48 protein-coding genes, 1 pseudogene and 1 riboswitch (2 of these 50 cut by a window edge) are annotated in these 57,018 nt (G+C 65.0%); of the genes and pseudogenes, 32 read left to right on the forward strand and 17 right to left on the reverse strand.

Going from position 1 to position 57,018, the window contains the following annotated elements; genetic code table 11:
- Both AC2YJX_RS18960 and AC2YJX_RS18965 read right to left on the reverse strand, forming a co-directional pair.
- A pseudogene (locus tag AC2YJX_RS18960) lies at window positions 1–852 on the reverse strand (methyl-accepting chemotaxis protein); it reaches 933 nt to the left of the window's first position.
- A 49-nt stretch (window positions 853–901) separates the two neighbouring features.
- A complete protein-coding gene (locus AC2YJX_RS18965; protein ID WP_228897342.1) occupies window positions 902–1,354 on the reverse strand; it encodes a chemotaxis protein CheW in 453 nt (150 codons plus the stop codon).
- Window positions 1,355–1,631: 277 nt separating this feature from the next.
- Here AC2YJX_RS18965 and AC2YJX_RS18970 point away from each other — a divergent pair, with 277 nt between their 5' ends.
- From AC2YJX_RS18970 to ftsZ, 21 genes are all read left to right on the forward strand, one after another.
- On the forward strand, window positions 1,632–2,867 hold the full coding sequence (locus tag AC2YJX_RS18970) for a class I SAM-dependent rRNA methyltransferase (RefSeq protein WP_487256954.1): 1,236 nt from the start codon (window positions 1,632–1,634) through the stop codon (window positions 2,865–2,867).
- A gap of 126 nt (window positions 2,868–2,993) precedes the next feature.
- Entirely contained in the window at window positions 2,994–4,049 is a 1,056-nt protein-coding gene (locus AC2YJX_RS18975; protein WP_487256955.1) for a CobW family GTP-binding protein, read from the forward strand.
- 181 nt (window positions 4,050–4,230) lie between these two features.
- A complete protein-coding gene (gene dksA / locus AC2YJX_RS18980; RefSeq protein ID WP_487256956.1) occupies window positions 4,231–5,028 on the forward strand; it encodes an RNA polymerase-binding protein DksA in 798 nt (265 codons plus the stop codon).
- A gap of 42 nt (window positions 5,029–5,070) precedes the next feature.
- Window positions 5,071–6,834, forward strand: a complete 1,764-nt coding sequence (locus AC2YJX_RS18985) for an STAS domain-containing protein (protein ID WP_487256957.1) — start codon at window positions 5,071–5,073, stop codon at window positions 6,832–6,834.
- A gap of 181 nt (window positions 6,835–7,015) precedes the next feature.
- Window positions 7,016–7,582, forward strand: coding sequence for an ATP-dependent protease subunit HslV (gene hslV, locus AC2YJX_RS18990; RefSeq protein WP_055399580.1), 567 nt, complete (start codon window positions 7,016–7,018; stop codon window positions 7,580–7,582).
- A gap of 107 nt (window positions 7,583–7,689) precedes the next feature.
- Entirely contained in the window at window positions 7,690–9,015 is a 1,326-nt protein-coding gene (gene hslU / locus AC2YJX_RS18995; protein WP_487256958.1) for an ATP-dependent protease ATPase subunit HslU, read from the forward strand.
- 253 nt (window positions 9,016–9,268) lie between these two features.
- Window positions 9,269–9,697: a division/cell wall cluster transcriptional repressor MraZ gene (gene mraZ / locus AC2YJX_RS19000; RefSeq protein WP_008903734.1), complete on the forward strand. Its 429-nt coding sequence runs from the start codon at window positions 9,269–9,271 to the stop codon at window positions 9,695–9,697.
- A gap of 8 nt (window positions 9,698–9,705) precedes the next feature.
- Window positions 9,706–10,632 (forward strand): 16S rRNA (cytosine(1402)-N(4))-methyltransferase RsmH, encoded by a 927-nt coding sequence (gene rsmH, locus AC2YJX_RS19005; protein WP_426306447.1) that lies wholly within the window; start codon window positions 9,706–9,708, stop codon window positions 10,630–10,632.
- Window position 10,633: 1 nt separating this feature from the next.
- On the forward strand, window positions 10,634–10,954 hold the full coding sequence (ftsL, locus tag AC2YJX_RS19010) for a cell division protein FtsL (protein ID WP_055399574.1): 321 nt from the start codon (window positions 10,634–10,636) through the stop codon (window positions 10,952–10,954).
- Window positions 10,951–12,696 carry a peptidoglycan D,D-transpeptidase FtsI family protein gene (locus tag AC2YJX_RS19015; RefSeq protein WP_121422309.1) on the forward strand — a complete coding sequence of 582 codons (1,746 nt, stop codon included), beginning with the start codon at window positions 10,951–10,953 and terminating at the stop codon, window positions 12,694–12,696. Before ftsL ends, AC2YJX_RS19015 begins: the two co-directional genes overlap by 4 nt.
- Window positions 12,693–14,198, forward strand: a complete 1,506-nt coding sequence (locus tag AC2YJX_RS19020; RefSeq protein WP_487256959.1) for a UDP-N-acetylmuramoyl-L-alanyl-D-glutamate--2,6-diaminopimelate ligase — start codon at window positions 12,693–12,695, stop codon at window positions 14,196–14,198. Before AC2YJX_RS19015 ends, AC2YJX_RS19020 begins: the two co-directional genes overlap by 4 nt.
- Window positions 14,195–15,658, forward strand: a complete 1,464-nt coding sequence (locus AC2YJX_RS19025) for a UDP-N-acetylmuramoyl-tripeptide--D-alanyl-D-alanine ligase (RefSeq protein WP_487256960.1) — start codon at window positions 14,195–14,197, stop codon at window positions 15,656–15,658. The genes AC2YJX_RS19020 and AC2YJX_RS19025 overlap by 4 nt, the downstream gene beginning before the upstream one ends.
- Window positions 15,659–15,709: 51 nt before the next feature.
- Complete coding sequence (mraY, locus tag AC2YJX_RS19030; RefSeq protein ID WP_121507542.1) at window positions 15,710–16,888, forward strand: phospho-N-acetylmuramoyl-pentapeptide-transferase; 1,179 nt, start codon at window positions 15,710–15,712, stop codon at window positions 16,886–16,888.
- The gene (murD, locus tag AC2YJX_RS19035; protein WP_487256961.1) at window positions 16,885–18,921 is read left to right on the forward strand and encodes a UDP-N-acetylmuramoyl-L-alanine--D-glutamate ligase; all 2,037 of its coding nucleotides are present in this window, start codon (window positions 16,885–16,887) and stop codon (window positions 18,919–18,921) included. The genes mraY and murD overlap by 4 nt, the downstream gene beginning before the upstream one ends.
- On the forward strand, window positions 18,918–20,192 hold the full coding sequence (gene ftsW, locus AC2YJX_RS19040; RefSeq protein WP_055399564.1) for a putative lipid II flippase FtsW: 1,275 nt from the start codon (window positions 18,918–18,920) through the stop codon (window positions 20,190–20,192). Before murD ends, ftsW begins: the two co-directional genes overlap by 4 nt.
- The gene (murG, locus tag AC2YJX_RS19045; RefSeq protein WP_487256962.1) at window positions 20,189–21,253 is read left to right on the forward strand and encodes an undecaprenyldiphospho-muramoylpentapeptide beta-N-acetylglucosaminyltransferase; all 1,065 of its coding nucleotides are present in this window, start codon (window positions 20,189–20,191) and stop codon (window positions 21,251–21,253) included. Before ftsW ends, murG begins: the two co-directional genes overlap by 4 nt.
- Complete coding sequence (gene murC / locus AC2YJX_RS19050; protein WP_487256963.1) at window positions 21,250–22,683, forward strand: UDP-N-acetylmuramate--L-alanine ligase; 1,434 nt, start codon at window positions 21,250–21,252, stop codon at window positions 22,681–22,683. Before murG ends, murC begins: the two co-directional genes overlap by 4 nt.
- A complete protein-coding gene (locus AC2YJX_RS19055; protein WP_055399558.1) occupies window positions 22,680–23,669 on the forward strand; it encodes a D-alanine--D-alanine ligase in 990 nt (329 codons plus the stop codon). Before murC ends, AC2YJX_RS19055 begins: the two co-directional genes overlap by 4 nt.
- Complete coding sequence (locus AC2YJX_RS19060; protein WP_121422313.1) at window positions 23,669–24,484, forward strand: cell division protein FtsQ/DivIB; 816 nt, start codon at window positions 23,669–23,671, stop codon at window positions 24,482–24,484. The genes AC2YJX_RS19055 and AC2YJX_RS19060 overlap by 1 nt, the downstream gene beginning before the upstream one ends.
- A 107-nt stretch (window positions 24,485–24,591) precedes the next feature.
- Window positions 24,592–25,821: a cell division protein FtsA gene (gene ftsA, locus AC2YJX_RS19065; RefSeq protein WP_008903721.1), complete on the forward strand. Its 1,230-nt coding sequence runs from the start codon at window positions 24,592–24,594 to the stop codon at window positions 25,819–25,821.
- Window positions 25,822–26,056: 235 nt separating this feature from the next.
- On the forward strand, window positions 26,057–27,298 hold the full coding sequence (gene ftsZ, locus AC2YJX_RS19070) for a cell division protein FtsZ (protein WP_055399554.1): 1,242 nt from the start codon (window positions 26,057–26,059) through the stop codon (window positions 27,296–27,298).
- Window positions 27,299–27,420: 122 nt separating this feature from the next.
- Here ftsZ and AC2YJX_RS19075 read toward each other — a convergent pair whose 3' ends face one another.
- Window positions 27,421–29,208 carry a methyl-accepting chemotaxis protein gene (locus AC2YJX_RS19075; protein WP_121422315.1) on the reverse strand — a complete coding sequence of 596 codons (1,788 nt, stop codon included), beginning with the start codon at window positions 29,206–29,208 and terminating at the stop codon, window positions 27,421–27,423.
- Window positions 29,209–29,423: 215 nt separating this feature from the next.
- Between AC2YJX_RS19075 and lpxC the strand changes: the two genes are divergently transcribed.
- From lpxC to AC2YJX_RS19095, 4 genes are all read left to right on the forward strand, one after another.
- Window positions 29,424–30,347: a UDP-3-O-acyl-N-acetylglucosamine deacetylase gene (lpxC, locus tag AC2YJX_RS19080; RefSeq protein ID WP_121422316.1), complete on the forward strand. Its 924-nt coding sequence runs from the start codon at window positions 29,424–29,426 to the stop codon at window positions 30,345–30,347.
- Window positions 30,348–30,354: 7 nt separating this feature from the next.
- A complete protein-coding gene (locus tag AC2YJX_RS19085) occupies window positions 30,355–30,531 on the forward strand; it encodes a hypothetical protein (RefSeq protein WP_176888338.1) in 177 nt (58 codons plus the stop codon).
- 42 nt (window positions 30,532–30,573) lie between these two features.
- Window positions 30,574–30,697: riboswitch (TPP riboswitch) on the forward strand.
- A 114-nt stretch (window positions 30,698–30,811) separates the two neighbouring features.
- On the forward strand, window positions 30,812–32,704 hold the full coding sequence (gene thiC / locus AC2YJX_RS19090; RefSeq protein WP_487256964.1) for a phosphomethylpyrimidine synthase ThiC: 1,893 nt from the start codon (window positions 30,812–30,814) through the stop codon (window positions 32,702–32,704).
- A 197-nt stretch (window positions 32,705–32,901) separates the two neighbouring features.
- Window positions 32,902–34,557 carry a methyl-accepting chemotaxis protein gene (locus AC2YJX_RS19095; protein ID WP_055398550.1) on the forward strand — a complete coding sequence of 552 codons (1,656 nt, stop codon included), beginning with the start codon at window positions 32,902–32,904 and terminating at the stop codon, window positions 34,555–34,557.
- A 248-nt stretch (window positions 34,558–34,805) separates the two neighbouring features.
- Here the strand turns inward: AC2YJX_RS19095 and AC2YJX_RS19100 are convergent, their stop codons facing one another.
- The 10 genes from AC2YJX_RS19100 to gspG all read right to left on the reverse strand — a co-directional run bounded on the left by AC2YJX_RS19100 (window position 34,806) and on the right by gspG (window position 44,813).
- Window positions 34,806–36,194 (reverse strand): GspE/PulE family protein, encoded by a 1,389-nt coding sequence (locus tag AC2YJX_RS19100; protein WP_121422318.1) that lies wholly within the window; start codon window positions 36,192–36,194, stop codon window positions 34,806–34,808.
- 13 nt (window positions 36,195–36,207) lie between these two features.
- Window positions 36,208–38,820: a type II secretion system secretin GspD gene (gene gspD, locus AC2YJX_RS19105; RefSeq protein ID WP_228897329.1), complete on the reverse strand. Its 2,613-nt coding sequence runs from the start codon at window positions 38,818–38,820 to the stop codon at window positions 36,208–36,210.
- A gap of 4 nt (window positions 38,821–38,824) precedes the next feature.
- The gene (gspN, locus tag AC2YJX_RS19110) at window positions 38,825–39,634 is read right to left on the reverse strand and encodes a type II secretion system protein N (protein WP_121507533.1); all 810 of its coding nucleotides are present in this window, start codon (window positions 39,632–39,634) and stop codon (window positions 38,825–38,827) included.
- 28 nt (window positions 39,635–39,662) lie between these two features.
- Window positions 39,663–40,220: a type II secretion system protein M gene (locus tag AC2YJX_RS19115; RefSeq protein ID WP_055398546.1), complete on the reverse strand. Its 558-nt coding sequence runs from the start codon at window positions 40,218–40,220 to the stop codon at window positions 39,663–39,665.
- Window positions 40,217–41,485, reverse strand: coding sequence for a type II secretion system protein GspL (gene gspL / locus AC2YJX_RS19120; protein WP_487256965.1), 1,269 nt, complete (start codon window positions 41,483–41,485; stop codon window positions 40,217–40,219). Before gspL ends, AC2YJX_RS19115 begins: the two co-directional genes overlap by 4 nt.
- Before the next feature lie 82 nt (window positions 41,486–41,567).
- Complete coding sequence (gene gspK, locus AC2YJX_RS19125) at window positions 41,568–42,554, reverse strand: type II secretion system minor pseudopilin GspK (RefSeq protein WP_487256966.1); 987 nt, start codon at window positions 42,552–42,554, stop codon at window positions 41,568–41,570.
- 128 nt (window positions 42,555–42,682) lie between these two features.
- The gene (locus tag AC2YJX_RS19130) at window positions 42,683–43,360 is read right to left on the reverse strand and encodes a PulJ/GspJ family protein (RefSeq protein WP_487256967.1); all 678 of its coding nucleotides are present in this window, start codon (window positions 43,358–43,360) and stop codon (window positions 42,683–42,685) included.
- 82 nt (window positions 43,361–43,442) lie between these two features.
- Window positions 43,443–43,829 (reverse strand): type II secretion system minor pseudopilin GspI, encoded by a 387-nt coding sequence (gene gspI, locus AC2YJX_RS19135; protein ID WP_055398542.1) that lies wholly within the window; start codon window positions 43,827–43,829, stop codon window positions 43,443–43,445.
- Window positions 43,826–44,341, reverse strand: a complete 516-nt coding sequence (locus AC2YJX_RS19140; protein WP_255484830.1) for a prepilin-type N-terminal cleavage/methylation domain-containing protein — start codon at window positions 44,339–44,341, stop codon at window positions 43,826–43,828. The genes gspI and AC2YJX_RS19140 overlap by 4 nt, the downstream gene beginning before the upstream one ends.
- Before the next feature lie 31 nt (window positions 44,342–44,372).
- The gene (gene gspG, locus AC2YJX_RS19145; protein ID WP_121422325.1) at window positions 44,373–44,813 is read right to left on the reverse strand and encodes a type II secretion system major pseudopilin GspG; all 441 of its coding nucleotides are present in this window, start codon (window positions 44,811–44,813) and stop codon (window positions 44,373–44,375) included.
- A gap of 72 nt (window positions 44,814–44,885) precedes the next feature.
- On the opposite strand from gspG, the gene AC2YJX_RS19150 reads away from it, so the two are divergent.
- On the forward strand, window positions 44,886–45,341 hold the full coding sequence (locus tag AC2YJX_RS19150) for a type II secretion system protein N (protein ID WP_055398539.1): 456 nt from the start codon (window positions 44,886–44,888) through the stop codon (window positions 45,339–45,341).
- Here the strand turns inward: AC2YJX_RS19150 and AC2YJX_RS19155 are convergent.
- From AC2YJX_RS19155 to ilvA, 3 genes are all read right to left on the reverse strand, one after another.
- Window positions 45,331–45,948 (reverse strand): histidine phosphatase family protein, encoded by a 618-nt coding sequence (locus AC2YJX_RS19155; protein ID WP_487256968.1) that lies wholly within the window; start codon window positions 45,946–45,948, stop codon window positions 45,331–45,333. The genes AC2YJX_RS19150 and AC2YJX_RS19155 overlap by 11 nt on opposite strands.
- Entirely contained in the window at window positions 45,945–46,751 is an 807-nt protein-coding gene (gene cobS, locus AC2YJX_RS19160) for an adenosylcobinamide-GDP ribazoletransferase (protein ID WP_055398538.1), read from the reverse strand. Before cobS ends, AC2YJX_RS19155 begins: the two co-directional genes overlap by 4 nt.
- Before the next feature lie 83 nt (window positions 46,752–46,834).
- Window positions 46,835–48,397 carry a threonine ammonia-lyase, biosynthetic gene (ilvA, locus tag AC2YJX_RS19165; RefSeq protein WP_121507527.1) on the reverse strand — a complete coding sequence of 521 codons (1,563 nt, stop codon included), beginning with the start codon at window positions 48,395–48,397 and terminating at the stop codon, window positions 46,835–46,837.
- 356 nt (window positions 48,398–48,753) lie between these two features.
- Here ilvA and AC2YJX_RS19170 point away from each other — a divergent pair, with 356 nt between their 5' ends.
- Window positions 48,754–49,203, forward strand: coding sequence for an OsmC family protein (locus AC2YJX_RS19170; protein ID WP_487256969.1), 450 nt, complete (start codon window positions 48,754–48,756; stop codon window positions 49,201–49,203).
- A gap of 163 nt (window positions 49,204–49,366) precedes the next feature.
- On the opposite strand, the gene coq7 is transcribed toward AC2YJX_RS19170, so the two are convergent.
- The gene (gene coq7, locus AC2YJX_RS19175) at window positions 49,367–49,984 is read right to left on the reverse strand and encodes a 2-polyprenyl-3-methyl-6-methoxy-1,4-benzoquinone monooxygenase (RefSeq protein ID WP_487256970.1); all 618 of its coding nucleotides are present in this window, start codon (window positions 49,982–49,984) and stop codon (window positions 49,367–49,369) included.
- 315 nt (window positions 49,985–50,299) lie between these two features.
- Between coq7 and AC2YJX_RS19180 the strand changes: the two genes are divergently transcribed.
- From AC2YJX_RS19180 to AC2YJX_RS19200, 5 genes are all read left to right on the forward strand, one after another.
- Entirely contained in the window at window positions 50,300–51,352 is a 1,053-nt protein-coding gene (locus AC2YJX_RS19180) for a porin (RefSeq protein ID WP_121422331.1), read from the forward strand.
- 361 nt (window positions 51,353–51,713) lie between these two features.
- Window positions 51,714–53,294, forward strand: coding sequence for an ABC transporter substrate-binding protein (locus AC2YJX_RS19185; RefSeq protein ID WP_121507525.1), 1,581 nt, complete (start codon window positions 51,714–51,716; stop codon window positions 53,292–53,294).
- Between the two features lie 152 nt (window positions 53,295–53,446).
- Window positions 53,447–54,427, forward strand: coding sequence for an ABC transporter permease (locus AC2YJX_RS19190; protein ID WP_055398533.1), 981 nt, complete (start codon window positions 53,447–53,449; stop codon window positions 54,425–54,427).
- A complete protein-coding gene (locus AC2YJX_RS19195; protein WP_176888352.1) occupies window positions 54,427–55,644 on the forward strand; it encodes a M20 aminoacylase family protein in 1,218 nt (405 codons plus the stop codon). Before AC2YJX_RS19190 ends, AC2YJX_RS19195 begins: the two co-directional genes overlap by 1 nt.
- An 85-nt stretch (window positions 55,645–55,729) precedes the next feature.
- Window positions 55,730–57,018 carry the 5' portion of an ABC transporter substrate-binding protein gene (locus tag AC2YJX_RS19200; protein WP_029413932.1) on the forward strand. The gene runs 292 nt beyond the window's last position, so 1,289 of the gene's 1,581 nt are visible here — the first part of the coding sequence; the start codon lies at window positions 55,730–55,732; the stop codon falls past the right edge of the window.

Genomic DNA, 57,018 nt, shown 5'->3' on the forward strand with positions numbered 1-57,018 from the left:
GCCCGCCGATATCTCCGCGCTGGCAGTGGCCACGCTGTCGGAGCCTTGGCGTACCTGCGAGACAACCTGTGTCAGCGATGTCTGCATGTCGGAGAGCGCTTGCAGCAGCGGGCTGAATTCATCGTTGGCGTTGTCAATGACCTCTCCGGTCAGGTCGCCATCGCGCACGCGGGCTGCGATCACTTGCGCTTCTGACACCCGGCGCTGAAGGACGCTGCCGACATACCAGGAAAACACCATCAAACCGGCTGCAATCGCCGCGACGGCTGCCACAAGGCTGTAAAGGGTCTGTTAGGCGTCGACTTCGATTTCTTGAAGGCTTTCGCTCAGCAAACTGTTTTGGTGTTGCTTTTGCTTGCTCAGCATCTCCAGCACCACGTTGCGGGCAGGAATCGTCTTGGCGACCAGAAAGTCGAAGCCTTCTTCCTTGTTACCTTGCTCAATCAACTGGATGTTTTGCCCTGCGATCTGCCAGAACGTGCCCAGCGCCTGAACGAGTGCAGCGTATTCAGTCTTTTCGGTGGTGGTGACAGCAGTTTTTTCCAGTGCCAACTGGTCGGTGTCGATCAGTTTCTTTTTCTCCGCAACGTCCGCCAAGGTGGCCTTCAGGTCGCTGGGTGTCCTGACCAGCAGCGCATGGCGCAACTGGAGAGATGATCGTGTGACGTTGAGCTCCATGGCTGCCAGTCGCAACTGGTGGGGAACGGACTCTGTGGCGACCTTTCGGGTTTGGGCGGTGACCTCGGAGAGGTTGAACCATGCGAGAAGCGCGACCAGGGTCAGGCCACTGATGAGTGCGAAGGACAGCAGGTGCAGGCGTTTCGCAATGCCGAATGCTCTGAAGAAGTTCATAGGGATTCCGTGTAGGTGTGTTTGTGTTTCGTGGCAATGCGACAGCGTGTCATTGCACGGTGAGGGGCGATGGCAACGAGGGTGCCAAGAGCTTTTCGATGTCGAGCAGGATGAGCATCCGGTCATCGACCGATCCGATGGCCAGCAGGTGGTCCCGATCCACGTCCATGTCGAGTGCAGGGACAGGGCGCAATTGCTCTCTCTCCAGCGTGAGCACATCAGACACGCCATCCACCACAACGCCCACGACGCGCTGACCAATGTTGAGCACGATCACAACGGTCAGATGGTCATAGCGAGCCTCTGGCAAGCCCAGCTTCAGGCGCAGGTCGATGATGGGCACGATCACGCCGCGCAGGTTGACCACGCCCTTCAGGTCGGCGGCGGCATTGGCGATGGTGGTGGGCTTTTCGTACGAACGGATCTCCTGCACCCGCAGGATGTCTACGCCGTACTCCTCGTTGCCGATCTTGAATGCAAGGAACTCGCGAAGATCGGTCAAGACCGTTGGGGCTGCATCAGGGATAGAACCCAGGCTGGATAGGGTGTGAAGATTCGCTGGCATGTCTTTTTGATAAAAATGATAGTTGTGCGAATTCTAAGAAGATTGAATCACATTTGTCAAATAAATGATTTTCAAAATGATAAATATGCTTCCATCACCAGCGCTGTCGTGCGTTCTTCTGTGCAAATGGGCGGGCTTGCTGCGGGGGGCCGCGCATGCTGTTTTTCAAGGGATGATGGTTGGACGGCAGCGGTGAGCCCGCACAATCCGGGGCATGAAAACCCTTCGCCTTCGCCCTGGCAAAGAGCGCTCGCTCCTGCGTCGCCACCCCTGGATCTTCGAATCGGCCATCGCCAAGGGCGGCGGCGACAGCGGCGAGACCGTGCGTGTGGAGTCGCACGAAGGCCAGTTCCTGGCTTGGGCCGCCTTCAGTCCGACCTCGCGCATCCGCGCACGGGTGTGGAGCTTTGACGAAGCACAGCGCATTGATGCTCCTTTTTTTATAGCTTCTTGCGCCCGATCCATAATCGCCAGAGCCCGATTTGATGTGCAAAGTGATGGCGTGCGTCTGGTGCACGGCGAATCCGACGGTCTGCCGGGGCTCATCGTGGACCGCTATGGCGATACGCTGGTGGCGCAGTTCACCAGCGCAGGCACCGAGCGCTGGAAGGGCGTGATTGCCGATGCGCTGCTGCGCGAAACGGGGCTGACCAAGCTCTACGAGCGCTCGGATGCCAGCGTGCGTTCGCTGGAGGGCCTGGAGCCCGCCACCGGCTGGCTGCGCGGCGGGCCCTCGGGTGCGGCAGGTGATGGCGAGGGGCCGCCGCTCGAACTCACGATCCGTGAACACCAGTGGCGTCTGACGCTCAACATCGCTGAGGGCCACAAGACCGGCTTCTACCTGGACCAGCGCGACAGCCGCCAGCGGTTTGCTGACTACACCCAGCGCCTGGGTTTCAAGCATGTGCTCAACTGCTTTTGCTACACCGGCGGCTTCAGCGTGGCGGCACTGGCGGGCATGCGTGCAGCAGGCACCGTGGCCGATGGGCATGTGACGTCCATCGACTCGTCCGGTCCCGCCTTGGAGCGGGTCCGTGCGCACGTGGCGCTCAACGGCTTCGACCCGAACCGCGCGAGCTTTATGGATGCCGACGTGAACGCTTCACTGCGCCAGTTCCTCAAGGAGGGCCAGCGTTTTGACGCCATCATCCTCGACCCGCCCAAGTTCGCACCCACTGCTGCGCACGCCGAGCGGGCCGCGCGGGCCTACAAGGACATCAACCGGCTGGCGCTGCAACTGCTGACCCCGGGCGGGGTACTGTTCACCTTCTCGTGTTCGGGCGGCATCAGCGCCGACCTGTTCCACAAGATCGTGGCGTCGGCGGGCGCGGATGCGGGCGTGGACGGCTACATCCTGGAGCGCCTGGGCGGCGCGCCCGACCACCCCATGACGCTGGAGTTTCCGGAAGGGGAATACCTCAAGGGCTTGGTCGTGATGCGCAAAGGGTGAGCCCGGCGGCGTCCGGCAGGGGCTTGACAGCCTCGGTACACTGAAAAAACGCCCCCTGTGCGGGGCCCTGCAGCCCGCAGCATCGGGCTGCAGTGCATGTATTTGATTCCCTTGAAAGACAGATTTATGGCACTGATCCCCGTCACTATCCTCACCGGCTTCCTGGGCTCGGGCAAAACCACGCTGCTCAAGCGCCTGCTCTCCGAAGCCCATGGCCAGAAGATCGCCGTGATCGAGAACGAATTCGGCGAAGAAAACATCGACAACGACATCCTCGTGACCGAGTCCAAGGAGCAGATCGTGCAGATGAGCAACGGCTGCATCTGCTGCACCATCCGCGAAGACCTGCGCGAGACGCTGCAGCTACTGGCCGCCAAGAAGCGCAAGAACCTGCTCGAGTTCGACCGCATCGTGATCGAGACCACCGGCGTGGCCGACCCCGGCCCGGTGGCGCAGACCTTCTTCATGGACGAAGAAATCGCCGAGACCTACCTCATCGACTCCATCATCACCCTGGTGGACGCCAAGCACGCACCCCAGCAGCTCAATGACCGCCAGGAAGCGCGCCGCCAGGTGGGTTTTGCGGACCAGATCTTCTTGTCCAAGACCGACCTGGTGTCCAAGGACGAGACCGAGGCGCTGATCCATCGCCTCAAGCACATGAACCCGCGCGCGCCCATCAAGGCCGTGCATTTTGGCGAAGTGCCGCTCAAGGAGGTGTTGGACCTGCGCGGCTTCAACCTCAATGCCAAGCTGGACATCGACCCAGACTTCCTCAAGGAAGAAGGGGATGGGCATGACCACCACGACCATGACCACGAACATGGCGAGCACTGCAGCCACCCCTCGCACCAGCATGGCCATGGTCACCACCATCACCACGACGATGATGTGAAGAGCTTCGTTTACCGCTCCGACCGGCCATTCGACCCGGCCAAGCTGGAGGACTTCCTGGGGGCCATCGTGAATATTTACGGCCCGCGCATGCTGCGCTACAAAGGTGTGCTTAATATGAAGGGCACTGAACGCAAGGTGATCTTCCAGGGGGTGCACCAGCTCATGGGAAGCGATCTGGGACCCCAATGGGCCGAGGGTGAGACGCGCACGAGCAAGATGGTCTTTATTGGCATTGACCTGCCCAAGGACATCTTCCTGCAGGGGCTGGAACAAAGCCTGGTCTGACCCTCACCGGGGCCTGTGCCGCCCAGGGGAGAACGGCGTGTTTGTGTTGTATCTGCAACGTTTTCGTTTGCGTCAGCCCAGGTCGATACAATCGCGCCCCGGTAAAACCCCGGAAGGCTTGCCACCCGCCCTTGGCTGCGAATGCAGCTAGGGCCCGCCCGTACTGCGAGGAGACCAGGAAGTGAAAGCCGACACCAGCAAATCCAAGGGGACCACCAAGGCAACCCCTGCCGCGGCGAAAAGCGCCGCCGCCCCAGCGGCACCCAAAGTTGCTGCGAAGGCCACTGCCAAGGCTGCTGCGGCGCCCAAGGTGGCCGCACCCCCCGCCGTGGCGGCTCCTGCTCCGGCACCCGTGCTGCAAGCAGGCTCGCAGGTACCCGTGCGCACAACCCGGCCTTCTTCACGATTGGCCCAATTGACCGTACCATCCATGGCACAGACAGTGGCTTCGACCGCTGCCAAAGCCAGTTATCTACATACCATGCCCACGACCGCGCAAGCACAGCCTACGTATACGGCTGCCAAAAAAGACCCCAAGCTGGCGAACAACTGGAAAACCAAGTCCGCCGCTGAGTTGACCGATGCCGAAGTCATGGCCATGCCTGACGACGAGTACATGAACGACAAGCAGATGGCCTTCTTCCGCCTGAAGCTGGTGCAGCTCAAGCAGGAGATCCACAACAGCGCTGGTGAAACCACCGAACACCTTCGTGAAGACACCGTGGTGGTGCCCGATCCGGCCGACCGCGCCACGATCGAAGAGGAACATGCCCTGGAGCTGCGCACCCGCGACCGCGAGCGCAAGCTGCTCAAGAAGATCGAGCAGTCCATTGCCCGCATCGACGCAGGTGACTATGGCTACTGCGACGAAACCGGCGAACCCATTGGTGTGGGCCGCCTGATTGCCCGTCCCACTGCCACGTTGTCCCTCGAAGCACAACAACGCCGCGAACTCAAGCAGAAGATGTTTGGTGATTGACCGGGCCGTCTGGCCTGATCAACCCCAAGCGCACCCTGAGCCATGAGCAAGGAAGAAACCACCCCCGGAGGCCTGCTGTCGAAGGTGGTTCGGTTCGTGAAGAACCCGACGGTGAACTGGACCGAGCTGGACTCCATCCAGGACGACCGGGAGAGCCAGTACAGCAAGCAGATGCTCAAGGAGATGATCGAGCGCAAGCGCCGCAACGACTTCGTGCGGCGCCGCGAGTTCGATCAGCTGCGCAAGCTGCGTCAGCGCGAGGTGCTGCAAGGCCAGCGTGTGGAAGACGCCGCAGGGCGCCCCTCGTTCTTTCAGAGCAGCATGGCATCGCCCGACGAGCGGGCCGTCACGCTCAAGAAGATCGACGAGATCGAAGCGCAGATGTCGCAGCAGTGGTGGAAGAGCAAGCAAGGTGCAGAGGCTCCCACGCAACCCGGCGCCATGCCTGTTGCTGCCGACGCAGCTGCGTCCTCTGATTCCGCCCACGCAAGGGCGTATGCGCCCACGGCACCCGGCAGCCTGCCAGCGCCCCTCGAAAACAAGGCCGGTGTCCAGCCGCTGTTTGCCGATGACAGCATGGCCATTGGCCGGTTTGGCGGCACCGATGCGCAAATGCTCGCGGGTGCAGGTCCTGGCGAAGCGTCCTTCAGCCTTGCGGCAGCTACTGCGGTAACGCCAGCGCCCGCATCCGAACCGGAGGAATTCGTGCACGAACCCGATTTAGAAGAAGCTGCCATCCGGTTTGCCAATGGCGACCACGCTGGGGCTGAGTCCGGCCTGCTCGATGTGCTGGCCCAGCACCAGCAGGATGCGCCCGACGACCAGCTCGAAATCTGGATGACACTGTTCGACCTGTACCGTGCAACGGGCCAGCACGACCGGTTTGACACCCTGGCCATCGACTTCGCCGCCCAGTACAGCCGCTCCGCTCCGCTGTGGTTTTCCATGCCCGAGCAATTGGGCATGGCACCGCCCGCCGCAGCGGCTGCGCCTGGAACGGCTGCAGCCGCACCGGCAGGCGCGGTGCGCCGCGATTTCAGCTGGAACGCGCCGCCCACGCTGGCTGTGTCTTCGGTGGCCGCACTCCAGGCCTCGCTGGCACGCGCCGCCTCGCCCTGGACCCTGTCCTGGGCCCGCTTGGGCGCTATCGATGACGCTGCCGTGCCTTTGCTGGTGGACCAGTTCACCCAGTGGGCCGAGCGTGATGTGCAACTGGTGTTCTCCGGGGTAGAAAAGCTCAACGCCCTGCTGGATGCCAAAACCCAGTCCGGTGACCGCTCTACCAGCCCTGAGTGGTGGAGCCTGCGCATGGCGGCGCTGCGGCTCATGGGCAAGCCAGATGAGTTCGAGCTGGTGGCGCTGGATTACTGCGTCACCTACGAAGTCTCACCGCCGTCGTGGGCGTCGCCGCGCTGCGGGTATTCGGACAACGAGGGTGTGTCTTCGGGCTCGGCGCCTCTGGCGGCCGACAGTGACTTCATGGCCTCCGACCTGGGTGAGTTGTCCGCCCCCGCTCCGCTGGAGGCGGGCCCCGTGGCGCAGCTCAGCGGCTATATCGATGGTGATGCCACGCCATTGCTGGAGCCTTTCCAGGCCTTCCTGCGCCCGGGTGTGCCGCTGACCATTGTCTGCGACAAGCTCATTCGTGTGGACTTCGCGGCTGCGGGCTCGGTGCTCAACTGGGCGGCCGAGCAGCAGGGCCACGGCCATGTGATCCAGTTCCAGAACCTGCAGCGGCTGGTGGCAATTTTCTTCAACGTGATCGGTATCAACGAGCACGCTTGGGTGGTACCCCGAAAGAACTGATACCTCCATGGGACGCACCACCAGTGCGGCGGAGCAACCCTTGCGCGCCGGCTGGGTGCGGGCCGTGATCGTTGCATAGTTTTTGGGTGGGCTGCAGGGCCACAGATTCGGTGGCTGCTCGTGGCAGTTAGCGTTCGGCGTCGCCTTGAAAGCGCCGCCCGTGCCCTCAACTGCCGCAGCTATGGACTCATCAAACGACAACCATCCGGTGTTCCACGGCACCACCATCCTGAGCGTACGCCGCCAGACGCCCCAGGGCGTTCAAGTGGCCATTGGCGGGGATGGCCAGGTCACCCTGGGCAACATCGTGGTCAAGGGCACGGCGCGCAAGGTGCGCAAGCTGCACCACGGCAAGGTGCTGGCCGGTTTTGCGGGCGCCACGGCCGATGCCTTCACCCTGTTTGAGCGCTTTGAAGCCAAGCTCGAAAAACACCAGGGCCACCTGGTGCGGGCAGCCATTGAACTCACCAAGGACTGGCGCACCGACCGCGTGCTGCGCCGCCTCGAAGCCATGCTCGCCGTGGCCGATCTGGAGGCCTCGCTCATCATCACCGGCAATGGCGACGTGCTGGAGCCCGAGCAGGGCATCGTGGCCATTGGATCGGGCGGGGCCTACGCGCACTCGGCCGCCAAGGCGTTGCTCAACCACACCGACCTCTCTGCGCAGGACATCGTCAAGAAGTCGCTGGAGATTGCTGGCGAGTTGTGCATCTACACCAACATGAACCACACCATCGAGACCTTGTAGGTCGGGTGTTTTTTGCAGGGCGGTCTTGACCGCATTTGATACGTTTTTGATAGCTGCTAGCGCTTGATAGATAAGCGCTAGAGCCCAATTTGACTGGAATTTTCGCCATGTCGTCCATGACCCCCCAGGAAATCGTCTCCGAGCTGGACCACCATATCGTGGGCCAGGCCAGCGCCAAGCGTGCCGTGGCCATTGCGCTGCGCAACCGCTGGCGCCGCCAGCAGGTCGAAGGCAGCCTGCGCCAGGAGATCACACCCAAGAACATCCTCATGATCGGCCCGACCGGCGTGGGCAAGACCGAGATTGCGCGCCGCCTCGCCAAGCTGGCCGATGCGCCCTTCATCAAGGTCGAGGCCACCAAGTTCACCGAGGTCGGCTACGTGGGCAAGGACGTGGATTCCATCATCCGCGACCTGGCGGAGATGGCCGTCAAGCAGACGCGCGAATCCGAGATGAAAAAGGTGCGCGCCCGCGCCGAAGATGCTGCCGAGGAGCGCATCCTGGACGTGCTGATTCCCCCGGCCCGTGCAGCCGCAGGCACCGAGCCCGCGGCTGACAACACGGCCCGCCAAGTCTTTCGCAAGAAACTGCGCGAAGGCGCGCTGGCCGACAAGGAGATCGAGATCGATGTCGCCGAAGGCCGCCCGCAACTCGAAATCATGGGCCCCCAGGGCATGGAAGAAATGGCCGAGCAGTTGCGTGGCATGTTCAGCCAGGTGGGGCAGGACAAGCGCAAGACCCGCAAGCTCAAGATTGCCGAGGCCCTCAAGCTCATCACCGACGAAGAGGCGGGCAAGCTCGTCAACGAGGAAGAGATCAAGACCCGCGCCGTTGCCAATGCCGAGCAGAACGGCATCGTCTTCATCGACGAGATCGACAAGGTGGCTGCGCGCCAGGAAACCAGTGGTGCCGACGTGTCGCGCCAGGGTGTACAGCGCGACCTGCTGCCGCTGGTGGAGGGCACCACGGTGTCCACCAAGTACGGCATGATCAAGACGGACCACATTCTGTTCATCGCATCCGGGGCGTTCCACCTGTCCAAACCCAGCGACCTGATCCCGGAGCTGCAGGGGCGCTTCCCCATCCGGGTCGAGCTGGAGTCGCTGTCGGTCAAGGACTTTGAGGCCATCCTCACGCAGACCCATGCGTCCCTGGTCAAGCAGTACCAGGCCCTGCTGGCCACCGAAGGCGTCACGCTCGAATTTGCGCCCGAGGGCATCACGCGCCTGGCGCACATCGCCTTTGAGGTGAACGAGCGCACGGAGAACATCGGTGCACGCCGCCTGTCCACGGTGATGGAGCGCTTGCTGGACGAGGTGAGTTTTGATGCGACCCACCTATCGGGTCAGACCATCACCATTGACGCTGCCTATGTGGACGCCCGTCTGCAGACACTGAGCCAGGACGAGGACCTTTCACGCTACATCCTGTGACCACTCGGTCAAGCCTTGAGAGGTCACTTTCATAGGCCTCTCTAAGTGCTTATTTTTCAACGACTTTTGGCTTTTTAATCTCTGCAAAGTCGCGTCTAAGTCGTTGATTTCATTGCAAAAGTTTGTTGGGCACCCTCTTGTTCGGTGTGCTTTTCCTGCTACAGTGCAAAAAAGTGCAATTAAGTGGTGAAAAGTGCCCTCAAGGTCCATTGCACGGACCCCCGAGGCGCAAAACCGAATTGGAAATCTGTCCGTGTTTCAAGGTGCCTCGTCGCTGAGTCTCGATGCGAAGGGTCGGCTGTCTGTGCCGACCCGGCATCGTGACGTCCTGGCGGCCACGGCATCCGGTCAGCTCACCATCACCAAACACCCGCACGGCTGCCTGATGGTGTTCCCCCGCCCCGAGTGGGAGAAGTTCCGCGAGCGCATTGCCCAGCTACCCATGTCCGCCCAGTGGTGGAAGCGCATTTTTCTGGGCAACGCCATGGATGTGGACATGGACGCCACGGGCCGCGTGCTGGTTTCGCCCGAGCTGCGTGAAGCAGCCGGTATCTCCAAAGACACCATGCTGCTGGGCATGGGCAACCATTTCGAACTTTGGGACAAGGCCACCTACGACGAGCAGGAGGCCAAGGCCATGCAGGGCGAGATGCCGGATGTCTTCAAGGACTTCTCCTTCTAAGGCGCGCTGTGACATCCCCCCTGCAACACACCACCGTCCTGCTCAATGAGGCCGTGGATTCTCTCCTGGGCGGCGCAGGCCCTGAGCCTGCGGGCACCTGGGTCGATGCGACCTTTGGGCGTGGTGGGCACTCTCGCCTCATCCTCCTTCGGCTGGGGCCGCAGGGGCGCCTTGTGGCCTTCGACAAGGACCCCGAAGCCATCGCCGAAGCAACGCGCATCACCGATGCGCGTTTTTCCATTCGGCACGAGGGTTTCCGCCATCTGGCCGATCTGCCGCCCGCCAGTGCTGCGGGCGTGCTGATGGACCTGGGGGTGAGCTCGCCCCAGATCGACAGCCCCGAGCGGGGCTTCAGTTTCCGTTTTGACGGCCCGCTGGACATGCGCATGGATACCACGCGCGGCGAAAGCGTGGCCGATTGGTTGGCCACGGCCGAAGTCGGTCAGATTGCGGAGGTGATACGTGACTACGGTGAAGAACGGTTTGCTGGCCCCATTGCAAAGGCGATTGTTGCTCGGCGCGAAGAACGGGGTCCTCTTTCAACCACCGCAGAACTTGCCGATCTCGTGGCTGGCGCGGTCAAAACCCGCGAAGCGGGCCAGAACCCTGCAACGCGCACATTTCAAGCTCTTCGGATTTTCATCAACGCCGAGCTTGAAGAGCTGCAACAGGCGCTAGAGGCCAGCCTCTCGGTGCTGCAGCCGGGCGGGCGGCTGGTAGTCATCAGCTTTCACTCGCTCGAAGACCGCATCGTCAAACAGTTTATCGCCAAACACTCCAAGGAGGTGTACGACCGCCGTGCGCCGTTTGCCGCACCCCAGGCCATGAAGCTCATCGCGCTGGACCGCATCAAGCCCAGTGCTGCCGAAGTGGCCGCCAACCCCCGCTCACGCAGCGCCATCATGCGCGTGGCCGAGCGCACGGCGGTGGTCTGACATGACGAGGCTCAACGTGGTCCTGTTGCTGGCGGTGCTGGCCAGCGCGATCTATCTGGTGCACACCCAGTATGAATCGCGCCGCCTGTTCACCGAGCTGGACCGCGCTGTGGCCGAGGCCCGTCGTCTGGAAACCGAGCACCAGCGCCTGCAGGTGGAAAAGCGCGCCCAGGCCACGCCGCTGCGGGTGGAGAAGATCGCGCGTGCCCAGCTGAACATGCGCACGGCCACGCCGGCCATCACGCAGTATGTATCTGACCCACAGGGTGTTGCGGCGGCGGCTGCAGCGGCCGCATCGCAACCGGCAGGGGTGCAGCCATGAGCCGCAGCGTGCTCTACACCTCCAGCCCGCTGCTGGCCAGCAAGACACCGGTCTGGCGCAGCAAGTTCATCGTGGCGATGATTGCGCTGGGTTTTCTGGGGCTGGCGGGGCGCGCTGCCTATGTGCAGGTGTTTGGCAACGCGTTCTTTCAACGCCAGGGCGAAGTGCGTTTTGCGCGCACGCTGGAGCTGCCCGCCAACCGCGGCAAGATTGTGGACCGCAACGGATTGATCCTCGCCTCCAGCGTGCCGGCGGCCAGCATCTGGGCCATCCCTGAAGACGTGGACCAGGACAAGCCCGAGGTGCGCGCCAAGCTCAAGCAGCTGGCCAAACTGCTCGACATGCCGCAGGCCGAGCTGCAGAAAAAGCTGGCGGATGAAGACAAGACCTTTGTCTGGATCAAGCGCCAGCTCGACTGGGATGTGGGCCAGCAGATTGCTGCGCTCGACATCAAGGGCATCTACCAGCGCAAGGAATACAAACGCCAGTACCCCGAGGGTGAAGCCGCTGCGCACGTGGTGGGCTTCACCAACGTGGAAGACCATGGCCAGGAAGGCATGGAACTGGCGTTCGACAAGGAGCTCGCGGGCAAGCCTGGCTCGCGCCGCGTGATCAAGGACCGCCTGGGCCGCGTGGTCGAAAGCGTGGGCGAAACCGTGCCGCCGGTCGATGGCAAGGACATGCAGCTGTCCATCGACAGCAAGGTGCAGTTCTTTGCCTACCAGAAGCTGCGCGACCAGGTGGCCGCGCACAAAGCCAAGGCGGGCAGTGTGGTGGTGCTCGATGCGCACACAGGCGAGCTGCTGGCGCTGGCCAACTACCCGAGCTACGTGCCCGACAGGCGCCAGAACCTCACGGGCGAACAGCTGCGCAACCGCGCACTGACCGACGTGTTCGAGCCCGGTTCGACCATGAAGCCCTTCACCATCGGCCTGGCACTGGAGACGGGCCGCGTGCGTCCCGAAACCATCGTGGACACCACACCGGGGCGCATCAACATTACCGGCTCCACCATCTCCGACACGCACAACTACGGCGTGCTGACGGTGGAAGGCGTGATCCAGAAATCCAGCAACGTGGGCACCACCAAGTTGGCCATGCAGATGCCTGCACGCGAAATGTGGGAGACCTTCTCAGCCGCTGGTTTTGGCCAGAAGCCGCAACTGCATTTCCCCGGTGTGGTGACGGGTCGTCTGCGCCCGTACAAGACCTGGCGCCCGGTGGAGCAGGCCACCATGTCGTATGGCTACGGCCTGTCGGCCAGCCTGTTCCAGATGGCGCGCTCGTACACGGTGTTTGCCAACGGCGGCCGGGTGATTCCCGCCACCATGCTCAAGACGGCCGAGCCCGCCGTGGGCGTGCCGGTATTTTCCGAGCGCACGGCCGACCAGGTGCGCAAGATGCTGCAGATGGCTGCAGGCCCTGGTGGCACCGGCCAGAAGGCCCAGACCGTGGGCTACTCGGTGGGCGGCAAGTCGGGCACGGCGCGCAAGCAGGTGGGCAAGAACTACGCCTCGGGCAAGTACCGCGCGTGGTTCACCGGCATGGCGCCCATCGACAAGCCCCGCATCATCGTGGCCGTGATGATTGACGAGCCCAGCAATGGCGTGTTCTACGGCGGTGCCGTGGCTGCACCGGTGTTCAGCGAAGTCGTGCAGCAGACGCTGCGCATGATGGGCGTGCAGCCCGACATGGCGGTCAAGCCACAGATCGTGGCCAACGCGGTGGAGGAATCGCTATGACGACGGTGCCTTTGCTCCAATCGGTGCACGATGCTGTGGCCTGGCTGCGCGAGCGGGTGACCGGCACCCTGCAGACCGACAGCCGCCAGATCCGTCCCGGCGATGGTTTCATCGCCTGGCCTGGTGCCGCTACCGACGGCCGCGCCCACATCGGGGATGCGCTGTCGCGCGGCGCTGTGGCTTGCCTGGTGGAGCACGAGGGTGTCGAGGCCTTTGCGCTGCAAGGTTTGCCCGTGGCGGCACTCCATGGCCTGAAGGCCGCCACCGGCCTGATTGCGGCCGACTGGTTCGACCAGCCCACTCAGCGCTTGGACGTGCTGGCCGTGACGGGCACCAACGGCAAGACCAGCACCAGCTGGTGGCTGGCCGAAGCCCTCAATGTGCTATCAAAAAATGAGCTTACTGCGCAAGGTGGATGCGCGCTGGTAGGCACTTTGGGCATGGGAACGCCACCGGCACTCACCAGCACGGGCATGACCACCCCCGACCCGGTGCGCTTGCAGCGCGCGTTCCAACAGTTCGCCGATGCGGGCCGCACGGCCTGCGCCATTGAGGCCTCTTCCATCGGCCTGGCCGAGCACCGCATGGCAGGCACGCGCATCCGTGTTGCCTTGTTCACCAACTTCACGCAGGACCATCTGGACTACCACCCCGGCATGGCGGCCTACTGGCAGGCCAAGAGCGTGCTCTTTGACTGGCCGGGCCTGCAGGCTGCGGTGGTCAACATTGACGATGCACGCGGCGCCGAGCTGCATGCCACGTTGGCAGACCGGCTGCTGGACCTGTGGAGTGTGTCCATCACCGGCCCCGCCCGTCTGGCGGCGCGCGACATCAGCATGGGCGAAGGCGGGCTGCGCTTCACCGTGGCCGAAGGTGTGCACACGCATGTGCTGCAGACCCGCGTGATCGGGCATTACAACGTCTCCAACCTGCTGGGCGTGCTGGCCGGGCTGCGCGCGCTGGGCGTGCCGCTGCAGCACGCGCTGTATGCCTGCGCCCAGCTTTCCCCGGTGCCGGGCCGCATGGAGCAGATCCACCACCCTGGCCAACCCCTTGTGGCCGTGGACTATGCCCATACGCCCGATGCGCTGGACAAGGCGTTGCAAGCCCTTGGCCCGATCGCGCAGGACCGCGGCGGCCAGCTCTGGTGCGTTTTTGGCTGTGGCGGCGACCGCGATGCAGGCAAGCGCCCGTTGATGGGCGCAGTGGCGCAGCACCATGCTGACCGGGTGGTGGTGACCAGCGACAACCCGCGCAGCGAAGACCCTGCGGCCATCCTGCACCAGATTCTGCAAGGCACCATCGCTGGCAACACCGTGCGCGCCGAGCCCGACCGCGCCGCCGCCATTGCGCTGGCCATTGCCGAGGCAGCGCCCGCCGATGTGGTGCTGATCGCCGGCAAGGGCCACGAAGACACCCAGGAGACGGCCGGTGTGCGCCAGCCGTTCTCCGACATGGCCCATGCGCAGACCGCGCTGCAGGCCCGAGGAGCCCGTCCATGACCGCCACCCCTGGGGTGATGATGACCCTGGCGCAGGCTTTTGCGCTGCTTCAGCCGCGCATTCCCGCCGCCCGCCTGGTGGGCGATGGCGCCACGCCGCTCGCACGCGTGCACACCGACACGCGCACGCTGCAGGCGGGGGACCTGTTTGTGGCGCTCAAGGGCGAGCGGTTTGACGCCAATGCGTTCTTGCCCGACGCCCGCGCTGGTGGCGCCGCCGCGGCCATCGCCCATGGCGGCCTTGCCGCCGCAGGCCTGCCCGGCATCGAGGTGCCGGACAGCCTGGCAGCGCTGGGCGCGCTGGCTGCAGCGTGGCGGGCGCAGTTCAGCCTTCCGTTGGTCGGCGTGACGGGCAGCAACGGCAAAACCACGGTGACGCAGATGATTGCGTCCATCCTGCGCGCCTGGAAGGGTGAGGCTGCCTTTGCCACGCAGGGCAATTTCAACAACGACATCGGCGTGCCGCTGATGCTTTTGCGCCTGCGGGCCAGCCACGCCGCCGCCGTGATCGAAATGGGCATGAACCACCCGGGCGAGATCGCCACGCTGGCCGCCATGGCGCAGCCCACGGTGGCGCTGGTCAACAACGCGCAGCGTGAGCACCTGGAGTTCATGCACACGGTGGAAGCCGTGGCCCGCGAGAACGGCTCGGTGTTCGCCATTCTGCCTTCCGACGGTGCGGCCGTGTTCCCTGCGGGGGATGCCTACACGGGCCTCTGGCGCTCGTTGGCGGCAGGGCGCCGCGTTGTCACTTTTGGCGACGGTGGCGATGTGGCCTGCGCGCAGGCTGCGTGGGGCCAGGGCGCTTGGGCCGTCACACTGGCCACGCCACAAGGCGAAGTGGCCACCCACCTGCACATTGCGGGGCGCCACAACGTGACCAACGCACTGGCAGCCGCTGCCTGCACGCTGGCGGCGGGGGCGCCCCTGGCCGCCATCGCCCAAGGGCTGAATGACTTTGTGCCAGTCAAGGGCCGCTCGCGCGCTTTCAGCGTGCACTGCGCGGGCCGCGACATCACCGTGGTGGACGACACCTACAACGCCAACCCCGACTCCATGCGTGCCGCCATCGACGTGCTGGCCGAGCTGCCCGGCCCGCAACTGCTGGTGCTGGGCGACATGGGCGAGGTGGGCGACCAGGGCCCGCAGTTCCACGCCGAGGCCGGTGCCCATGCGCGTGCGGCAGGCATCCCCCTGCTGTTCGCGCTGGGCGCGCAGTCGGTGCACGCCGCCACGGCCTATGGAGGTGCCCGGCATTTCAACGATATGAGTGCGCTGCTGGTGGCAGTGCGCGATGCCCTGTCCACCGTGGGCAGTGTGCTGGTCAAGGGATCGAGATTCATGAAGATGGAACAGGTGGTGGAGGCGATTGCCGCCACTGCAGCCGCCGCAGCGCAGCCGCAAGAACAACAACAAAAGCAGAACCGGGCACTGGAGGGACACCATGGCGCAACACTCTGAAGTCACCCGTGTGGTGGCGGCACCCAAGGCCGTGCAAGCGGGGGAGGCCACATGCTGCTGATGTTGTCGCAATGGCTGCAGGGTCTGTCGCCCGAGTTCGGCTTTTTCCGCGTGTTCCAGTACCTCACGTTCCGCGCGGTGATGGCCGCCATGACGGCGCTGCTCATCGGCCTGATTGCCGGCCCCAAGGTGATCCGTGTGCTCACCTCGCTCAAGATCGGCCAGCCCATCCGGGGCTATGCCATGCAGACGCACCTGTCCAAGAGCGGGACGCCCACGATGGGTGGCGTGCTGATCCTGTTGTCGATTGCGATTTCCACGCTGTTGTGGTTCGACCTGTCCAACCGCTTTGTGTGGATCGTGCTCATCGTCACGCTGGGTTTTGGCGCCATTGGCTGGGTGGACGACTGGCGCAAGGTGGTCAACAAGGACCCCGAAGGCATGCGCTCACGCGAGAAGTATTTCTGGCAGTCGGTGATCGGCTTGATTGCTGCGCTGTATCTGGTGTTCAGCATTTCCGAAAGCTCCAACGCCAAGGTGTGGGAGCTGTTCGTGGGCTGGGTGCAGTCGGGCTTCTCGCTGGACCTGCCTCCCAAGGCAGGCTTGCAGCTGCCGTTCTTCAAGGAGATCAGCTACCCGCTGGGCGTGCTGGGCTTCGTGATCCTCACCTACCTCGTCATCGTCGGCTCCAGCAATGCCGTGAACCTGACAGACGGCCTGGACGGCCTGGCCATCATGCCGGTGGTGATGGTGGGTTCGGCCCTGGGCGTGTTTGCCTATGTCACGGGCAGCTCGGTGTACTCCAAGTACCTGTTTTTCCCGCACATTCCGGGCGCGGGCGAACTCTTGATCTTCTGCGCCGCCATGGCGGGGGCGGGCCTTGCCTTCCTGTGGTTCAACGCGCATCCAGCCCAGGTGTTCATGGGCGACGTGGGCGCACTGGCGCTGGGTGCTGCGCTGGGCACCATCGCCATCATCGTGCGGCAGGAAATCGTGCTGGCCATCATGGGCGGCATCTTCGTGGTTGAAGCACTGTCGGTGATGCTGCAGGTGACCTGGTTCAAGTTCACCAAGAAGCGCTACGGAGAAGGCCGCCGCCTGCTCAAGATGGCGCCCCTGCACCACCACTTTGAAAAGAGCGGCTGGAAGGAAACGCAGGTGGTCGTGCGCTTCTGGATCATCACCATGCTGCTGTGCCTCATCGGCCTGTCCACCTTGAAACTGCGATGAACGCTGACGAGCCTCTCATCCGTCCCACGCCCGCCGAACCCGGGGCGCCCGATGCCGCGCGGCCGTTGGCAGGGCCGGGCGCGGACGCCGACGTGAACGCGCCCGCTGGTGACGACTTTTTTGCACCGGACCCCACGGAAACTGTCGATACCGATACCGATACCGATACCGAGGCGCTGAACACCGATGCGCAGCAGCCCAGCGTGGGTATTGCGGCTGAGCCGTCGTCCCAAGCTGGCGAACCCGTCGCCGTAGTGCCGCCTGAAATGGCCGCGCCGGACGTGACCCCTGCGGCCGGGAACGCACCCGCCAAGGGCCATCCCTGGGACCCTGAAGCCGTGCCCGCCATCTCGGCTGCCAAGGCTGCCGCCGATTTCGTGGCGCAGATCTTTGCCGATGTATCGGCGCCCGAGGCCGCGCCCGTCGAGCACAGTGTCGACGTTGAAGACGCTGACGCCCCGGGGGCATCCGGGGCAGAGGCCGAGCCGCAGGTCGCGCCGCGCGAAGCCATGGCCCAGCTGCTGCAGGGTCAGAACATCCTCATCCTGGGGCTGGGCGCCTCGGGCCTCGCCATGGCCCGCTGGTGCGTGCGCTGCGGGGCCGAGGTCACCGTGGCCGACACCCGCGCTGCGCCGCCACAGCTGCCCCTGCTGCAGCAGGAGCTGCCCCAGGTGCGTTTTGTCGCCGGTGCCTTTGATGCCAGCCTGGTGGAAGGCCAAGGCCTGAACGCGGTCTACCGTTCTCCCGGTTTGAGTCCTGAGGCAATAGCTCCTGTTTTGATAGCTGCTAGTGCCTGTGGAGTAAGCGCTGGGGGCGAACTAAGTTTGTATTCCATGGCGCTGAACGCGCTGCGGGCATCCCATGGCTACGCACCGGCGGTGCTGGCGATCACCGGTACCAACGGCAAAACCACGGTCACATCGCTCACGGGCCAGCTCGTGGAGCGTTCGGGAAAGAGCGTGGCCGTGGCTGGCAACATCGGCCCCACGTTGCTCGATACCCTGGCGGGCCACATCGACGCCGGCACGTTGCCCGAGGTGTGGGTGCTGGAGCTATCAAGCTTCCAGCTCGATGGTGTGACCAACTTTGAGCCCACTGCGGCGACCGTGCTCAACATCACGCAGGACCACCTGGACTGGCACGGTGACATGGCGGCCTACGCGGCGGCCAAGGCGCGCATCTTTGGCCAGACGGGGCTCATGATTTTGAACCGCGAAGACATGGCCGTGATGCAGATGCTGCCGCCTCCGGTGAAGGTCAAGCTGCAAAAGCCCCAGGTGCGTGAGCACCTGACCTTTGGCGCCGACATGCCCCGGCGCCCCGGCGACTTTGGCATCGAGGTCGTCAGCGGCATGCCCTGGCTGGTACGCGCGATGGACGCGGATGAAACCCGCAAGCGCGGCCGCAACGAAGTGGCGGAAGACCTGCACATCCAGCGCCTGATGCCCGCCGATGCGCTGCGCATCCGGGGTCGCCACAACGCGGTGAACGCGCTGGCTGCGCTGGCCCTGGCCTCGGCCGCAGGCTGCACCTTGGCCCCGCTGCTGTACGGGCTGCGCGAATACCGGGGTGAGCCGCACCGTGTGGAGCCCGTGGCCATCATCAACGGCATTGAGTACTTTGACGACAGCAAGGGCACCAACGTGGGTGCCACGGTGGCGGCCCTTACGGGCCTGGGCGCAGAGCGCCGCATCGTGGTCATCCTGGGTGGCGAAGGCAAGGGGCAGGACTTCTCGCCGCTCGCAGCGCCGGTGTCGCGCTATGCGCGCGCTGCGGTGCTCATCGGGCGCGATGCGCCGCAGATCCGCGCTGCGCTGCAGGACTGCGGTGTGGTACTGCTGGATGCCGAGACGTTGCCTCAGGCTGTGGCTCTGGCCACGCAGCGGGCCCATGCGGGCGATGCCGTGCTGATGTCGCCCGCCTGCGCCAGCTTTGACATGTTCAAGGACTACGAACATCGCGCACAAGTCTTCTGCGACGCGGTGCGCACGCTGGCAGACGATGCCGGGCAATCCCTGGAGGGCATGGCATGACGGCCGATGTGCGCAACTCCACATTGCTGCAGCGGGTGACCGGCTGGTTTGGCGGCCTGCCCGGCAAGGCGGCCGACGTATTGCCGGTGCGCGTGGGTGGCACCGAGTACCGCCAGTCGTCGAGCACACCGGCCAGCGTGCTGGGCTTCGACCAGGCCCTGCTGTGGGTGGTGGTCGCGTTGCTGGCCTGGGGGCTGGTGATGGTGTATTCGGCCTCGATTGCCATGCCGGACAACCCGCGTTTTGCCAACTATGCCTCCACCCATTTTCTGACCCGCCACGCGATGTATCTGGTGATCGGGTTTGTGGTGGCCTTGCTGGCCTTCCAGGTGCCGATGGCGCTGTGGGAGCGTGCGGCGCCGTGGTTGTTCGTGGTCGCATTGCTGCTGCTGATCGCGGTGCTGATCCCCGGCGTGGGCAAGGTCGTCAACGGCGCGCGGCGCTGGTTGTCCATCGGACCCATTGGCTTTCAGCCCTCTGAAGTGGCCAAGTTTGCCGTGCTCATCTATGCGGCCGACTACATGGTGCGCAAGATGGAAGTGAAGGAGCGGTTTTTCCGCGCCGTGCTGCCCATGGGCGCTGCCGTGGGCATTGTGGGCGTGCTGCTGCTGGCCGAACCCGACATGGGCGCGTTCATGGTCGTGGCCGTCATTGCCATGGGCATTCTGTTCCTGGGTGGCGTCAACGCCCGCATGTTCTTTCTCATCGCCGGGGTGCTGGTGGCGGCTTTTGGCGTGATGATCGCCAGCTCGCCTTGGCGCCGCGAACGCGTGTTTGCCTACCTCGACCCCTTCAGCGAGGAGCACGCTCTGGGCAAGGGCTACCAGCTTTCGCACTCGCTCATCGCCATCGGGCGCGGCGAGATTTTTGGTGTGGGCCTGGGCGGCAGCGTGGAAAAGCTGCACTGGCTGCCCGAAGCGCACACCGACTTTTTGCTCGCCGTGATCGGCGAGGAGTTTGGCCTGGTGGGCGTGGTCACGCTCATCGTGCTGTTCTTGTGGATGACGCGCCGCATCATGCACATCGGCCGCCAGGCGATTGCCCTGGACCGCGTATTCGCTGGGCTGGTGGCGCAGGGCGTGGCGATCTGGATCGGCTTTCAGGCCTTCATCAACATGGGCGTGAACCTGGGCGCGTTGCCCACCAAGGGGCTCACGCTGCCGTTGATGAGCTTTGGGGGGTCTGCGATTTTGATGAACCTGGTGGCGCTTGCGGTGGTATTGCGGGTCGACTACGAGAACAAGCTCCTCATGAGAGGGGGCCGCGTATGAGCGCGCAGAAGACTGCTCTGATCATGGCCGGTGGCACCGGTGGCCACATCTTTCCGGGCCTCGCGGTGGCCGAAGAGCTGCGCACGCGTGGCTGGCGTGTGCACTGGCTGGGCGCGCCCGGCAGCATGGAGTCGCGCATCGTGCCCACGCACGGTTTCGCCCTCGAACTGATCGACTTCTCGGGCGTGCGCGGCAAAGGCATCGTGACGCTGGCCCTGCTGCCGCTGCGCCTGCTGCGTGCCTTCTGGCAAGCCCTGCAGGTGGTGCGCCGCGTCAAGCCCGATGTGGTGGTGGGCCTGGGCGGCTACATCACCTTTCCGGGCGGCATGATGGGGGTGCTGGCAGGCAAGCCGCTGGTGCTGCACGAGCAGAACTCGGTGGCGGGCATGGCCAACAAGGTGCTGGCCGGTGTGGCCGACCGGGTGTTCACCGCCTTCCCCAACGTGTTCAAACAAGGCCAGTGGGTGGGCAACCCCCTGCGCACGCCGTTCACGCAGCAGCCTGGCCCGGCCGAGCGGTTTGCGGGGCGCACCGGTCCGCTGCGCCTGCTGGTGGTGGGTGGCAGCCTGGGGGCGCGCGCACTCAACGAGATCGTGCCAAAGGCTATTGCCCTGATGCCTGCCGACCAGCGCCCGCAGGTGATTCACCAGAGCGGCGCCACGCAGATCGACGCCCTGCGGGCCAACTATGCGGCTGCAGGGGTCGAGGCGGAGTGCACGCCCTTCATCGATGACACCGCCAGCGCGTTTGCGGCGGCCGACATCATCGTCTGCCGCTCTGGCGCGAGCACGGTCACCGAGATCGCTGCCGTGGGCGCTGCTGCCTTGTTTGTGCCCTTCCCGTCGGCGGTGGACGACCACCAGACCACCAATGCCAGGTTCCTCGTGGATGCCGGTGGCGGCTGGCTGGTGCAGCAGCGCGACCTGACGCCCGAAGGGCTGTCGCAAATGCTATCGAAATTGGAGCGCCCTGCGCTTGTAGATATTGCGCTGAAGGCCAAAAACATGCAAAAAATCAACGCCACCCGCGAAGTGGTGACTGCCTGCGAGGAGTTGGCATGAAACACGCGATTCGCCATATCCATTTTGTGGGCCTGGGCGGCGCGGGCATGAGTGGCATCGCCGAGGTGCTGTTCAACCTGGGCTACCGCATCTCGGGCTCGGACCTGGCCGACAGCGCCACGCTGCGCCGCCTGGAAGGGCTGGGCATCAAGACCTGCCTGGGCCATGCGGCTGCGCACATTGACGGTGCCGATGCCGTGGTCACATCAACGGCGGTCACGCCCGACAACCCCGAGGTGCTGGCCGCGCGCGAGAAAAAAATTCCCGTGGTGCCCCGCGCGCTGATGCTCGCCGAGCTGATGCGCCTGAAGCAGGGCATCGCCATTGCAGGCACCCACGGCAAGACCACCACCACCAGTCTGGTGACCAGCGTGCTGGCCGAGGCGGGCCTGGACCCGACCTTTGTGATCGGCGGCAAGCTCAACAGCGCAGGCGCCAATGCCAAGCTGGGCAGCGGCGACTACATCGTGGTCGAGGCCGACGAGTCCGACGCGTCGTTCTTGAACCTGCTGCCAGTGATGGCCGTGGTGACCAACATCGACGCCGACCACATGGAGACCTATGGCCACGACTTCGGCCGCCTCAAGGGCGCGTTTGTCGATTTTCTGCACCGCATGCCGTTCTACGGCACGGCGATCCTGTGTGTGGACAGCCCCGCCGTGCGCGACATCCTGCAAAGCGTGACCTGCCCCATCACCAGCTACGGCTTTTCGGAAGACGCGCAGGTGCGCGCCATCAACGTGCGCGCCGAGGCGGGCCAGATGCGCTTTACCGTGCAGCGGCGCAACGGCGTCACGCTGCCCGACATGGAGATCGTGCTCAACCTCGCGGGCGAGCACAACGTGCTCAACGCGCTGTCGGCCATTGCCGTGGCCGTGGAGCTGAACATTCCGGACGAAGCCGTACAGCGTGCGCTGGCGGGCTTCAAGGGCGTGGGCCGGCGCTTCCAGCGTTATGGCGACCTGCCCGCCAAGGACGGCGGCCAGTTCACCGTGATCGACGACTACGGCCACCACCCGGTGGAGATGGCGGCCACCTTGGCTGCCGCACGGGGTGCCTTCCCGGGGCGCCGCCTGGTGCTTGCTTTCCAGCCGCACCGCTACAGCCGCACGCGCGATTGCTTCGAGGATTTTGTGAAGGTCATTGGCAATGCCGATGCCGTGCTGCTCACCGAGGTGTATGCCGCTGGGGAGTCGCCTGTGGTGGCCGCCGATGGTCGATCGCTGGCCCGTGCGCTGCGCGTGGCGGGCCGCGTGGAGCCGGTGTTCATCGACAACGTGGCCGACCTGCCCCAGGCCATTGCCGACAACGCGAAGGCCGGCGACGTGGTGATGTGCATGGGCGCAGGGTCGATTGGCGCCGTACCTGGCAAGGTGGTGGAGATGCTACAAAATAGTGAGCTATCAGCGCTTGAAGGGAGCGCGCTATGACCGTTTTTGATTCCAATTTTGATGTGAAATCCCTGGGCAAGGTTGCCGTACTGATGGGCGGTGACTCGGCCGAGCGCGAGGTCTCGCTGATGTCTGGCAGCGGCGTGCTGCAGGCGCTGCGTTCGCGCGGGGTGGATGCCCATGCCTTCGACCCTGCGCAGAACGCACTGGGTGACCTGAAGCGCGACGGCTATGCACGCTGTTTCATCGCGCTGCACGGCCGCCATGGTGAAGACGGCACGGTGCAGGGCGCGCTGGAGCTGCTGCGCATCCCGTACACCGGTCCGGGCGTGATGGCCTCGGCCATCGCCATGGACAAGGTCATGACCAAGCGCGTGTGGCTGGCCGAGGGCCTGCCCACACCACGCTACGTGTGGCTGGCACCCGACCGCCAGCAGCGCGAGGTGGTGCGCACCGTGCCCGATGAACTGGGCCTGCCCCTCATCGTGAAGCCGCCCCGCGAGGGCTCGTCCATCGGCGTGACCAAGGTGCGTGGCTACTCGGACATGCAGGAGGCCGTGCAGCTGTCTGCCCAGTACGACCCCGATGTGTTGTGCGAAGAGTTCATCGAAGGCGAAGAAGTGACCTGCCCCGTGCTGGGCCAGGGCGCCAGTGCCCGTGCGCTGCCAGTGATCCGCATCGTGGCGCCCGATGGCGCATACGACTACCAGAACAAGTATTTCACCGATGACGTGAAGTACCAGTGCCCGAGCGGCCTGCCCGAGGCTGAGGAGCGCGAGATCCAGCGCATCGTGTTGGAGGCTTACCGCACCCTGGGCTGCCGGGGCTGGGGCCGTGCCGACCTGATGATCCGCGCCAGCGATCGCAAGCCCTTCCTGCTGGAGATGAACACGTCCCCCGGCATGACCGGGCATTCGCTGGTGCCGATGTCCGCACGGGCTTCGGGCATCAGCTACGAAGAGCTGTGCCTGCGCATCCTGGCCGATGCCGCCTTGGACACACCGACAAGGTCGAAGGCCGACTGATGACCCAAACGTTGCCCGCACCGCTGGACGTCAAGCTCATGAACCTGACCGCATCGGTCTTGTTCGTGGGCTGCGTCCTGCTTGTGCTGGCGGCGGGGGCCTGGTGGGTGCTGCGCTACCCGGGCTTTGCGATTGCGCGCATCGTGGTGCAGGGCGAGCTGGTGCACAACAACGCGGTGACCTTGCGGGCCAATGTCGCGCCGCACCTGGTGGGCAATTTCTTCACGGTGGATTTGCGTGCCGCGCGCGAGGCCTTCGAGCAAGTGCCCTGGGTGCGCCGCGCCCAGGTGCGGCGGGTGTACCCCGGCAGCCTGCGCGTAGAGCTGCAGGAGCATGACGCCGTGGCGTACTGGGGGCCGGACACCGGCTCTGCACTGGTCAACAGCCAGGGCGAAGTGTTCGAGGCCAACGTGGGTGATGTGGAACAGGACGGACTGCCGCGCCTGCTGGGACCTGCGGGCAGCTCCCCCGAGGTGCTGCAGATGTTTGGCCTGCTGCAGCCGGTGTTCAAACCGCTCGGGCTGGAGGTCGAGACGCTGGAGCTGACGGGGCGGGGCGGTTGGCGGGCCACGCTGGACAGCGACGCCGTGGTGGAGCTGGGCGGCGGCACACCGCAGGAGGTGGTGCAGCGCACGCAACGCTTCACGCGCACCCTGACACAGGTGGCTGCGCAGTACGGGCGGCGCGTGGATGCCCTGGAGTCCGCCGACCTGCGGCATGCCGGGGGCTACGCCCTGCGCATGCGCGGTGTGACCACGGTGGTGACCGATACCGCAGCGGCGGCTGCTTCGGCCAGTGCCGTGCGCAGGAGGTAATGGCATGCAGCAACAGCAACAGCGCTGGTATGTGGAGCGGGACGCAGGTGGGTTCGTGAATGGGGCCGTGGGGCGGCGGGACAGAACAGAGAAGGGCAGAGACTGATATGGCAAGAGAATACAAAGACGTTGTGGTGGGGCTGGATATCGGCACCGCCAAGGTCATGGCCGTGGTGGCCGAGGTCCTGCCCAATGGCGAGCTCAAGCTTGCAGGCTTGGGCGTGGCCCCGAGCAATGGCCTCAAGCGCGGTGTGGTGGTGAACATCGACGCTACCGTGCAAAGCATCCAGCAGGCCCTGAAAGAGGCCGAGCTGATGGCCGACTGCAAGATCCAGCGTGTGTACACCGGCATCACCGGCAGCCATATCCGGGGGCTCAACTCCAGCGGCATGGTGGCCGTGAAGGACAAGGAAGTCACCTCGGCCGACGTGGCGCGCGTGGTCGAGACGGCCAAGGCCATCAACATCAGCAGCGACCAGCGCCTGCTTCTGGTGGAGCCGCAAGAGTTTGTGATCGACGGGCAGGATGTGAAAGAGCCCATCGGCATGAGCGGCATCCGCCTGGAGGCCAAGATCCACATCGTGACCGGTGCGCAGAGCGCGGCCGAAAACATCATCAAGTGCGTACGCCGTTGCGGCCTGGAGGTCGAGCAGCTCATGCTGAACCCGCTGGCCAGCAGCCAGGCCGTGCTGACTGACGATGAGCGCGAGCTGGGTGTGGTGGTGGTGGACATTGGCGCGGGCACGACCGATGTGGCCATCTTCACCGGCGGCGCGATCCGCCACACGGCAGTGATTCCGATTGCGGGCGACCTCATCACCAGCGACATCGCGATGGCGCTGCGCACTCCCACCAAGGACGCTGAAGACATCAAGGTGGAAAGCGGCTACGCCAAGCAATTGCTGGCCGACCCCGAGGCGCAGGTGGAAGTGCCGGGCCTGGGCGACCGCAGCCCGCGCATGCTGAGCAAGCAGGCGCTGGCCGGTGTGATCGAGCCGCGGGTGGAAGAAATTTTCTCGCTCGTGCAGCAGGTGGTGCGCGAGTCGGGCTATGAAGAAGTGCTGTCGTCGGGCATCGTGCTCACAGGCGGCAGCTCGGTGATGCCCGGCATGATCGAGCTGGGCGAAGACATCTTCCTCAAGCCCGTGCGCCGAGGCATTCCCAAGTATTCCAGCGCGTTGTCTGACATGGTGGCCCAGCCCCGTGCTGCTACCGTCATGGGCCTTCTCGAAGAGGCCCGGCTGGCCCGTTTGCGCGGCTTCAAGGTGGCGCAAAAGAGCGGGTCCATGAAGACGGCGTTCGGCCGTTTCAAAGATTTCATTGTGGGGAATTTCTGACCATGAAATACCCAGGAATGAGCGCCGCCGGGCCGCCTCAAGGCGCGAAGGCCCCCTTGGGGGGCAGCGCAGCACACGCAGTGGCAAGCGTGGGGGCCTTGTGGTTAGCCCGTGGTAGCCCGCACGGCACTGCGCGAGAGCGATGGCGATGTACAGGACCGCCTCGTTCTCCAGCCACCAGTACCCCCTTCCCCATATGGCAATTGCCTACGAATTTAGAAACAGGAGCTCCAAGATGACCATCGAAATGATCGAAGCCGAAGAATTCAACCAGGGCACCCAGATCAAGGTGATCGGTGTGGGCGGTGGCGGCAGCAATGCCGTCGAGCACATGATTTCCCGCAGCGTGCAGGGCGTGGAGTTTGTCAGCGCCAATACCGACGCGCAGGCGCTCACGCGCAGTTCGGCCCACCGTGTCATCCAGCTGGGTGGCAGTGGTCTGGGGGCAGGCGGCAAGCCTGAAAAGGCGCGCGATGCAGCCGAAGCGGCAGTTGAAGACATCCGCGACGCCATCCAGGGCGCGCACATGCTGTTCATCACGGCCGGCATGGGCGGCGGCACGGGCACGGGGGCTGCCCCGGTGATCGCGCGCATCGCCAAGGAGATGGGTATTCTGACCGTGGGTGTGGTGACCAAGCCTTTCGACTGGGAAGGTGGCCGCCGCATGAAGAACGCCGACGAAGGCCTGGCCGAGCTGGAAGCCAATGTGGATTCGCTGATCGTGGTGCTCAACGAAAAGCTGCTCGATGTGCTGGGCGATGACATCACCCAGGACGAAGCCTTTGCACACGCCAACGATGTGCTCAAGAACGCCGTGGGCGGTATCGCTGAAATCATCAACGAGTACGGCCAGGTGAACGTGGACTTCGAAGACGTGCGCACCGTGATGGGCGAGCCCGGCAAGGCCATGATGGGCACGGCCACTGCCAGCGGCCCCGACCGCGCCCGCATCGCTGCCGAGCAGGCCATTGCCTGCCCGCTGCTCGAAGGCATCGACCTGTCGGGAGCCAAGGGCGTGCTGGTGCTGGTCACCGCGAGCAAGGGCAGCCTCAAGCTGTCCGAATCGCGCCAGGCCATGAACACCATCAATGCCTACGCATCGACCGACGCTCATGTGATCTTCGGCGCTGCCTACGACGAAACCCTGGGCGACGAGATCCGCGTGACCGTGGTGGCCACAGGCCTGTCGCGTGCCAACGCACGCCGCCAGCCCATCTCGGTGGTGCAAGGTGGCCTGCGCACGGGCACGGACAATATGGCCTACCAGATGCCCATGGCCGGTGTGGGAACGCTGGGGGGGGCTGTGGGTGTGCAAGGCGGCCACACGGGCAGCGCGCAAGCCGACTACGGCAGCATGTCGGTGCCCAGCGTGTGGCGCACCAACCGCACGCAGGCGGCAGCCCGCGTGGACGCGCTGTCCTCGGGTGGCATGGATGACCTGGAGATCCCGGCCTTCCTGCGCAAGCAAGCCGACTGATCGACAACAGGCTCTTCCATGGGCCGCAAGACAAGAAGCCCTACCAGCACAAGCTGGCAGGGCTTCTTTTTTTGCAGCGAGGTTTGCTTGCGCTGTGCTTGTGCTGCTTCAGGTCCTTGGGGTCAGAAGGACTCCCAGTCGTCGTTGTTGTTGTCCGCTGCAGGTTTGGGGCTGCTGGCCTTGGGCGGCAGCGCCGCTGCCGGGGCCTTGGCGGGCGACGCAGGGCGGGGTGCAGCGGCCTTGGCCAGTGCGGGGCGCGGTGCGGCAGCGCGTACGGGAGCGGGTGTGGGGCGGGGTGTGGCCGCAGGGGCGGGCCGGCTTGCCGGGGACGGCGCTGGGGCATTGCTGCCATTGACCCGGAACAGTGCGACCACCTGGGTGAGCTTCATGGCCTGCTCGCGCAGACTGTCTGCGGCGGCAGTGGATTGCTCCACCAAGGCAGAGTTCTGCTGCGTCATCTGGTCGAGCTGGTTCATGGCCGTGTTGACCTGGGCAATGCCCTGGCTCTGCTCGGACGTAGCCGAGCGGATTTCGCCAATGATGTCGGTCACGCGCTGAACGCTTTCCACGATCTCGGTCATGGTGGCGCCCGCATTGCCCACCAGCTGCGTGCCCGACTCCACCTTTTCGACCGATGCGCCAATCAGGGCCTTGATCTCCTTGGCGGCTTCGGCACTGCGTCCGGCCAGGCTGCGCACCTCGCTGGCCACCACGGCAAAGCCCCGGCCTTGCTCGCCCGCGCGGGCCGCCTCGACGGCGGCATTCAAGGCCAGGATATTGGTCTGGAAGGCGATGCCATCGATCACGCCGATGATGTCGCTGATCTTGTTGCTGCTGGCGTTGATGTCCTGCATGGTGGCTACTACCCGGGACACCACTTCACCCCCACGTGCCGCGACCGCAGCGGCTGATGTGGCCATCTGGTTGGCCGTCTGCGCGGAGTCCGAGGTCTGCTTGACGGTGCTGGTCAGCTCCTCCATGCTGCTGGCCGTGCTTTGCAGGTTGCTGGCGGTGTCTTCGGTGCGGTGGGCCAGGTCGTTGTTGCCCTGCGCGATTTCGCTCGACGCGGTGGCGATGCTGTCGGTGGCGGCGCGCACGTCGGTGACCAGCTTGCGCAGCGAAGTGACCATGTGGGCGAGCCCGTCGAGCATCGAGCCTGGGTGGGCCGTGGGGATGTGTGTATCGAGATTGCCTTCGGCCACTTCCGACATGATCGCGATGGCGTCAGTGGGCTCTCCCCCGATCTGGCGCAGCACGGAGCGCGATACGAACAGGCCGATGGCCCCCACCACAAGAATCACCACCACCACCATGGCCAGGCTCGACAGCAGGGCCTTGCGCAGCAGCATGTCTACGTCATCGGTATACAGCCCCGAGCCCACCATCCAGTTCCAGCCGTCTACACGGACGATGTACTGGAGCTTGGGCACCGGGGTAGTCTGGTTGGGGCGGGCAAACATGGTGGGGACAAACGCTTTGCCATCCTTGCTGCTGCGCATGCCGTTCACCAGCAGGGCGATGATGTCCACCCCCGAGCCGTCCTTGACCTTGCCCAGCATGTTCTGCCCATCCCACTCGGGTTTGAAGGGGTGCATCACCCCCACGCCCTCGGTGGTCCAGATGTAGAAATACTCGGTCTTGCCCTCCGGGCCGCCATAGCGCGCAATGCGCAGGGCGTCCTTGGCGGCCTTTTGGGCCTCCTCCTGGGGCATGGCGCCGCTGGCGGCCTTGGCCTGGTAGGCGGCCACTATGCTGTGGGCGGACTGGACGGCGGTGGTCAGCAGCTCTTTTCGGGACTCGGTGATGAGTCGTCGCTCCTGCAGGAGGGAGGTGACGGCCATGATCAGCAGCGCGACAAGCGCAGTGCCGATCATGAGCATGATTTTCATTTTGAAGCTGAGCTTGCTCATGGGAGTCTCCTGGGGGGCATCTGTGGTGTGTTCATGTTGTATCTTTTCAAGGCCCTCTGGCCCCAAATTGTGCGGCGAACCCGGGGGCCTGCGCAGTAGGTGAAAACGCGGCGGTAGCTCTACGTACGGGCCCCAAGCGCTCCGGGCATGGCGTCTGCAAGGCAGGCAAGACCTCAGCCCGTGCGGGACAGGGCGCCAGAAACTAAAATGGCGGGATGCTCCAGCAACGCACCCTCAAGACACTGACCCGCGCCGTAGGCGTCGGGCTGCACAGCGGCCAGCGGGTCGAGTTGACCCTGCGGCCAGCGCAGCCGGACACGGGGATTGTCTTTCGGCGGGTGGATCTGCCACAGCCCGTGGACATCCCGATCCGCGCCGAGGCCGTGACGGACACCCGGCTGGCATCCACCATCGCGGTCGGCAATGCCAAGGTGCACACGGTGGAACACCTGATGTCGGCCTGTGCGGGGCTGGGGCTGGATAACCTTTATGTGGACATCACGGCCGAAGAGGTGCCTATCCTCGACGGATCTTCCGCATCTTTCGTTTTCCTGCTCCAGAGCGCAGGGGTCGAGCTGCAAAACGCGCCCAAGCGCTTCATCCGCGTCCTGCGGCCGGTGGAGGTCCGCGAGGGCGAGGGCGCCAATGCCAAATGGGCACGTTTGACGCCTTACCACGGCTACAAGCTCAGTTTCGAGATCGACTTTGACCACCCGGCCGTGGACTCCACCGGCCAGCGTGTGGAGTTTGACCTGGGGCAAGGCAACTACAGCCGCGACATTGCGCGCGCCCGCACCTTCGGCTTCACCCGCGATGTGGAGATGATGCGCTCCAACGGCCTGGCGCTGGGCGGCGGGCTCGATAACGCCATCGTGATGGACGACTACAAGGTGCTCAACAGCGACGGCCTGCGCTACGACGACGAGTTCGTGAAGCACAAGATCCTGGATGCGATGGGCGACCTCTACCTCATTGGCAAGCCCCTGCTGGCTGCTTACAGCGCTTTCCGCTCGGGTCACGCCATGAACAACCTCTTGCTGCGCGAGCTGCTGGCCCAGCGTGATGCCTGGGAGGTGGTCACCTTCGAGGATGAGCGCCAGGCCCCCACCGGCTTCGCGCAACCTGCGCGCGCCTGGTAGCACGCACATGTTGATCTTTCGCTGGCTGGCCATGCTGCTGCTTCTGGCGGCTGCCGTGTCGTTTGCGTTTTATGCTGGTACGGGGCAGGCGCGCTACAAGCGCCTGGGGCTCATCATCCTCAAGTGGACGGTGATTGCCGCCGTCTTTTTCTTTGCGGTGATCCTCATTGGCCGACTTGCGTGATGCGCGGGCTCTGCAACGCAGTTTTTTCTCTGGCCTATACTCGCGCCTGCTCCGGGGTGTGCTGATGCGCTGAGATGCAAGAGGCCTGAAGAAATTCAGGCCAGCTTGCGAACCCGACGAACTTGATCCGGTTCATACCGGCGGAAGAAGAGCCGACCTCCTTGTCCCCGTGCCCGCAGTCCCTGTGGGCACGTCATGCCCCAGGTGCTGCCGCCCCTGGGGGGCGCACAGGTCCATTCCGGAGCAGACCCCACCGCCACCGGAACCAGGAGACCTGCCCATGAACGCCCCCGATCCCATCGCTCGCGAGAAGTTTGCTGAATTGCTGGCGCTGACGCGCGAGCCCTTCCCCGCATCGCGCAAAGCCTATATCCCCGGCCAACTGCACACCGACCTGCGCGTGCCCGTGCGCGACATTGCGTTGACCAACGGCGAGCTGGTCAGCGTGTACGACACCTCCGGCCCCTACACCGACCCTGAAGCCGTGATCGACGTGCGCAAGGGCCTGGCCAGCGTGCGCGGGGGCTGGATCACCGGCCGTGGCGATGTGGAGCACTACGAAGGCCGCGCTCCCGTGGCGCTGGACGATGGGCAAAAGAGCGAAGACGCCACGCGCCTGGCCCAGCTGCGCGCCGAGGCCGCCGCCCTGCAGCGCAAGCCCCTGCGCGCCAAGGCCGGTGCCAACGTCACGCAGATGCACTACGCCAAGAAAGGCATCATCACGCCCGAGATGGAGTACGTGGCCATCCGCGAAAACGGCAAGCGCGAGTGGATGGAGCAGTACATGGCTGACGCAGGCCGCGAGCAGCGCCTGATGGGCAACCCGATGGGTGCCAGCATCCCGCGCATCATCACCCCCGAATTCGTGCGCGACGAAGTGGCCCGGGGCCGCGCCATCATCCCCGCCAACATCAACCACCCCGAAGTGGAGCCGATGGCAATCGGCCGCAATTTTCTGGTCAAGATCAACGCCAACATCGGCAACTCGGCCGTCACGTCGAGCATTGAAGAAGAGGTGGAAAAGCTCGTGTGGGCGATCCGCTGGGGTGCCGACAACGTGATGGATCTGTCCACCGGCAAGAACATCCACACCACACGCGACTGGATCGTGCGCAACTCGCCGGTGCCGATTGGCACGGTGCCGATCTACCAGGCGCTCGAAAAGGTGGGCGGCGTGGCCGAAGACCTGACCTGGGAAATCTTCCGCGACACGCTGATCGAGCAGGCCGAGCAGGGTGTGGACTACTTCACCATCCATGCCGGCGTGCGCCTGGCCTACATCCACCTCACGGCGCAGCGGCGCACGGGCATCGTCTCGCGCGGCGGCTCCATCATGGCCAAGTGGTGCATGGCACACCACCGCGAGAGCTTCTTGTACGAGCACTTCGAGGACATCTGCGACATCATGAAGGCGTACGACGTGTCGTTCAGCCTGGGCGATGGCCTGCGTCCCGGCTGCGCGTCTGACGCCAATGACGAAGCGCAATTCGCCGAGCTGCACACGCTGGGCGAACTCACGCAAGTGGCCTGGAAGCACGACGTGCAGACCATGATCGAAGGCCCCGGCCATGTGCCCATGCACATGATCCAGGCCAACATGACCGAGCAGCTCAAGACCTGCCACGAAGCGCCGTTCTACACCCTGGGCCCGTTGACCATCGACATTGCACCCGGCTACGACCACATTGCCAGCGCGATTGGCGCGGCCATGATCGGCTGGATGGGCACGGCCATGCTGTGCTACGTGACGCCCAAGGAGCACTTGGGCCTGCCCGACCGTGATGACGTGAAGCAGGGCATCATTGCCTACAAGATCGCCGCCCACGCGGCCGATGTGGCCAAGGGTCACCCGTGTGCCCGCTCGCGTGACGATGCGCTGAGCCAGGCGCGCTTCGACTTCCGCTGGCAAGACCAGTTCAACCTGGGCCTGGATCCGGAAACAGCGAAGGAGTACCACGACGAAACCCTGCCCAAGGACTCGGCCAAGGTGGCGCATTTCTGCTCGATGTGCGGCCCCAAGTTCTGCTCGATGAAGATCACGCAGGAAGTGCGTGACTTTGCAAAGCAAAAGGGTGTGGCCGAGGCTGAAGCCCTGGCCCAGGGCATGCAGACCAAGGCGGCAGAGTTTCAGAAGAGCGGGGGCGAGTTGTACATCCCCCTGAAGCCCGTTTGAGAACAGTGCAATAAGCGCAGCTACTGGCCCCGAGGATTCCCTGAAACAGGGCCTCGGGGCCGTGCTTACCCTGTGCGGTGGATAGCCCCGCCCGGCATATAGTCCCGCCCACCCCCGGTTCAGAAGACCGGGAGGAAGGGCGTGTGGCACTAAATTTGCTATGCTGAGTTACCTGTTAAAAAATGTAAGGAAGAGCCATGAATGCTCTCGGCCGCTTCTCTATCCGCACACGTCTTTACTTCGGAACCGTTTTTTCGCTGATTCTTCTGATCGTCATTGGCGCCATGGGCTATGTGGCCCTGGACCGCACCCGGGGCACATTGCAAGAGCTGTTTTCGCAGCGGGTGCAAACCCTGACCGATATGTCCGACCTGCGCACGACCCTGGGTGACCTGCGCCGGACCGAAAAAGACATCATCATCAATTTCAACAACTCGGTCGAGGTCTCTGCCCTGCGCGAGTCCTGGGCCAAGACCCTGGCTGCCCTGCGCAAGAGCCTGGCCGAGGTGCGCCAGGTGCAGTCGGGCGATGCAGAGTTTGTGGCCTCCATCGACAAATCCCTGGACGAGATCAAGCAGTACGAAACCGGCATTGCCCCCATCTTCGAGAAGATCGAGGGGGCGCAGCTCGATGGTGCGGGGGGCGGTGCCTACGCCGACCGCCTGAAGGTCCACATGGAGGCCACCGACAAGCTGTTCTCCAGCCTGGCCAGCGCGGCCCGCTCGCAGATGGACGAGGCCCGTGCGGGGGTTGAATCGCGCACTTCCACCATGTCGGCGTTGATTGGCATCGGGCTGGTGCTGGGGTTGGCGGTGCTCATTCCGCTCACCTTCTTCAGCGTGCGCTCCATCACCAAGTCGCTGGGGCAGGCGCAGGAACTGGCCGACCGCATTGCCAGTGGTGACCTCTCTCGCGATGTGGCGGCCATGAACCAGGACGAGGTGGGCCAGCTGGTGTCGGCCATGGGCCGCATGCAGGACGCCTTGCGGGGCCTGGTGCGCCAGGTGCAGGACGCGGCAGGCAACATCACCACCGCCAGTTCCGAGATCGCCAGCGGCAACCATGACCTGAGCCACCGCACCGAGCAGACCGCGGCCAATCTGGAGGAAACCGCTTCGTCCATGGAGCTGCTGACCAGCACCGTGCAGCAAAGCGCCCAGTCCTCCCGCCAGGCCAGCGACTTCGCTTCGTCGGCCGCCGAAGTGGCCGCACGCGGTGGTGCCGTGGTGTCCCAGGTGGTGACCACCATGGACCAGATCACCACCAGCTCGCGCAAGATTGCCGACATCACCGGTGTCATCGACTCCATTGCCTTCCAGACCAACATCCTCGCGCTCAACGCGGCCGTGGAAGCCGCGCGTGCCGGTGAACAGGGCCGGGGCTTTGCCGTAGTGGCCAGCGAGGTGCGCAACCTCGCGCAGCGCAGCGCCGAGGCGGCCAAGGAGATCAAGGGTCTGATCGGTTCGTCGGTGGAACGCGTCGAAGATGGATCGCGCCTGGTCAGCCAGGCCGGGCAGACCATGACCGAGATTGTCAGCAGCGTGCGCCGGGTGTCTGACATCATTGCCGAGATCACAGCCTCGTCGGCCGAGCAAAGTGACAACATCGGCCAGATCAGTCAGTCCGTGAGCCAGCTCGACCAGATGACGCAGCAGAACGCCGCGCTGGTGGAAGAGTCCACCGCTGCCTCTGAATCGCTGCGCGAACAGGCGCTGCACCTGAGCAGTGCGGTCAGCCAGTTCAAGCTGCAGGACGGCGGGGCTCCTGCACCCTCAGTCTTCAGCGCGGCAGCGGCGCCCGCTGCGCCAGCCGTGGCCCAGGCGCAGCGCAGGCCTGCGCTGCGCATACGTTAATTTTGAGCATTTTTGACCGCTAGGGACCCTCTGCACGAATCACCGCGCCGTGTGCATCTGCGGTCTCGGGCGGTCTGCCGCGTTGCAAAACCTCGCAATAGCTACGGCTATTGCTGCGTTTTGCGCCTTGCAGCCCATCACGATCCGCAGCGCACACTTGCCGCTCGATTCGTGCAGAGGATCCCTAGCGCTTATCTATTAAGCGCTAGTTGCTATCAAAATAATATCAAACTGGCCTCTGCGGCTGGCTAGTCCCGCGTCACCCGCAGCACTTCCTCGCGGCTGGTGATGCCTGCTGCAATCAGCCGTTCCCCATCCTCGCGCATCAGCGCCATGCCGTCGGCCAGCGCGGCGGTGCGGATGTCGGCTTCGGACGCCTGGTTGTGGATTTGCGCGCGGATCGCGTCGGTGGTCACCAGCAACTCGAACACACCGGTGCGGCCCGTGTAGCCCGTCTGGCCGCAGTGCTCGCACCCGCTGCCGTGGCAATGGCTGCAGTATTTGCGCACCAGCCGCTGGGCCAGCACGCCGAGCAGGGACGACGACAACAGGAACGGCTCCACCCCCATGTCGGTCAGCCGCGTGACGGCGCTGGCTGCGTCGTTGGTGTGCAGCGTGGCCAGCACCAGGTGGCCCGTGAGTGAGGCCTGGATGGCGATCTGTGCGGTTTCGAAGTCGCGGATTTCGCCGATCATGATGATGTCCGGGTCCTGGCGCAGGATGGCGCGCAGGGCCTTGGCAAAGGTCAGCTCGATCTTGCTGTTGACCTGCGTTTGCCCCACCCCGGGCAGCTCGTACTCGATGGGATCTTCCACCGTCATGATGTTGTTGCGCGTGGCATCGAGCCGACCCAGCGCCGCGTACAGCGTGGTGGTCTTGCCCGAACCCGTGGGCCCCGTCACCAGAATGATCCCGTGCGGCTGGCTGATCAGGCCCTCGAAGCGGCGCAGCGTCTCACCCTGCATGCCCACGGCTTCCAGGCTCAGTTTGCTTTCGCTCTTGTCCAGCAGGCGCAGCACCGCGCGTTCACCATGGGCGCTGGGCAGGGTGGAAACGCGTACGTCAATGGCGCGGGTGCCCAGGCGCAGGCTGATGCGGCCGTCCTGCGGCAGGCGTTTCTCAGAGATGTCCAGGTCGGCCATGATCTTCAGGCGCGAGATCAGCGCGGCGTGCAGCGCGCGGTTGGGTTGCACCACCTCGCGCAGGGTGCCGTCCACGCGAAAACGCACGCTGGAATGGCGCTCGTAGGGCTCGATGTGGATGTCGCTCGCGCCATCGCGCGCGGCCTGCGTGAGCAGGGCGTTGAGCATGCGGATGATGGGTGCGTCGCCCGCGGATTCGAGCAAGTCCTCGACGGCGGGAAGCTCCTGCATCATGCGCGAGAGGTCCGCGTCGCTTTCGACCTCGCTCACCACGGTGGCGGCGCTCGATTCGCTGTGCGAATACACGGCGCTGATGCGCTGGGCCAGGGCCGGTGCGTCCAGCGGCAGCAACTGCTGCACCGGGTGTTTGCGCAGCACTTCGGACAGCGCACCGGCGTCGGGGTGGGGGCCATGCCACAGCACCAGCTGGTGGCCGTCGTCCTCCAGCAGCAGCTGGGCGGTGCGGGCAAAGGCGTAGGGCAGGGGGTGGCGCATGGGCGTAGGTCCGTCAGAGCGCTTTGGGCGAGACCGTGGCGTTGAGTGCCAGACTGCGCACGGTGGCGGCAGCGGCATTGGCAGCGTCTTCGGTGTTGTAGGGGCCCACACGCACGCGGGTGAGCGTGCCCCGGTTGGTGTCTACCGCCTGGATGGACAGGGGCAGTGCCGTGCTGCGCAGCTTGGTCATGGCGCTGCGCGATTCCGCATCCTTGCCAAACACACCCACGTTCACGTAGTACAGCGGCGCGGGGACCTGCGCCTGGGCTGTGGGGCTGGACTGCTCCACAGGCGCGCTGCTTTGGGGAGCAGTACCCGGTGTGGGTAGAGGGGGCGCTACAGGGGTGAGCTGCTGCATGGGAACGGGCACCGGCGCGGCGGGCTGCACAGGCATGGGGCTGGCGACCGAAGGCGCCCGCTCGGGCAGCGCGGGAAGGATGGGGGCGCCAGAGACCGAATTCATGACAGTGCTGGGGGCCGGCTGCGTGGCCTGCTGCAGAGCGCGGATCGCTTCGTAGCGGTCCACGACCAGTGCGTCGCTGGTGGCGTTGTCGCGCACCACGATGGGGCGCAGGAATATCATCAGGTTGGTCTTGCGGCGCGAGCGGTTCTCGCTTTTGAACAGGTTGCCCACCACGGGCAGGTCACCCATCAGGGGTACTTTGTCCTCGCCCTGCGAATAGGTGTCCTCCAGCAGGCCACCGATGACGATGATGCTGCCGTCGTCCACCACTACGTTGGATTCGACCGCACGTTTGCTGGTGGTGGGGCCGGTGGCATTGGACAGGGTGGAGCGGTCGATCTTGGAGATCTCCTGGTAGATCGCCATTTTCACCGTGCCGTTCTCGCTGATCTGCGGGCGCACCTTGAGCATCAGGCCCACGTCCTTGCGCTCGACGGTGTTGAACGGATTCACGGTGCCGCTGTTGCCGGTGTTCGCATACGAGCCCGTGACGAAGGGCACGTTGTCGCCGATGAGGATGCGTGCCTCCTCGTTGTCCAGCGTCATCAGGTTGGGGGTGGACAGCACGTTGGCATCGCCGCTGTTCTGCAGGAAGTTGGCAAGCGCGCCCAGGTAATACTGGCCGTTGATGCGTGGCGCCAGAGCCAGGTTCAGGCCCCCGCCCAGGCCGCTCGCGGCTGTGGCGATGCTGCTGGTGCTGCCCGAAGCCAGCGCTGCCGTGATCCCCAGGATGTTGGCACCTGCTGCACCGGAGTTGGTGCCGATCACGCCCACCGTGCCATCGCCTTGTTTGCCCAGAATGCCCTGCCACTGGATGCCGAACTGCGCCACCTTGTTGGCGGCAACTTCCACGATCAGGCTTTCCACCAGCACCTGTGCGCGGCGTCCGTCGAGCTTGTCGATCACTGCACGCAACTGGCGGTACAGGGGCTCGGGCGCCGTGATGATGAGCGAGTTGGTGGTGGGGTCAGCCTGGATCTGGCCGCCCGTGGACGGCTGGTTGTTGTTGGTGCTGCTGGTGCCCATGCCACTGCTTCCCGAGCCCAGTCCCCCACTGCTGCCACCTGATAGACCGCTGCCTGTGGACAGCATGTTGCCGCTGGTGCCGCCACCGCCCAGGCCTCCACTGGGCGCGGCCGGTGCGGCGCTTGCGCCAGCGCTGCCACCGCCCGTGTTGCCGGTGCCGCCCATGGCTGCCATGGCGGCACGCAGCGTGGTGGCCAGCTTGGTGGCGTCGGCGTTCTTCAGGTACACCACATGGATGTTGCCGGTGGACGCACTGCTGCCGGGCGCAGGCGCCTGGTCCAGCTGTGCCACCAGGGCGCGCACCTGGGCCACACGGGCCGGGTTGGCGGCGCGCAGGATCAGCGCGTTGCTGCGCGGCTCGGCAATCAGCGTGGTCTTGAACGAGGTGTCCGCCTGCCCCTGTGCGGCGACCGGCGCGGCACCGCTGCCCCCGTCGATCAGGCGCGCCACCAGCGGCGCAAGGTCAGTGGCGACGGCGTTGCGCAGCGGGATCACTTCCACATCGCTGGCGTTGGAGACATCCATGGCCGCCACGATGCGCGCCAGGCGCTGCAGGTTGTCCGCGTAATCGGTGATCACCAGCGAGTTGTTGCCGGGGTTCACGTTGATGGTGTTGTTGGGGCTGATCAGCGGGCGCAGCACGGGCACCAGATTGGCGGCGTTTTCAAAGTTGAGCTTGAAGATCTGGGTGACGATCTGACCGCCACCGGGCGCGCTCCCAGAGCTGCCCTGCACCACGCTCACGCTGCCGCCTTGCAGCTTGGCGTCGGCCTCGGGCACCACCTTGTACAGGCCTGCAGCCTCCACCACCGTAAAGCCCTGCAGACGCAGCGCGGCCAGGAACTGCTGGAAGGCGGCGGCGGGCGACACGGCGCGTTCGGTGACCAGGTTGAGCTGGCCCTTCACGCGCGGGTCGACCACCACGTTGCGGCCCGTGATGGTGGCCATGGTGCGGGCCACGGCTTCGATCTCGGCGTTGGCGAAGTTCAGGGTGACGGGCTCGCCGGCGCGCACGCTGCCGGTGCCGGTATCAATTGCGGTTTGGGCAATAATTTGGCCGCTCGCGCACGCCAGTAGTGCGCTAGCTGCTATTGCTTTAAGAGCAAAACCCAGACGTGGTGACAACAAGGAGTTCATAGGTTCAACCCACGGTGATGATGGAGCGCGCGCCGTTGCGCCGTCCAATGATGTTCAGAAGATTCGACAAGGCGGCTTCGCGCTCGGGGGTGGCGCTGGCCTCGCCCGCAAAGCGCAGCCGGTTGCCCACCCACTGGCCGGTGCCGTTGAGCTGCAGGTGCCCGTCCAGCGTGCTCAGCGTGAGCGTGGGCGCCTCGCCGCCCTGCACCGCGAGGCGGTAGCTGCCCATGGGGCGCAGGGTGGACAGGCGGGACGACATGGCCCGTGCATCCAGCTGCACCTGGCCTGCCAGGGACATGCGTCCGGCACTCCAGCGCATGGTGAAGCCACGGGTCTGCAGCGCCAGCTGGCCCTGGGGCTGCAGCGTGTTCCAGGGCGTGCCCAGCCCGGTCAGCACGGAGGCCGGCCACAGGCTCTCGCCGTCGATGATGGTCAGGCGCGTACCGGACCAGCCGGCACTCGCCTGCAGTCGCAGGGGTGTAGGGGTGCAGCAGCTGGCATTCAGTTGCGCGTGCAAGCCACCCCAGCCGGGGCGGATGCGCCAGTCCAGGCGGCTGGGCAGGGCGGCGCTGTCCTGGCTGGCCGAGCCCCCCGTCAGAACCAGTTGGGCCGAACCTGTCCAGACCGTACCGCGTGCCTGCAGCAACTGTACCTGTCCGCCCGTTGCGCTGGCGACGCTTTGTGCCAGCCAGTGCGCGGGTGCAAACGCCACCACGGCAGGCACTACGCCCGCCACAGCGCCGACCAGCGCCCAGCCCCATGCGCTGCGGGGAGTGCGGGGTACGGGTTTTCGGTGTCGTGAGGAGGTGGCCACGGGAGAGAGTGTCTGTGCGGGGGCTGATTCAGGGCTGGGCAGGCGGCAGGGCCAGCACCAGGGTGCCGTCCCAACGTGGCATCGCCGTGGCCGCGTTGCCCAGTTTGACCGGTGCAGGGGCGTTGGGCGCGGAGCCTGCAGGGGCAGCGCTGCGCGTCAGGCGCGCCTCCACCGGGGCGGCGCGGGCGTTGCTGCGTGCCTGGGCCAGCCATTGGGCCAGCGCATCGGCGGGAGCGCCTTTGAGCGTGACCGTGGCGCGGTCTCCCACCACATTGAGCTGGGCCGTATTGCCCAGGCGCTGTGTGAGCGCGGTACGCAGCGCACCGACGGAATCGCCGCGCGTGTTGCGCGGGGCCGACTGCAGCTGCTGCGCTTCGGCGCGCAGGCCTTGCATGCGCTGCAGCTGTGAGTCCAGCTCGGCATGGCGCGCGGGTGCGGCGCGCAACGTGGACAGGGCCGGGGCCACGGCCAGCCACCACAGCAGGGCAAACGCGACGAGGCCACCTGCGGCCAGGACCAGGGTCTGCTCACGGGGGGCCAGGGCCTGCCAGCGGGCGCGCAGGGCGGGAGAGGTGATGACAGTCATGGTGTGCCTTCAGCGCGCAGCAGCAGGCTGCCGTCGTCCAGCCGGGCCCGGTAGCCCGCAGCCTGCAGGCGGGCCGAGAGCACGGTTTCTTCATCGGGGGCCAGCGTGACGCCGCGCAGGCGCAGCTCGCCGGGGGCGTATTCGATGCCCGTGGGCTGGCGGCCGCTGGGGAGGGAGGCTCCGGCGGCGGCAAGCAGGGGCTCCAGGTCGCGGGCCGAAACGGCGCCGGCCGCCTGCCGCAGCTGGGCCAGTTCGCGCTCCATCTGCACCGGGGCATCCACCACGACTTGCACTTTGGGGAAGGTCTGCGTCAGCGTCGACCGCACGGCCGCCTGTTTGGCGGCCAGCGCCTTGCGCTCCTGCCAGGCCCAGGCATTGAGCGCCACCAGATGCGCCACCACCAGCAGTGCTGCGCCCCAGCGCGCTGCGCGCCACTGTGGGGCGTTCAGCAGTGCGCTGGCCAGGCTGCCCGCCTTGCGCAGCGCCCGGGTGCGGCCGGTGCTGGCCAGATCGAACTGGGCCAGATCCCAGTCGCCACGCGCTGCGTCCAGCGCCCGCTGGCTGGCCGTGTGCAGAGCCACGCGCTGGCCCAGCGTGCGCTCTGCCAGGGCCGCGACCGCAGGCTCGGCGCGCACCACGGGCGCATCGTCTCCGTCCGTGGCCGCATCCTGGGGGAGTCCGGCACGGGCCAGCATCACGGAGGCAATGGACAGGGGCAACACGGCCACGCCGTGGTCGGCGCCCTGCCCAGTCAGCACCACGCAGGCGTCTTCGGGGGTGCCCAGGGCGCACAGCTCGGGGCGGCCACTTTGGGTGGGGCCGGGGGCGAATTCAGGCACGACACGCGACACGCGGCGACCAGCGGCTTCCAGGGCCTGCAGGTTGTCGCGCAGCCAGGTGCGGTCGCACACCGCCACCCACACGGGTTCTCCGGGATTGGCATCCGGCTGGATGGCAAAGTGCAGCTGCGATGCGTCGTCGAGCAGGCGGTCTTCAAGCAGACCCTCCAGCACCGACCGCAGGCGCGGTGTCTGCTGGCCCGCGCCCAGTGCCAGGCCGGGCGGCAGTTGCACCCGTTGCCAGGACAGCGCCCGGGCGGGCACCACGGCCACCACTTCGCCGCCGGGGCGCGTGGGTTCGGGCAGCAGCGCGGCCGGGGCAGTGGCGTGGCGAAGGGCAGTGTGGCCGTCCGCCGTCAGCGTGTAGCTGTACTCGGTGGCCGGCCCCGGACGGGCCGGCGGCAGGAAAAGGATGAGGGTGCTCATGGACAGGTTTTGCGGGCCATTTTAGGGGGCGGGCTTGACAGTGCGGGCCGAACCTGCGGATGTGTTGCAGATGTGTCAGATTTCAGCGCTGCGCCTCCCGAGCGCCCGGGGCGGTTTCGCGGTCAAATGCACCCCGTTCGCGCCACAGTGTGGTGACCTCGATGCCCTGTTTGCGCACCAGGGATCGCTCGTCCACCATGGCATCGCCCAGGCGCAGGCGGCCGCGCACCTCAAAGTACGAAGAGGCCACGGCATGGGCGCCTTCATTGATGTCGATGCTGGCACCCAGCAGGTCGCGCACCTCGCTGAGCGTGCGGAAATGCCGGGCCTCGCGGGCCTGCAGCATCTTTTGGGCGCTGGCCATGTCCAGGCCGTCGATGGCGGCCAGCAGCACGTCGATGTCGGCGGTGTTGAGGTTGACCGGCGCGCGCACGGGCAGCAGCGTCACGTGGGGCGCCAGGCGGGCCACGGTGGTGGGCGCCAGGCCCAGCCAGCCCAGTTGCGACATGGTGGGGGGCAGCAGCGGGGCGTTCGTGCTGTCGGTGCCGGTGGTGGCCTGCGCGCGCCGCAGGGCGTCGGTGAGCAGGCTCAGCTCCTGCTGCGGCAGGCCCAGGCGCTCGAACAGCCGCGTGAACTGCCGCAGTGCCAAGGTCTGCACATTGCCGTTGTCGACCAGGTTGGTCAGATTCAGGCGGCCCTGCATGTCCGAGATCTGCCCCGACAAAAAGGCCTCGGTGGTGTCGGTGGTGGCGTCGTCCACCTGGCTGACGTTCTTGTCGGCCGCGAGAAAGGTGGACAGCCGTGCCTCCTGCAGCGGCACGGCCCAGGGCTCGGCCAGGTGGTCCGCACCGCCCGAGCGCCCGTCTTCGCGCAGGATCAGGCGCGACCAGTCGAGCGCGCCGACCAGAATCCAGGTGGACTGCACGCGGCCGCGCTCGGCCGTCTCGACCTCGACCGCGCGCCATTGCTGCCACATGGACGCCGCTGCAAAGGTTGCCACGAGGGTGACCGTGAGCATGGCCAGCAGCAGCGCCGCACCGTATTCCCTGCGGACCGGGCGCGGCCCCATGTGGCGTCCCCCGGGAGCGCTGTGAAACTGGCGCGGCCCAGGCCCGTGCCACCGTGGAGCTGGCCTTGCCAGGCCACCGGCGGCATCCCCTTGGGGGGAGGCGGCGCAGCCGCTCAGGGGGGGGCTGATCATGTCCGACCCCCACCCAGCACGGGGTTCACCCAATCGCGTGTGAGCCGCCCCACCAGGGCCTGGCCGGGCGGCAGGGTGATCTGCAGGCGCACGCCGTCGGGGATGGCCGAGGTGCCCACCGGGGTGGTGCCACTGCTGGACAGCGGGTTGGACCACGCACCGCCCCGGTAGTAGAAGATCTGCCAGTCCTCCAGCGGCAGCAGCGTCATCTCATGGCGCCGCTCGGCGTCGCCCGGGCTGCGCGCCCACTGCGCGGCCAGCTGCCACGCCTCCTGCCACTCGGCGCGCGTGCGCACCGGGGGCGACTGCCAGCGCATCCACTGGCCCACACCCTGGCCGCCCCGGCGCATCCAGGCCACCACCAGGGCGCCCTCGTCGGGCACTGCGCTGGTGCGCCGCGTCAAACGCAGCACCTGGCCGTCCCAGTCGAGCGGCGTGGTATTGGCAATGGGCAGCAGCGCATCCAGGTCCGTGCCCCACTGGCCCAGGGCAGACTGCAGTACCAGCATCTCGTCGGCCCGCTGGCGCGTGATCTCCTGCGCCCGCACCATCCCATCCAGCCCCCGCCAGCTCAGGATGGCCAGCAGGCTCATCACCGCAATGGCCAGCAGCAGCTCTACCAGCGTGAAGCCGCGCGCGCCTTTCAAAACCGGCGCGGCGCGAGGCCAGTGCACCCGTGGAACTGGCTCTGCCAGGCCACCGGGTGCGTCCCCCCCAAGGGGGGAAGGCGCGAAGCGACTCAGGGGGGACATCTGGTCAATACCTTCCGATGATGGTCGAGATGCGCAGGATCGAGTTGTCGCCATCCAGCACCTGCGCGTCCATCCGGCGAAAGCTCGGGTTGGGCGTGGGTCGCACGATCAGGGCCACGGTGAGCTGGCGCCCGGCCTGTTCGCAGGTGACCTGGCTGTCGCCCACGCTGGGCATCTGGCGCGACAGGCGCGCATAGACCAGTTCGTTCTCGGCACACAACTGGGCCAGCACGATGTCTGACTGGCGCAGCGCGTTGCGCGTGAGCGCCGTGGTGGCCTGCAGCCCCGCCATCAGTGCAATAGCCACGATGCTGAGCGCCACCAGCACCTCCACCAGCGTGAAGCCGCGCTGCCGCCTGCAACGGCGTTGGGGGGGCAGGGTGGACTTCATTGGACGGTCTCGACGGTGAAGGGGCGCACCCCGTCGGTGGCAATGCGCAGCGTGCGCTCGGGATAGGCCTGGTGGGTGATCAGCACCTGCTGGGGGCCAATGAGGGGTTCTGGCCCCAGCACCAGCAACGTGGGCGCGCGCACCGTGGTGCCCGCATCCAGCCACTGGCCGGGCATCGCCGCCAGTGCGCTGGGCGGCAGGCCCTCGAACCGGAACCCTCCGGCATCGGCACGCCAGCGCACGGGCATTCCCCCGGCGCGCGACTGCGCACGCGCAGATTCCAGCAACGCCGCCAGCCGGGCTGCCTCGCGCTCGACCAGCGTCTGCCCGCTGTCGCGCATGGCGATGCTCACACCGGCGGTGGCCAGGGCAATGATGCTGATGACCACCAGCAATTCAAGGAGGGTGAAGCCCCCCTGAGCCGCCGCGCGGCTTCCCTTCGGGGGGGAGATGCCGATGGCCTGGCGAAGCCAGTTCCACGACATCCCTGGCCGAGGGAGAGCCAGTTTCATGGAGCAGGGGTCTGTCGCGAAGAGCCGGTCGTCATTGCCAACTGCCAATATCAGCATCCTTGCCTTCACCGCCCGACTGCCCATCGGCGCCGAACGACATCACGTCGATCTCGCCCTTGATGCCAGGGTTCAGGTACTGGTACGGACGGCCCCAGGGGTCGTTGGGCAGTTTTTCGAGGTACAGCTTCCAGTTGTTGGGCACGGGGCCCGAGCTGGGCTTGACGATCAGCGATTGCAGGCCTTGCTCGGCCGTGGGGTAGCGCTGGTTGTCCAGGCGGTACAGCTTGAGCGCCTGCATGATGTTGGTGATGTCGGTGCGGGCAGCGGTCACGCGGGCGTCGTCGGCGCGTTCCAGCACATTGGGCACGATGAGGGCGGCCAGCACGCCGATGATGACGAGCACCACCATCAGCTCGATGAGGGTGAAGCCACGGGCCACGTTCGTGGCCAGGCGGTGGCGGGCGGAGCGCAAGAGGAGGGGGAAAGAAGTGTTCACTGCTGGCGGTCTCTCGGATGGTCGAATCGCGTGAATCATAATCCCCGCATGGTGACCAATACGTACAGCAAATGGGGCGTCCGCTTGGGGACTCTGGCGCTATGGGCCGCCGCAGGCGCCAGCGTGGTTTTTTGGGGGCTGCGCCTGTCGGCCCCTGCGGCCGGAGCGGCTGCGCCCGTGGTGCTGCCACCCCCCGTGGCGCCCGATGCGCAGGCTCTGGCCCGGCTGCTGGGGGCTGCGCCCGCTGCCCCGGGGGTGGTCGCAGCCGCCCCGGTGGCAACACTGGCCAGCCGCTTCGCACTGATCGGGGTGCTCTCGGGCCGCAACAGCGGGGGCGGCGCCGCCCTGATCGCGGTGGATGGAAAGCCCGCCAAACCGTTCCGCGTGGGCGCCGCGGTGGATGAAGGGCTGGTGCTGCAGGCGCTGGGCCCGCGCCAGGCGCAGCTGGGGCGCGATGCTGATGGCCCCGCCACGCTGACGCTGGACATGCCGCTCAAGCGTTGATGCTTGATGCCGGGGCAGGGGGCTCCGGCTCCAATCCCAGTTCGATCCTCTCCCACTGGCCCCAGCCCGGCGCGGCAACGGGCCATTCTTCCGAGCGCGGCAGCACGCCGTTGCCGTGCGCCTTCAGCCACGCCACGCTGCGGATGACCCCGGCGTGGGTGATCCACACCACATCCTGTGTGGCCCCGGGGTCGTGGTCCTGCAGCGCAGCCGCCACGCGGGCCAGCACCGCCGCCAGGTTTTCCCCCAGGCCAGGGCGGTAGCTCGCGAAGGCGGCCGTCCAGGCGTCGATGTCGCTGCGGGCAATGGACTCCCAGGCCTGCCCCTCCCAGCTGCCAAAGTCCATTTCGCGCAGGCGGGCGTCGGGTTTTGATACCAAATCGGGCCGCAGCGCTTGAAGCTCTAGCGCAAGCTGCTCGCATCTTTGTAGGGTGGAGTGAATCACCCGCGACTGGGGTGGCAGCGCGGCGGCCAGGTGCTCTGCGGCAGCCCGCGTGGCGGCGGGGTCGGCGGGGATGTCCAGCGCCCCATAGCAGGTGCCGGGTGCCACCAGCGGCTGGGCGTGGCGCACCAGCCAAAGGCGAGTTTTTGGGGGTGCGCCGGTCACATCCAGCGCAAGGCCAGCGCCGCGCCCAGGTAAAAGCCGATTTCGCTGACCTGCTGCGTGGCACCCAGGCAGTCGCCGGTAAAACCCTGCAGCCTGCGCGCGAACCAGCGGGCCATCCAGGCGGCGGCAAGGGCGCTGCAGAGTACAGACGCTATAAAATAAATAGCTGATTGCGCTTGATAGACAAGCGCTAGCGGCATAAAACACCACAAAAATGCCGCCAGCAGCGCGCCGCCCGAAATCTGGTCGGCCAGCGGCTTGCTTTTGGACCGGGCGGTGTCGCCCACATGCGGCAGGCTGCGCACGATGAGCAGCGGCCAGAAACGCGACAGCACATGCGCCCCCACCAGCGCGGCCACGGCAGCCAGCAGGCTGTGGGCCCCCAGCAGCGCCAGCAGGCTGAGCTTGGCCAGCAGCGCCAGCACCAGCGCCATGGCCCCGAAGGCGCCGATGCGCGAGTCCTTCATGATGTCGAGTGCCCGCTCGCGATCTGCGCTGCCGCCCAGGCCATCGGCCACATCGGCAAGCCCATCCTCGTGAAAGCCGCCGGTCATCAGCACCGTGGCGATGGTGCAGAACACGGCAGCCACGGCCGGGGCCAGCGGGTTGGGCGCCAGGGCCCAGTGCAATGCGGCATAGACGCCCGTGGACAGCAGCGCGGCCAGCCAGCCAATGCCCGGAAAGTGCGCCGCGCTGGCCCGCAGCATGGCGGGGCTGTAGCCGACCCAGTCTGCCAGCCGACCAGTGACCGGGATTCGGGTGAAAAACTGCACGGCCAGCAGATAGTGGCGCAGGGCTTGCATGGGTTGGCTGGGGCTATGTCAGATTTGATAGCTGCCAGCGCTTGATGGATAAGCGCCGGAGGCCAATTTGGCCCATATTCTGGTTACTTGGATCGCAGGAACAGCCGGTAGGCCGGGTTCAACGTCTCTTCCACATACGGATAGCCCAGCGTGGCCAGGAAGGCGTCGAACGTGGCGGCGTCCTCGGGTGGCACCTGCATGCCCACGAGGATGCGGCCATAGTCGGCGCCCTGGTTGCGGTAGTGGAACAGGCTGATGTTCCAGGTCGGCTGCATCAGGCTCAGGAACTTGAGCAGCGCGCCGGGCCGCTCGGGGAAGGTAAAGCGCATCAGCCGCTCGTCCTGCGCGAGCGCCGAATGCCCGCCCACGAGGTGGCGCAGATGCTCCTTGGCCAGTTCGTCGTGCGTCAGGTCCAGTGCCTCGAAGCCGTGGCGGCCGAAGTTCTTGGCGATTTTCTCCGACTCGCCCTTGCCATTGGTGGTGATGCCCACGAACACATGGGCCTGGGCGGCATCGCTGATGCGGTAGTTGAACTCGGTCACGTTGCGCGGGCCGCCGGGCAGGCCGCCCACCACTTCGCAAAAGCGGCGAAAGCTGCCGCGTTCTTCAGGGATGGTGACGGCCAGCAGCGCCTCACGCTCCTCGCCCACTTCGGCACGCTCGGCCACAAAGCGCAGGCGGTCGAAGTTCATGTTGGCGCCGCACAGGATGGCGGCATAGGTTTCGCCCTTGGTTTTCTTTTCAGCAACGTACTGCTTGATGGCCGCCACGGCGAGAGCCCCTGCGGGTTCGACGATGCTGCGCGTATCCACAAAGATGTCCTTGATGGCGGCGCAGACGGCGTCGGTGTCCACCGTGATGAATTCGTCCACCAGGCCGCTGTGGGCGATGCGGAAGGTCTCCTCGCCCACCAGCTTGACGGCGGTGCCGTCCGAGAACAGACCCACGTCGGCCAGCGTCACGCGCTCGTGCGCCTTGACGGACTGGATCATGGCGTCCGAGTCGTTCATCTGCACGCCGATCACCTTGATCTCGGGCCGCACGGCCTTGATGTAGTTGGCCACGCCCGAGATGAGCCCGCCGCCGCCAATGGCCACAAACACGGCGTCGAGCTGGTTGCTGCCCAGGCTTTGCAGCTGGCGCAGGATCTCCATGGCGATGGTGCCCTGGCCGGCAATGACGTCCGGGTCGTCGAACGGGTGCACGAAGGTCAGGCCCTGTTCCTTCTCCAGCTTCACCGAATGGCCGTAGGCATCGGAATAGCTCTCGCCAAACAGCACGACCTCGCCGCCCAGCGTCTTCACTGCGTCGATCTTGAGCTGCGGCGTGGTGGTGGGCATCACGATGACGGCGCGCGTGCCCAGCTTGTGGGCGCTCATGGCCACGCCTTGCGCGTGGTTGCCGGCCGAGGCGCAGATCACCCCGCGTGCCAACTGCTCGGGCGTGAGGTGCGCCATCTTGTTGTAGGCACCCCGCAGCTTGAAGCTGAACACGGGCTGCTGGTCTTCGCGCTTGAGCAGCACTTTGTTGTGCAGGCGGCGGCTGAGGTTCTTGGCGGGCTCCAGCGCCGACTCCACCGCCACGTCGTACACGCGGGCAGTCAGGATTTTTTTCAGGTAGTCGGCAGGGGTGAGGTGCTGGGTCATGGCAGGGCAGGTGGGACCGCCACGGGGCAGCGGCGGGGGTCCACATCATAGGGGGTCGGTTTTTGGGGGGGCGATGCGCCGCTGAGGGAAGCTATCGAGGCCAGTTCAGCCAAAAAAAAGCCCCAAGCCGTGAGGCCTGGGGCTAATCCATCCTTTGAGGAGATGGAGGAGACAATCGGTGCGGGGCAAGTGCCGGGAGCCGGTCTTCTTGCCATCTGCCTTTTCCATGCAAAAAAGGCAGCGCTTGGGGGAAGTTTAGCGCCAGTTGTGTTGCATTGCAGCAAAATCTGCACCTAATTTTTGTTTCGACGGGCCATTCCGTGCGAAAAAACCACGTATCACACAGGAGAAACACCATGGAATGCACAGTCAGCTGGACCGGCGGAGCAGGAACCCGATCCGGTATGGGCTTTGTGGCCGAGACCGGCAGCGGCCACGTACTGACGATGGACGGCGCGCCCGACGCCGCCAACCCCGCCAACGGCGGCCAGAACCTGGCGCCGCGGCCGATGGAGACCGTGCTGGCAGGTACCGGCGGCTGCACGGCCTACGACGTCGTGCTGATCCTCAAGCGGGGCCGCCACGACGTGCGCGGCTGCAGCGTCAAGCTGACCACCGAACGCGCCCAGACGGACCCCAAGGTGTTCACCAAGATCCACATGCATTTCACCGTGACCGGCAAGGGCATTGCGCCCGCCGCTGTAGAGCGCGCGATTGCCATGAGCCATGACAAATATTGCTCGGCCAGCATCATGCTGGGCAAGACGGCGGAGATCACCACCGGGTTTGAAGTGGTCGAAATTTGAATTTACCCCCCTGAGTCGCCTGCGGCGCCTTCCCCCCCAGGGGGACGACGCCTTCGCTGCGGGGCGGCCCTGGCTCGGCATCCCTGGCCTGGGCTGCGACAGTTTTTGAGGCGGCAGACGCGCGATACCTCTGGCGCACCCATAGCGTACGCCCGGGCCGTCGTCAGAGGTAGTGTGCGGTGGTGGTCATCACCTTGGCGGCTACCTTCATCGCCGCCCGGGCGGGGGCCGGCAGTTCCAGCGCTCCGGATGCCCGTGCCTGGGCGGCATGGCGCTCCTCGTCGTCCTTCATACGGGCCACCACGGCCCGCGAGGGCAAGTCTTGTGTGGGAAGCCGTGCGAGGTGGCTTTGAAGGTGCGCCGCCACCTGGTTTTCCGTTTCCGCCACAAAACCCAGACTTGCCCGGTCGCTGACCTTGGCAGCGACCAGCCCCAGCGCGAAGGCGCCCGCAAACCACAGTGGGTTCAGCAGGCTGGGCCGGGCGCCCAGCGCGTCCAGACGCTGCTGGGTCCAGGCGAGATGGTCTGTTTCTTCGCGGGCGGCCTCCAGCAGGTGGGCTTGGAGCGCGGGGTCGCGCGTGATGGCTGCCTGCGCGGTGTACAGGGCTTGTGCGCAGACTTCGCCCACGTGGTTGACACGCATTAGCGCCCCCGCCAGCTTCTTCTGGGTGGGGTCGAGCGCCCCTTCCTCAATGCCGCGCGCCGGCGTGGGCTCGGATACACGGGGTGTCGCAAAAAGTGTGCGCAGTGCGGTGTCAGCCGCAATTAGCAAAGAGTCCATAGAGGCTTTCAGGTTGGCAAGAGCGCAGAAACACAATTTTCACTTGGATACAAATCTCAGGCGCTGGCAGGAGCTGCTACAAGGCGCAGCAGATCGATTTTGCCGGGGTTCATGGAAATGTTGCAACACTGCAACGATTTTTCCCTTTCGGGTCGATTGTGGGTGAATTCCTTTGCGAAACCTGGCCGGGTCTGGTGCAATAAGAGCAACTTCCCCACCAGGAGGTTGGCCCGGGGAACCGGCGGGACTGTGCAGGTGCTTTCACCATAGACCCCCCGTACCGGAGCCCGATGTTTAACCTTGGAGTAACTCGCAATGAAAAAATCCCTGATTGCCCTGGCTGTGCTGGCTGCTTCCGGCGCTGCAATGGCTCAATCGTCCGTAACCCTGTTCGGTATCGTTGACGCTACCTACGCATACGGTTCCGGCAGCGTCGCCAACAAGTCCCAACTGACGAACTCCGGCTACAACAGCAGCCGTCTGGGCTTCCGCGGTGTTGAAGATCTGGGTGGCGGCATGTCCGCTTCGTTCTGGCTCGAAGCTGGCGTGAACAACGACAACGGTTCCGGTGGCACCACCAGCACCAACAACCAAGGCGCAAGCGGCGTCACCGGCGGTGGCGGCTTGACCTTCAACCGTCGTTCGACCGTCAGCCTGAACGGCGGCTTCGGTGAAGTGCGTCTGGGCCGTGACTACACGCCCCAATTCTGGAACCTGACCGTGTTCGATCCGTTCGGCACGAACGGTGTTGGCACGACCCAAACCCTGAACTCCAGCCTGGGTGGCCCAACCACCGTGCGCGCTTCGAACTCCATCGGCTACTTCCTGCCTGGCAACCTGGGCGGTTTCTACGGCCAAGCCCAGTACTACATGGGTGAAAACCTGAGCAACGCAGCCAACAAGAAGGACGGCAACGGCCTGGCTCTGCGCGCTGGTTACGCCAATGGCCCCATCAACGTGGCTCTGGCTTTCTCTGACACCAAGTTCCTGTCGGGCAACATCAAGGCTGTGAACCTGGGCGGTCAATACGACCTGGGCGTGGCCAAGATCATGGCTCATTACAACCAAGACGACGTCAAGGGCGGCGCTGAAGGCAAGGGCTTCCTGATCGGTGGTCTGGTGCCCGTGGGCGCTGGCGAAATCCGTCTGGCTTACTCCACCTACAAGATCGACCAAGTTGGTGCTGACCCACGTTCGAACAAGATCGCTCTGGGCTACGTGCACAACCTGTCCAAGCGCACGGCTCTGTACGCAACGTACGCTCACGTGAGCAACAAGAACGGCGCTGCTCAGTCCCTGAACGGTTCCGTGACTGCTGCTGGCGACAACTCCAACGGCTACGACTTCGGTATCCGTCACAGCTTCTAATATCGAGACTGGCTTCTGGCCAGTTACCGGTATCAAAGCTAAAAAAGCCGCCTTCGGGCGGCTTTTTTTTGTCTGCTGATTTGTGCTTGGGGGTTGGTTGTGCGGACTTCCTGTATGTAACTCCGGGTACATCCGCCCTACGGATCGGTCGGTTGATGTCGGGCAATGGCGTCCTTCGGCCTGTCTCCGAGGTTTCTTCCTCTTGTTTGCTTTGGTGCAGATTCTTGGCACCATCCTTGCGTGCTGCTTCCCTACCAAATCAGCCCTTAGAGGCCCTTCGTAGTGCCCGGGATTCAGGGATTTCCCGTTGGCTATAGAGCAACCTTTACTGCATAGTAAAACTTTTATTCAAGAGGGTTCCATGAAACTCAAATACAGTCTTTTGTCGGTGGCTGCGGCTGCTGCACTGCTTGTGGCGCCAGCCCTGCATGCCAAGCCCTTCAAATGGGCTAGCCAGGGGGAAATCGCGACCTGGGATATCCATTCCCAGAACAACGCGCTCCAGAATGGCATCCATGCGAATGTGTATGAAAGCCTGGTTTACTACAACAGCAAGACCTTTGACGTAGAGCCCGTGCTGGCAACGGCCTGGAAAGAAATCAGCCCCACGCAGGTGCGTTTCACGCTGCGCCAAGGCGTGAAGTTCCATGATGGTTCGGCCTTCACCGCCGACGATGCGGTGTATTCGCTGCAGCGCGCGATGGCCAAGACATCGAATTTCACCCCCTACATCCAAGGCATCAGCAAGATCAACAAGGTGGATGCGCAAACCATCGACGTCATCCTGACCGCTCCCAACCCTGTGCTGCTGCGCCAGATGACCGAACTGCGCATGATGAGTAAGGCCTGGGCGGAAAAGAACAAGTCGGTTGAGCCCAAAGACATCAAGGGCACCGACGAAAACTTTGCCCACCGCAATGCCATGGGCACCGGTCCTTACACGCTGGAATCGTGGCAGCCTGATGTGAAGATGGTGTTCAAGCGCAACCCCAACTGGTGGGGCAAGATGGACGGGAACGTGACCGAAATCGTCTACACCCCGATCAAGTCTGCTGCCACACGCATTGCAGCCCTGCTGTCGGGCGAAGTGGACATGGTGCTCGACCCCACTCCCCAGGATCTGGGCCGCTTGCGCGCCAGCCCCGACCTCAAGGTGATTGACGGCATTGAGAACCGCACCATCTTCCTGGGCATGGACCAGTTCCGCGACGAACTGCCAGGCTCGAACATCAAGGGCAAAAATCCGCTCAAGGACGTGCGCGTGCGCAAGGCCCTGTACCAGGCGATTGACGCAGAAACCATTTCCCGCAACATCATGCGTGGCCTGGGCAAGCCCACGGGCACCATCGTGGCCCCACAGGTGGCGGGTTATACCGAGGCCGTTGGCAAGCGGTTCCCCTATAGCGTTGAAGCCTCCAAGAAGTTGCTGGCCGAGGCCGGTTACCCCGATGGTTTTGAGGTGGACTTTGCCTGCCCCAACAACCGCTACATCAATGACGAAGCCATCTGCCAGGCCGTGACCGCCATGTGGTCGCGCGTGGGCGTAAAGGCCAAGCTGCGCACGCTGCCCCTGGTCAATTACTTCCCGATGATTCAGCGCTACGAAGCCAGCATCTACATGCTGGGCTGGGGTGTGCCGACCTTCGATGCGCTGTACAGCCTGCAATCGCTGGTCCGCACTGTGGGCCAAGGTGGTGACGGCAACTACAACGTGGGCCGCTACAGCAACCAGCGCATGGACTATCTGGTGGACCGCATCAAGGCAGAAACCGATGCACCGGTGCGCGCCCGCATGCTGACGGAAGCGCTGCAACTGTCCAACGACACCGTGTCCCACATTCCTCTGCATGACCAGGTGATCCCATGGGCCGTGAAGAAGAACATTGAACTGGTTCACCGCGCGGATAACCGCGTGGACATGCGCACCGTCAAGGTGAATTGACCGGTGCCTGACACACTGAGAGCAAGGGCCCCGAGGCCCTTGCTTTCTTTGTTTTGCTTTCTGGTCCGGTTTGACGACCGCATATTGCCTGCCAGCGCCCTGCCATCAAAAGTGGCTGTGGCGTTCCCATCGAACACTCAATCGACTCTCCGATGCTCGCCTTTATATTGCGCCGCCTGATACAGGCTGTGATTGTCATGGTCACGGTGGCCTTCATCTCCTTCATGCTGTTCCAGTACGTGGGAGACCCTGTGGTGTTCCTGCTGGGCCAGGACGCCACTCCCGAGCAGATCCGCGAACTGCGCGCCTCGCTCGGTCTGGACAAGCCCTTTTTCATACAGTTCTGGCATTTCTTGGTCAACGCAGCCCAGGGCGAATTCGGCCTGAGCCTGCGCCAGGGTGCCAAGGTTTCGCGGCTGATTGCAGAGCGTTTTCCTGCCACACTGGAGCTGGCCTTGGTGGCTGCTTTCCTGGCCCTGGTCATTGGCGTGCCCATGGGCGTGTATGCAGCCCTCAAGCGCGGCACCTTCACAAGCCAGCTGTTCATGACCATCTCACTGCTGGGCGTGTCGCTGCCAACGTTCCTGATCGGCATCCTGCTGATCCTGGTGTTCGCTGTCACCCTGGGTTGGTTCCCAAGCTTCGGGCGCGGTGAAGTGGTACAGATGGGATGGTGGAGCACGGGCCTGCTCAAGGCCAAGGGCTGGCACCACATCACGCTGCCTGCCATCACGCTGGCGATTTTCCAGCTCACGCTGATCATGCGGCTGGTGCGCGCAGAAATGCTGGAGGTGCTGCGCACCGACTACATCAAGTTCGCACGCGCCCGGGGCCTGTCCAATCGCGCCATTCACTTCGGCCATGCGCTCAAGAACACGCTGGTGCCCGTGATGACCATCACCGGCCTGCAGCTGGGTGGTCTGATTGCCTTCGCCATCATCACCGAGACCGTGTTCCAGTGGCCCGGCATGGGCCTGCTGTTCATCCAGGCCGTGACCTTTGCGGACATTCCGGTGATGGCCGCCTACCTGTGCCTGATCGCCTTGATCTTTGTGGTGATCAATCTGGTGGTGGACCTGTTGTATTTTGCGGTCGACCCTCGCCTGCGCGTAGGCAAGGCAGGAGGCCACTGATGCAGGGCCCCCGCCTGAAGGCCGGTGGCCGGGCGTTTGCGCACATCGCGCAGTATCACCCCGAGCTGACCGCACTGCGCCGGGACCTGCATGCCCACCCTGAGCTGGGTTTCGAGGAGATCTACACCAGCACGCGCGTCAAAGAGGCTCTGAAGCTCTGCGGCGTGGACGAGATCCACGACGGCATTGGCCGCACGGGAGTCGTGGGCGTGATCCGCGGCCGCAGCACCTCCAGTGGCAGCATGGTCGGCCTTCGTGCCGACATGGATGCGCTGCCGCTGGCCGAGCACAACGATTTCTCTTGGAAGTCGTGCAAGCCCGGCCTCATGCATGGCTGCGGCCACGACGGCCACACCGCCATGCTGGTGGGGGCTGCGCGCTACCTGGCCGAGACCCGCAACTTCGACGGCACAGCCGTGCTCGTGTTTCAGCCGGGTGAAGAAGGTTTTGCTGGCGCCCGCGTCATGATGGAAGACGGGCTGTTTGACCGCTTCCCGGTGCAGTCCATCTACGCCATGCACAACTGGCCCGCGATGAAGCCCGGCACCGTGGGCATCAACTCCGGCCCCATGATGGCTGCGGCGGATCGCTTCACCATCGAGATCACGGGACGTGGCGGCCACGGTGCCCATGCCTACCAGACGGTGGACGTGCTGGTTGTGGCCGCGCACATCATTACGGCCGCGCAAAGCATTGTCTCGCGCAATGTGCGCCCCATTGAAAGCGCCGTGGTCAGCATCTGCGCCGCACAGGCTGGCGACCTGGGGGCCTTCAGTGTGCTGCCGGGCTCTGCCACGCTGGTGGGCACCGTGCGGACATTCGATCCGGTCGTGCAGGAGATGGTGGAAAAGCGCCTCAAGGAGCTTTGCAACGCCATCGCCCTGGGCTTTGGCGCCACGGCCACGGTGCACTACGAGCGCATCTACCCGGCCACGATCAACAGCGAAAGCGAAGCCATCTTTGCCGGCGACGTGGCCGAATCCCTGCTGGGTGCCGACCATGTGGTGCGTGACCTGGAGCCCAGTATGGGCGCCGAGGACTTCGCCTTCATGCTCCAGACCCGCCCCGGTGCCTATCTGCGCATCGGCCAGGGCACAGGGGCCAGTGGCAGCGCCTTGCACAACAGCCGCTACGACTTCAACGACGACATCCTGCCCCTGGGCTCGGCGCTGCACGCAAGCCTTATCGAGCAGGCCATGCCTTTGGCGGCAGCTTGAAGCACCGTCCAGCCAGCCTGCCCATTTGCACTACCGCGCCACGGCCCAACCCTTTCACCCCGCTTTCCCCAACCTGGAGGTTTCCATGAAATTCCATAAAAAAATCGCTCTGACCGCTCTCTTTACCGCGTTGGCGGCGGCGAGCCTGGTGGCCCAAGCTCAGACCATCCGCATCGCCAACCAGGGTGACTCGCTGTCGATGGACCCCCACTCGCTCAATGAGTCGCTGCAGCTGAGCGTCACCGGCAACGTCTATGAGCCGCTGGTCGGCCGCAACAAGGACCTGAGCCTGGCGCCTGCCCTGGCGACGAGCTGGAAGCAGACGTCGCCCACCGTGTGGCGTTTCGAGTTGCGCAAGGGCGTGCAATTCCACGACGGCACCCCTTTCACGGCCGATGACGTGGTGTTCAGCTTCGGGCGCACCCAGGTGGAAGGCTCGGACATGAAGAGCTACACCAACGACTTCAAGGAAGTGCGCAAGATCGACGACCACACGGTCGAAATCGAAACCAAGACCCCCTTCCCGATCCTGCCGGATGTGATCTCGCTCGTGTACATGATGAGCAAGAAGTGGTGCGAGACCAACCAGGCCCTGGGCCCGGTGGACCGCCGCAAGGGCATCGAGAACGCCGCCTCGTTCCGTGCCAACGGCACGGGCCCCTTCCGCCTGCGTGAGCGCCAGCCCAACGTGCGCTCGGTGTTTACACGCAACGGCAGCTACTGGGGCAAGATCGAAGGCAACGTCAGCGAAGTCGTTTTCACCCCCATCGGCAACGATGCGACCCGTGTGGCCGCCCTGCTTTCGGGCGAGGTGGACGTGATGGAACCCGTACCCGTGCAGGACATCGAACGCGTGAACGGCAGCGCCAACACCCGTGCCATCACCGGCCCCGAACTGCGCACCATCTTCCTGGGCATGGACCAAAAGCGTGACGAACTGCTGTACTCCAACGTCAAGGGCAAGAACCCCTTCAAGGACAAGCGTGTGCGCCAGGCCTTCTACCAGGCCATCGACATCGAAGGGATCAAGAAGACCGTGATGCGTGGTGCATCCAACCCCTCGGCCCTGCTCGTGGGTCCCGGCATCAATGGCTTCCAGCCTGACGCGAAGCGCCTTCCCTACGACGTCGAAGCTGCCAAGAAGCTGATGGCCGAAGCCGGCTATCCCAACGGCTTCGAAGTGGCCATGAACTGCCCGAACGATCGCTACGTGAATGATGGCCGCATCTGCCAGACAGTGGCCGCCAACCTCTCGCGCATCAACGTCAAGATCAACCTGCAGGCCGAAACCAAGGGCACCTACTTCCCCAAGGTGCTGCGCCGCGACACCAGCTTTTACATGCTGGGCTGGACGCCCGCCACCTACGACTCGCA

The sequence above is a fragment of the Acidovorax sp. SRI_002 genome, assembly GCF_057586455.1.

What these genes read in the sequence shown, in the direction of transcription:
- gspI (WP_055398542.1), bottom strand. Translation starts at nt 43,829, where the DNA reads ATGAAGTCCACCCTGCCCCCCCAACGCCGTTGCAGGCGGCAGCGCGGC.
- lpxC (WP_121422316.1), top strand. Translation starts at nt 29,424, where the DNA reads ATGCTCCAGCAACGCACCCTCAAGACACTGACCCGCGCCGTAGGCGTC.
- AC2YJX_RS19015 (WP_121422309.1), top strand. Translation starts at nt 10,951, where the DNA reads ATGAGCCGCAGCGTGCTCTACACCTCCAGCCCGCTGCTGGCCAGCAAG.
- AC2YJX_RS19195 (WP_176888352.1), top strand. Translation starts at nt 54,427, where the DNA reads ATGCAGGGCCCCCGCCTGAAGGCCGGTGGCCGGGCGTTTGCGCACATC.
- AC2YJX_RS19150 (WP_055398539.1), top strand. Translation starts at nt 44,886, where the DNA reads ATGGTGACCAATACGTACAGCAAATGGGGCGTCCGCTTGGGGACTCTG.
- AC2YJX_RS19180 (WP_121422331.1), top strand. Translation starts at nt 50,300, where the DNA reads ATGAAAAAATCCCTGATTGCCCTGGCTGTGCTGGCTGCTTCCGGCGCT.
- ilvA (WP_121507527.1), bottom strand. Translation starts at nt 48,397, where the DNA reads ATGACCCAGCACCTCACCCCTGCCGACTACCTGAAAAAAATCCTGACT.
- gspK (WP_487256966.1), bottom strand. Translation starts at nt 42,554, where the DNA reads ATGGGGCCGCGCCCGGTCCGCAGGGAATACGGTGCGGCGCTGCTGCTG.
- AC2YJX_RS19115 (WP_055398546.1), bottom strand. Translation starts at nt 40,220, where the DNA reads ATGACTGTCATCACCTCTCCCGCCCTGCGCGCCCGCTGGCAGGCCCTG.
- gspL (WP_487256965.1), bottom strand. Translation starts at nt 41,485, where the DNA reads ATGAGCACCCTCATCCTTTTCCTGCCGCCGGCCCGTCCGGGGCCGGCC.
- ftsL (WP_055399574.1), top strand. Translation starts at nt 10,634, where the DNA reads ATGACGAGGCTCAACGTGGTCCTGTTGCTGGCGGTGCTGGCCAGCGCG.
- AC2YJX_RS18985 (WP_487256957.1), top strand. Translation starts at nt 5,071, where the DNA reads ATGAGCAAGGAAGAAACCACCCCCGGAGGCCTGCTGTCGAAGGTGGTT.
- hslV (WP_055399580.1), top strand. Translation starts at nt 7,016, where the DNA reads ATGGACTCATCAAACGACAACCATCCGGTGTTCCACGGCACCACCATC.
- AC2YJX_RS19190 (WP_055398533.1), top strand. Translation starts at nt 53,447, where the DNA reads ATGCTCGCCTTTATATTGCGCCGCCTGATACAGGCTGTGATTGTCATG.
- AC2YJX_RS19025 (WP_487256960.1), top strand. Translation starts at nt 14,195, where the DNA reads ATGACCGCCACCCCTGGGGTGATGATGACCCTGGCGCAGGCTTTTGCG.
- AC2YJX_RS19095 (WP_055398550.1), top strand. Translation starts at nt 32,902, where the DNA reads ATGAATGCTCTCGGCCGCTTCTCTATCCGCACACGTCTTTACTTCGGA.
- AC2YJX_RS19055 (WP_055399558.1), top strand. Translation starts at nt 22,680, where the DNA reads ATGACCGTTTTTGATTCCAATTTTGATGTGAAATCCCTGGGCAAGGTT.
- AC2YJX_RS19020 (WP_487256959.1), top strand. Translation starts at nt 12,693, where the DNA reads ATGACGACGGTGCCTTTGCTCCAATCGGTGCACGATGCTGTGGCCTGG.
- gspD (WP_228897329.1), bottom strand. Translation starts at nt 38,820, where the DNA reads ATGAACTCCTTGTTGTCACCACGTCTGGGTTTTGCTCTTAAAGCAATA.
- AC2YJX_RS19170 (WP_487256969.1), top strand. Translation starts at nt 48,754, where the DNA reads ATGGAATGCACAGTCAGCTGGACCGGCGGAGCAGGAACCCGATCCGGT.
- AC2YJX_RS19140 (WP_255484830.1), bottom strand. Translation starts at nt 44,341, where the DNA reads ATGAAACTGGCTCTCCCTCGGCCAGGGATGTCGTGGAACTGGCTTCGC.
- AC2YJX_RS19085 (WP_176888338.1), top strand. Translation starts at nt 30,355, where the DNA reads ATGTTGATCTTTCGCTGGCTGGCCATGCTGCTGCTTCTGGCGGCTGCC.
- ftsW (WP_055399564.1), top strand. Translation starts at nt 18,918, where the DNA reads ATGACGGCCGATGTGCGCAACTCCACATTGCTGCAGCGGGTGACCGGC.
- hslU (WP_487256958.1), top strand. Translation starts at nt 7,690, where the DNA reads ATGTCGTCCATGACCCCCCAGGAAATCGTCTCCGAGCTGGACCACCAT.
- thiC (WP_487256964.1), top strand. Translation starts at nt 30,812, where the DNA reads ATGAACGCCCCCGATCCCATCGCTCGCGAGAAGTTTGCTGAATTGCTG.
- cobS (WP_055398538.1), bottom strand. Translation starts at nt 46,751, where the DNA reads ATGCAAGCCCTGCGCCACTATCTGCTGGCCGTGCAGTTTTTCACCCGA.
- AC2YJX_RS19060 (WP_121422313.1), top strand. Translation starts at nt 23,669, where the DNA reads ATGACCCAAACGTTGCCCGCACCGCTGGACGTCAAGCTCATGAACCTG.
- ftsZ (WP_055399554.1), top strand. Translation starts at nt 26,057, where the DNA reads ATGACCATCGAAATGATCGAAGCCGAAGAATTCAACCAGGGCACCCAG.
- mraY (WP_121507542.1), top strand. Translation starts at nt 15,710, where the DNA reads ATGCTGCTGATGTTGTCGCAATGGCTGCAGGGTCTGTCGCCCGAGTTC.
- coq7 (WP_487256970.1), bottom strand. Translation starts at nt 49,984, where the DNA reads ATGGACTCTTTGCTAATTGCGGCTGACACCGCACTGCGCACACTTTTT.
- AC2YJX_RS19185 (WP_121507525.1), top strand. Translation starts at nt 51,714, where the DNA reads ATGAAACTCAAATACAGTCTTTTGTCGGTGGCTGCGGCTGCTGCACTG.
- murD (WP_487256961.1), top strand. Translation starts at nt 16,885, where the DNA reads ATGAACGCTGACGAGCCTCTCATCCGTCCCACGCCCGCCGAACCCGGG.
- AC2YJX_RS18975 (WP_487256955.1), top strand. Translation starts at nt 2,994, where the DNA reads ATGGCACTGATCCCCGTCACTATCCTCACCGGCTTCCTGGGCTCGGGC.
- AC2YJX_RS18970 (WP_487256954.1), top strand. Translation starts at nt 1,632, where the DNA reads ATGAAAACCCTTCGCCTTCGCCCTGGCAAAGAGCGCTCGCTCCTGCGT.
- murC (WP_487256963.1), top strand. Translation starts at nt 21,250, where the DNA reads ATGAAACACGCGATTCGCCATATCCATTTTGTGGGCCTGGGCGGCGCG.
- AC2YJX_RS19075 (WP_121422315.1), bottom strand. Translation starts at nt 29,208, where the DNA reads ATGAGCAAGCTCAGCTTCAAAATGAAAATCATGCTCATGATCGGCACT.
- ftsA (WP_008903721.1), top strand. Translation starts at nt 24,592, where the DNA reads ATGGCAAGAGAATACAAAGACGTTGTGGTGGGGCTGGATATCGGCACC.
- murG (WP_487256962.1), top strand. Translation starts at nt 20,189, where the DNA reads ATGAGCGCGCAGAAGACTGCTCTGATCATGGCCGGTGGCACCGGTGGC.
- AC2YJX_RS19100 (WP_121422318.1), bottom strand. Translation starts at nt 36,194, where the DNA reads ATGCGCCACCCCCTGCCCTACGCCTTTGCCCGCACCGCCCAGCTGCTG.